This is a genomic window from Chthoniobacter sp. (assembly GCF_040003245.1).
Taxonomy (GTDB): Bacteria; Verrucomicrobiota; Verrucomicrobiia; order Chthoniobacterales; family Chthoniobacteraceae; genus Chthoniobacter.
Window position 1 is genome coordinate 1 of record NZ_JBDUCX010000006.1, and the last position, 56,264, is coordinate 56,264.

General features: G+C 63.1%; 43 protein-coding genes and 2 tRNA genes. 31 read left to right on the forward strand and 14 right to left on the reverse strand.

Annotated features, from left to right (window positions below; translation table 11 throughout):
- The coding region (locus ABJF10_RS01540; RefSeq protein ID WP_348542749.1) for a PVC-type heme-binding CxxCH protein at positions 1-2,598 on the reverse strand (2,598 nt) is incomplete at its 3' end.
- A 321-nt stretch (positions 2,599-2,919) separates the two neighbouring features.
- Between ABJF10_RS01540 and ABJF10_RS01545 the strand changes: the two genes are divergently transcribed.
- Together ABJF10_RS01545 and ABJF10_RS01550 are read left to right on the forward strand one after the other, a co-directional pair.
- Positions 2,920-3,543, forward strand: a complete 624-nt coding sequence (locus tag ABJF10_RS01545; RefSeq protein ID WP_348542750.1) for a DUF1080 domain-containing protein — start codon at positions 2,920-2,922, stop codon at positions 3,541-3,543.
- Positions 3,540-4,181 (forward strand): M15 family metallopeptidase, encoded by a 642-nt coding sequence (locus ABJF10_RS01550; RefSeq protein ID WP_348542751.1) that lies wholly within the window; start codon positions 3,540-3,542, stop codon positions 4,179-4,181. The genes ABJF10_RS01545 and ABJF10_RS01550 overlap by 4 nt, the downstream gene beginning before the upstream one ends.
- A gap of 31 nt (positions 4,182-4,212) precedes the next feature.
- On the opposite strand, the gene ABJF10_RS01555 is transcribed toward ABJF10_RS01550, so the two are convergent.
- The gene (locus tag ABJF10_RS01555) at positions 4,213-5,049 is read right to left on the reverse strand and encodes an AraC family transcriptional regulator (RefSeq protein ID WP_348542752.1); all 837 of its coding nucleotides are present in this window, start codon (positions 5,047-5,049) and stop codon (positions 4,213-4,215) included.
- Positions 5,050-5,150: 101 nt separating this feature from the next.
- On the opposite strand from ABJF10_RS01555, the gene ABJF10_RS01560 reads away from it, so the two are divergent.
- The 10 genes from ABJF10_RS01560 (at position 5,151) to ABJF10_RS01605 (ending at position 21,226) form a co-directional block, all read left to right on the forward strand.
- Positions 5,151-6,668, forward strand: coding sequence for a hypothetical protein (locus ABJF10_RS01560; RefSeq protein ID WP_348542753.1), 1,518 nt, complete (start codon positions 5,151-5,153; stop codon positions 6,666-6,668).
- A 104-nt stretch (positions 6,669-6,772) separates the two neighbouring features.
- Positions 6,773-11,206 (forward strand): PVC-type heme-binding CxxCH protein, encoded by a 4,434-nt coding sequence (locus tag ABJF10_RS01565; protein WP_348542754.1) that lies wholly within the window; start codon positions 6,773-6,775, stop codon positions 11,204-11,206.
- Positions 11,207-11,266: 60 nt separating this feature from the next.
- A complete protein-coding gene (locus ABJF10_RS01570; RefSeq protein WP_348542755.1) occupies positions 11,267-12,049 on the forward strand; it encodes an amidohydrolase family protein in 783 nt (260 codons plus the stop codon).
- Positions 12,050-12,053: 4 nt separating this feature from the next.
- Complete coding sequence (locus ABJF10_RS01575) at positions 12,054-12,932, forward strand: amidohydrolase family protein (RefSeq protein WP_348542756.1); 879 nt, start codon at positions 12,054-12,056, stop codon at positions 12,930-12,932.
- Positions 12,877-15,885 carry a PVC-type heme-binding CxxCH protein gene (locus tag ABJF10_RS01580; RefSeq protein ID WP_348542757.1) on the forward strand — a complete coding sequence of 1,003 codons (3,009 nt, stop codon included), beginning with the start codon at positions 12,877-12,879 and terminating at the stop codon, positions 15,883-15,885. The genes ABJF10_RS01575 and ABJF10_RS01580 overlap by 56 nt, the downstream gene beginning before the upstream one ends.
- Before the next feature lie 58 nt (positions 15,886-15,943).
- The gene (locus ABJF10_RS01585) at positions 15,944-16,651 is read left to right on the forward strand and encodes a histidine phosphatase family protein (protein WP_348542758.1); all 708 of its coding nucleotides are present in this window, start codon (positions 15,944-15,946) and stop codon (positions 16,649-16,651) included.
- Positions 16,652-16,915: 264 nt separating this feature from the next.
- A complete protein-coding gene (locus ABJF10_RS01590) occupies positions 16,916-18,181 on the forward strand; it encodes an MFS transporter (RefSeq protein WP_348542759.1) in 1,266 nt (421 codons plus the stop codon).
- Between the two features lie 461 nt (positions 18,182-18,642).
- A complete protein-coding gene (locus tag ABJF10_RS01595; protein ID WP_348542760.1) occupies positions 18,643-19,431 on the forward strand; it encodes an ABC transporter permease in 789 nt (262 codons plus the stop codon).
- Positions 19,432-19,448: 17 nt separating this feature from the next.
- Positions 19,449-20,213: an ATP-binding cassette domain-containing protein gene (locus ABJF10_RS01600; RefSeq protein WP_348542761.1), complete on the forward strand. Its 765-nt coding sequence runs from the start codon at positions 19,449-19,451 to the stop codon at positions 20,211-20,213.
- A complete protein-coding gene (locus tag ABJF10_RS01605; protein ID WP_348542762.1) occupies positions 20,210-21,226 on the forward strand; it encodes an MlaD family protein in 1,017 nt (338 codons plus the stop codon). The genes ABJF10_RS01600 and ABJF10_RS01605 overlap by 4 nt, the downstream gene beginning before the upstream one ends.
- A 66-nt stretch (positions 21,227-21,292) precedes the next feature.
- Here the strand turns inward: ABJF10_RS01605 and ABJF10_RS01610 are convergent, their stop codons facing one another.
- Genes ABJF10_RS01610 through xylB form a run of 4 tightly spaced genes read right to left on the reverse strand, consistent with a single transcriptional unit; the run spans position 21,293 to position 24,883 of the window.
- Positions 21,293-22,174, reverse strand: a complete 882-nt coding sequence (locus ABJF10_RS01610) for a tetrahydrofolate dehydrogenase/cyclohydrolase catalytic domain-containing protein (protein ID WP_348542763.1) — start codon at positions 22,172-22,174, stop codon at positions 21,293-21,295.
- A complete protein-coding gene (locus ABJF10_RS01615) occupies positions 22,171-22,827 on the reverse strand; it encodes a lysophospholipid acyltransferase family protein (RefSeq protein ID WP_348542764.1) in 657 nt (218 codons plus the stop codon). Before ABJF10_RS01615 ends, ABJF10_RS01610 begins: the two co-directional genes overlap by 4 nt.
- On the reverse strand, positions 22,824-23,381 hold the full coding sequence (locus ABJF10_RS01620) for a UbiX family flavin prenyltransferase (RefSeq protein ID WP_348542765.1): 558 nt from the start codon (positions 23,379-23,381) through the stop codon (positions 22,824-22,826). Before ABJF10_RS01620 ends, ABJF10_RS01615 begins: the two co-directional genes overlap by 4 nt.
- A complete protein-coding gene (gene xylB / locus ABJF10_RS01625) occupies positions 23,381-24,883 on the reverse strand; it encodes a xylulokinase (RefSeq protein ID WP_348542766.1) in 1,503 nt (500 codons plus the stop codon). The genes ABJF10_RS01620 and xylB overlap by 1 nt, the downstream gene beginning before the upstream one ends.
- 104 nt (positions 24,884-24,987) lie before the next feature.
- Here xylB and ABJF10_RS01630 point away from each other — a divergent pair, with 104 nt between their 5' ends.
- Genes ABJF10_RS01630 through ABJF10_RS01640 form a run of 3 tightly spaced genes read left to right on the forward strand, consistent with a single transcriptional unit; the run spans position 24,988 to position 25,983 of the window.
- A complete protein-coding gene (locus ABJF10_RS01630) occupies positions 24,988-25,368 on the forward strand; it encodes a VOC family protein (RefSeq protein ID WP_348542767.1) in 381 nt (126 codons plus the stop codon).
- Between the two features lie 51 nt (positions 25,369-25,419).
- Positions 25,420-25,701: a BrnT family toxin gene (locus tag ABJF10_RS01635; protein ID WP_348542768.1), complete on the forward strand. Its 282-nt coding sequence runs from the start codon at positions 25,420-25,422 to the stop codon at positions 25,699-25,701.
- Between the two features lie 18 nt (positions 25,702-25,719).
- Positions 25,720-25,983: a CopG family antitoxin gene (locus ABJF10_RS01640; RefSeq protein WP_348542769.1), complete on the forward strand. Its 264-nt coding sequence runs from the start codon at positions 25,720-25,722 to the stop codon at positions 25,981-25,983.
- Positions 25,984-26,461: 478 nt separating this feature from the next.
- On the opposite strand, the gene ABJF10_RS01645 is transcribed toward ABJF10_RS01640, so the two are convergent.
- Together ABJF10_RS01645 and murQ are read right to left on the reverse strand one after the other, a co-directional pair.
- Positions 26,462-27,631, reverse strand: coding sequence for a hypothetical protein (locus ABJF10_RS01645; RefSeq protein WP_348542770.1), 1,170 nt, complete (start codon positions 27,629-27,631; stop codon positions 26,462-26,464).
- A 74-nt stretch (positions 27,632-27,705) separates the two neighbouring features.
- Complete coding sequence (gene murQ / locus ABJF10_RS01650) at positions 27,706-29,430, reverse strand: N-acetylmuramic acid 6-phosphate etherase (RefSeq protein ID WP_348542771.1); 1,725 nt, start codon at positions 29,428-29,430, stop codon at positions 27,706-27,708.
- Between the two features lie 44 nt (positions 29,431-29,474).
- Between murQ and ABJF10_RS01655 the strand changes: the two genes are divergently transcribed.
- The 5 genes from ABJF10_RS01655 (at position 29,475) to ABJF10_RS01675 (ending at position 33,749) form a co-directional block, all read left to right on the forward strand.
- The gene (locus tag ABJF10_RS01655; RefSeq protein ID WP_348542772.1) at positions 29,475-29,891 is read left to right on the forward strand and encodes a VanZ family protein; all 417 of its coding nucleotides are present in this window, start codon (positions 29,475-29,477) and stop codon (positions 29,889-29,891) included.
- Positions 29,892-29,975: 84 nt separating this feature from the next.
- Positions 29,976-30,209, forward strand: a complete 234-nt coding sequence (locus ABJF10_RS01660; RefSeq protein ID WP_348542773.1) for an addiction module protein — start codon at positions 29,976-29,978, stop codon at positions 30,207-30,209.
- A complete protein-coding gene (locus ABJF10_RS01665) occupies positions 30,206-30,517 on the forward strand; it encodes a type II toxin-antitoxin system RelE/ParE family toxin (RefSeq protein ID WP_348542774.1) in 312 nt (103 codons plus the stop codon). Before ABJF10_RS01660 ends, ABJF10_RS01665 begins: the two co-directional genes overlap by 4 nt.
- An 84-nt stretch (positions 30,518-30,601) precedes the next feature.
- A complete protein-coding gene (gene ligA / locus ABJF10_RS01670; RefSeq protein WP_348542775.1) occupies positions 30,602-32,890 on the forward strand; it encodes an NAD-dependent DNA ligase LigA in 2,289 nt (762 codons plus the stop codon).
- Between the two features lie 100 nt (positions 32,891-32,990).
- Positions 32,991-33,749, forward strand: a complete 759-nt coding sequence (locus tag ABJF10_RS01675) for an ROK family protein (protein WP_348542776.1) — start codon at positions 32,991-32,993, stop codon at positions 33,747-33,749.
- A 239-nt stretch (positions 33,750-33,988) separates the two neighbouring features.
- Here ABJF10_RS01675 and ABJF10_RS01680 read toward each other — a convergent pair whose 3' ends face one another.
- Positions 33,989-34,906: a hypothetical protein gene (locus tag ABJF10_RS01680; protein WP_348542777.1), complete on the reverse strand. Its 918-nt coding sequence runs from the start codon at positions 34,904-34,906 to the stop codon at positions 33,989-33,991.
- A gap of 119 nt (positions 34,907-35,025) precedes the next feature.
- Between ABJF10_RS01680 and ABJF10_RS01685 the strand changes: the two genes are divergently transcribed.
- The 7 genes from ABJF10_RS01685 to ABJF10_RS01715 all read left to right on the forward strand — a co-directional run bounded on the left by ABJF10_RS01685 (position 35,026) and on the right by ABJF10_RS01715 (position 38,507).
- Positions 35,026-35,099 (forward strand) — tRNA-Pro (locus tag ABJF10_RS01685).
- A 104-nt stretch (positions 35,100-35,203) separates the two neighbouring features.
- Entirely contained in the window at positions 35,204-35,611 is a 408-nt protein-coding gene (locus ABJF10_RS01690; RefSeq protein ID WP_348542778.1) for a response regulator, read from the forward strand.
- A gap of 163 nt (positions 35,612-35,774) precedes the next feature.
- A complete protein-coding gene (locus ABJF10_RS01695; protein WP_348542779.1) occupies positions 35,775-36,446 on the forward strand; it encodes a YkgJ family cysteine cluster protein in 672 nt (223 codons plus the stop codon).
- Positions 36,447-36,560: 114 nt separating this feature from the next.
- Positions 36,561-36,842 (forward strand): PadR family transcriptional regulator, encoded by a 282-nt coding sequence (locus ABJF10_RS01700; protein WP_348542791.1) that lies wholly within the window; start codon positions 36,561-36,563, stop codon positions 36,840-36,842.
- A 26-nt stretch (positions 36,843-36,868) separates the two neighbouring features.
- On the forward strand, positions 36,869-37,324 hold the full coding sequence (locus ABJF10_RS01705) for a hypothetical protein (RefSeq protein ID WP_348542780.1): 456 nt from the start codon (positions 36,869-36,871) through the stop codon (positions 37,322-37,324).
- A gap of 21 nt (positions 37,325-37,345) precedes the next feature.
- Positions 37,346-37,666: a hypothetical protein gene (locus tag ABJF10_RS01710; RefSeq protein ID WP_348542781.1), complete on the forward strand. Its 321-nt coding sequence runs from the start codon at positions 37,346-37,348 to the stop codon at positions 37,664-37,666.
- 49 nt (positions 37,667-37,715) lie between these two features.
- Positions 37,716-38,507 carry a hypothetical protein gene (locus tag ABJF10_RS01715; protein WP_348542782.1) on the forward strand — a complete coding sequence of 264 codons (792 nt, stop codon included), beginning with the start codon at positions 37,716-37,718 and terminating at the stop codon, positions 38,505-38,507.
- A 49-nt stretch (positions 38,508-38,556) separates the two neighbouring features.
- On the opposite strand, the gene ABJF10_RS01720 is transcribed toward ABJF10_RS01715, so the two are convergent.
- The 5 genes from ABJF10_RS01720 to pabB form a co-directional block, all read right to left on the reverse strand.
- The gene (locus ABJF10_RS01720; RefSeq protein ID WP_348542783.1) at positions 38,557-41,652 is read right to left on the reverse strand and encodes an efflux RND transporter permease subunit; all 3,096 of its coding nucleotides are present in this window, start codon (positions 41,650-41,652) and stop codon (positions 38,557-38,559) included.
- Positions 41,649-42,686: an efflux RND transporter periplasmic adaptor subunit gene (locus ABJF10_RS01725; protein ID WP_348542784.1), complete on the reverse strand. Its 1,038-nt coding sequence runs from the start codon at positions 42,684-42,686 to the stop codon at positions 41,649-41,651. Before ABJF10_RS01725 ends, ABJF10_RS01720 begins: the two co-directional genes overlap by 4 nt.
- 13 nt (positions 42,687-42,699) lie before the next feature.
- Entirely contained in the window at positions 42,700-44,244 is a 1,545-nt protein-coding gene (locus ABJF10_RS01730; protein ID WP_348542785.1) for a sulfatase, read from the reverse strand.
- Complete coding sequence (locus ABJF10_RS01735; protein ID WP_348542786.1) at positions 44,241-45,533, reverse strand: TolC family protein; 1,293 nt, start codon at positions 45,531-45,533, stop codon at positions 44,241-44,243. The genes ABJF10_RS01730 and ABJF10_RS01735 overlap by 4 nt, the downstream gene beginning before the upstream one ends.
- A 352-nt stretch (positions 45,534-45,885) precedes the next feature.
- Positions 45,886-47,100: an aminodeoxychorismate synthase component I gene (gene pabB, locus ABJF10_RS01740; protein ID WP_348542787.1), complete on the reverse strand. Its 1,215-nt coding sequence runs from the start codon at positions 47,098-47,100 to the stop codon at positions 45,886-45,888.
- 101 nt (positions 47,101-47,201) lie between these two features.
- Here pabB and ABJF10_RS01745 point away from each other — a divergent pair, with 101 nt between their 5' ends.
- The 4 genes from ABJF10_RS01745 to ABJF10_RS01760 all read left to right on the forward strand — a co-directional run.
- The gene (locus ABJF10_RS01745; protein WP_348542788.1) at positions 47,202-47,714 is read left to right on the forward strand and encodes a hypothetical protein; all 513 of its coding nucleotides are present in this window, start codon (positions 47,202-47,204) and stop codon (positions 47,712-47,714) included.
- A 63-nt stretch (positions 47,715-47,777) separates the two neighbouring features.
- Positions 47,778-47,850, forward strand: a tRNA-Glu gene (locus ABJF10_RS01750).
- A 67-nt stretch (positions 47,851-47,917) separates the two neighbouring features.
- A complete protein-coding gene (locus tag ABJF10_RS01755) occupies positions 47,918-49,141 on the forward strand; it encodes a tyrosine-type recombinase/integrase (RefSeq protein ID WP_348542789.1) in 1,224 nt (407 codons plus the stop codon).
- 876 nt (positions 49,142-50,017) lie between these two features.
- Positions 50,018-56,264 (forward strand): Calx-beta domain-containing protein (locus tag ABJF10_RS01760; RefSeq protein ID WP_348542790.1); only part of this gene is annotated, 6,247 nt, incomplete at its 3' end.

A 56,264-nucleotide genomic window follows, 5' to 3' on the forward strand; every position in this document is an offset into this window, starting at 1 on the left:
CAGCTTCACGTCGTCCCAATAGCCGTCGCCCTTGGCCACGTGCAGCAGGTTGATGCTCGCGGTCGTTTTGGGGCCGCTATTGAAGATGCTCTCGACTTCGACCCAATCGCTCTCGCGGGTAATCTTGTCGGTCTCCGTGCGACCGACGTTGTCATTGAGACTCACCTTGCCGTGGATGGCGTGGGCTTTGACCCAGCCGCTGAGTTTGTATTCGGTGTTGGGCTTCACCGGCACATCGGCATGCAGGCTCGTGTCCGCGTCATCGTGGGTGATGACCCGCACCGCGTGCGCGCCGCTGTGCACCATGCCCTCGCCGCTCACGACTTTCCAATCCGCGTTCTCGTTGCCGGGCTTCTTGCCGTAGTCGCGCCGCGCCCAGCCTTCGGGCAGGCCGTCGGCGGCGAGATTCTCGAAACCGGGATTGGGCAGGAGATTCGGCCCTTCCTTGAACGCTTCCACCTTGTGCCTGCGGGCGAGGATTTTCGACGCCGTGGAGAGCCATTCGTCGGCTTTCACGGCGGGATCGGCGGCGAGACTTTTCACGACGGTCTGGATCTGCGGGGTGGTCGGGAAATCCGCGAGCTTCACGAGAGCAGCGAGGCGCGTGTCGGCGTCGGGGTCGCCGATGACGCCGGTGCCAAAGAACAGCGCGCTGGCCTTCGCATCGGCGCCCAACGTGCGGACGGCGTTGCGGCGCAGGCCGGAATCTTTCGCACTGAGCGCGGCTTTCTGCGTGGCGTCGTCGAGGGCGCCAAGGCCTTGCAAGGTCCAGAGGGCATGCACGGCGGCGATGTTGCCGTCATTGGCCGCGACGATCTTTTTCAGCGTGTCGGCGGCGTCCGTCTTTTTGCCTTCGACCAGCAGGCGCTGCGCGGTGAGCCGCCAGTCTTGGGTGTCGCCGCCGAGCGCCTTCACGAGGTCCGCCGTGGAGGCGCCCGCGAGAGATGGCTTCACGGGCTTCGCCTGATCCCACACGACGCGATAGATGCGGCCGCGCGCATGGTCGCGCAGGTCGTTCTTATGCGCACCGCCGGGACCGGTTTCGCCCTTGAAGCCACCGCGCTCGACGCTCGGCGTGGGGTTGTGCTGGATGATGAAATTCTGCCAGTCGGCAAACCAGACTGCGCCGTCCGGCCCGACTTCGGCGAAGACGGGCGACATCCATTCATCGGTGCTGGCCACGAGATTGAAGCCATCCTTCGCCACATAGCCCGCGCCATCCGGCTGCACGTCCTGGAGCGTGATGACTTTCATCGTGGGCTCGCAAACCATGGCCTTGCCTTGCAAACGCGGCGGGAGATTCGCGGAATAGATGAACGAGCTGCCGCAGGCCGCGGTGTAACCGCCGAAGACATCCACCTGCCGGAAATTCGGCGTGATGGTGTGGACGCGGTCCTCGGTGTTGATCTTCTTCGCGCTCACCGCCCGCAGGCCGGTCGGGAAAGCCGACGCCGGGATGCCGCCGAAAAAGATCGGCGCGCCATTGGCCGTGCCGCCGAATTGATCGCCATACCGGTTCGCGCTCTGCGCCCAGGTGTTGTTCGTGAACTGGTGCAGGAACTCGAGCGCGCTGCCATCCGGGCGGAAGCGATAGGTGCCCATGGTGAACTTCGTTTTCTTCCCCCCTACCACGCCGTCGAAGCCGTCGTAGCCCACGCTGCCGTAGAGCCAGTTGTCGTAGCCGTAGTGGAGATTGCCGGCCTGCCCGTGCGTGTCGCCGATGCCCCAGCCGGTGAGGATTTCCTCGCGGATGTCCGCATGGTCGTCGCCCTTGCTCGACTTGAGGAAAAGAAAGCGCGGCGGCTGCGCGACGATGATGCCGCCATTGGCGAAAGTGAAACTGGTGGGGATGTTGAGGTGATCGGCGAAGACCGTAAATTTGTCGGCGACGCCATCGCCGTCGGTGTCCTCGCAGATCTTGATGTCGTCGTTGCCCGTGCCGTCGGGGTTGTAGCCGTGCGGATAGTCGCGGGTCTCGGCGACCCAGAGCCGCCCGCGCTCGTCCCACGCGAAGGCGATGGGCTTCATGATGTCCGGCTCGCTGGCGAAGACTTTCAGCTTCATGTCCGCCGGCACTTGCGTGCGCTCGATGCTGCCTTGCACGCTCATCGGGTGCTGAAAGGTGAGTGGCTCCGGGCGCTTCTCGTAATTGGCGACCCACGGATTCGGCTCGCGCTGCTCCGGCTCGCGTTGGGCGACAAAAATCTCCCAGTCCTTGCGGCGCGCATCGCCGACGGCGGCGAGCACTTTCGCGCGCACGGCGCCGATGAATTCCGGTGTGCCCCACGCTTTCTCGTCGCCGGCAAAATCGATCTTCGCCACCTGCCGCGGGGCGTTCGCCGCGATGGTCGCGCCGTCCTCGATCACCGCATCGAAATGCGCCAGCCGCCCGGGCGTCACCGTCTGCACGTCATCCGCGTAATCGAACCAAATCGCCTCGCGACCCAACTCGCGCATGAGCACGTGCACATGCTGCCGGCTGCCGGCCGCTTCGCTGCCGAGGAAGAGGATGCGCAGTGGGCCGGTGGCGGCTTCGACGGACGCCATCCAGCCAGACAAAATGAGCGCGGCAAAAAGAGGGGAAAGACGACGTTTCATGATATTTCGAAATGGGGGATGAAGGCGGCTGCCGAAGACGTTTATCGTGCCCAATGAAGCATCTCGGCACGATCCTGGCTTGATTTTTCCCGCCAACATTCCGGTGCAAACGCGACATTATTTTCTCGCGATACACTGAAGACGTGCGTAACCCGGGCGATTCGTTTGCCCACGCCATCTTTCTGCGGAGCGGTGAGCAGAAAGATGAAAAGGTCCTTTCGCTGCTGATCGTTGCTGCCGAAGTCGTCGCACGGCACTCGTTCCCTCGCGCGGCTCAAATCCTTCTCGCAAATCCCCGTTCATCCTCACACGCTCGGCATCATGAAATCGTTTCTCCCTGCTTTGCTTGCGACCTGCACTTTCAGCCTGCTGGCCCACGCCGCGCCGGTCTCGCTCTCCGATGGCAAGACCTTCGACGGCTGGAATGGCGACACCGAGAAGACATGGCGCGTCGTGGATGGCGCCTTTGTCGGCGGCTCGCTCGAGGAGAAGGTGCCGCACAATGAATTCCTGGCGACGAACAAGAGCTACGGGAACTTTGAGCTGCGCTTGAAATTCAAGCTCGTGGGCACGGAGGGCTTCGTGAATGGCGGGGTGCAATTCCGCAGCCAGCGCATCCCGAATCATTTCGAAATGATCGGTTACCAGGCGGACGAGGGCGACGGCTACTTCGGTTCTCTCTATGACGAATCGCGCCGCAAGAAAGCGCTCGCGACGCCGGACAAGGAGCTGATCGAGAAGACCCTGAAGAAGGGCGAGTGGAACGACTATCGCATCCGCTGCGAGGGCCGGCACATTCAGCTTTGGATCAACGGCGTGCAAACGGTCGATTACACCGAGCCGGATGAGAGCATCGAGCAGACTGGGTTGATCGGCATACAGGTCCACGGCAACGGCAAGACCGAGGCGTGGTACAAGGACATCACGATCGAAGAGCTGCCGTGAGGCTGGCGTGGCTGTTCCTGCTGGGCGCCGCAGTGACGGCATGCGCGGAGCCGCCTCCGGTGGTGCGCGATGCGCAGGCACCGGCGGTCCGGGAGTTGGTCGATCTGGCGTCGCTGGACGCGGGCTTCCGCTTCGATCTGCGCTACGCGACGCCGAACAATTTCATGCACGTCACTCTGTATCCCGTGGCGAAGGCGTATCTCCAGCGCGACGCCGCGCAGGCGCTGGTCGAGGTACAACACGAACTCGCCGCGCAGGGGCTTGGCCTAAAAATCTTCGATGCCTATCGGCCGCTGTCGGTCCAGCAGCGGATGTGGGATCTCATCCACGATGAGCGCTACGTTTCCAATCCGGCGATCAATGCCGGCAGACATACGCGCGGCACGGCGATCGATCTGACGATCGTGGATCGCGCTGGTCATGAACTGCCAATGCCTACGCCATTCGACGACTTCACGGAGAGCGCCCACCGTGAGGCGGCTGGTATTCCGGCCGAGGCCGCGCACAATTCGAAAACGCTGGAAGCGGCGATGCTCAAACACGGCTTTCTTCCTTACCCGTTCGAATGGTGGCACTTTGATTTTCGCGACTGGAAAAAGCACCCGCCGCTCGATGTGCCGCTGGATGCGTTGCACTGAGGCCTGGTCAACAGCGCGGAGGGATCGCGCTCTACTTCACCCCGCGATATTCCGAAGGCGTGCAGCCCACCCAGCGCTTAAAAGCACGCGAAAAGACGAGCGCGCTGACGTAGCCCACGGTGGGCGCGATGGCCTCCAGCTTGTCGTCGCTGCTTTCGAGCAATTCTTTCGCGCGCTGCATGCGCAGGTAGGTCAACTGCTGCACCGGCGTGCGGCCGAGTTCGCGCAGGCAGAGCCGGCGCAGATGCTCGGCGCTCATATGCACGCGCGCCGCGAGGGTCGGCAGCGTCCACGGCGCGGCGGGATCGCGTCCCACTTCTTCCCATAGACGCCAGAGCCGCTCCTGTCCGCGCCAGGGCTGGGCCAGGCGCTGGAGCAAGCCGTGCAGCAGACCGACCCAGTGATGCACCATGCGCGGATCGCGTGCGCCTTCCCATTCATCGCGCAAGCCACCGATCACGCGGGACATTTCGCCTACCTCGGCGCGCACGCGCACGGGCGAAATGGCCCCGACGAGCGGCTTGATCCACGGCGGTTCCTCGCAGCGCACCCAGGCGAAAGCCCAGCGGCGGCCAGGCACCGCGTGAAACGCATTCAACACGCGCGGTGGCGCCATGCACAACTCCCCCGCGCGCAGGCGCTGCCAGCGGCCATCGAGCAGGATGCGCCCCTCGCCTTGTGCGGCCTCAAGGAAAAAACTGCCCGCCGGACGGAGGCGAACGCGGGCGTAGGGCGTCGCGCAATCGTCCAGCCCGACGCGGGCGATGCGGCAGGCCGCGAGTTCCGCGCAGGCACTGGCCTCCAGCACCCAGCGCCGCGTCCGTGGGCCATCGATCGTGGTTTCGGCGAGGGGAGCATTGGGGGACATCGTGGACGAGACTACCGCACCCGGTGGCGAAGTCGCGAGCCCACACACACCGCGATTTGCCGTGGCGGCGGGCGGCGCATTCCGCTAGCAAGCGTGCGCTCATGGCCGAAGAATCACCCCACCCGCTCCGACGCGACTTCCTGTCGCCGTCGCTGCTCGTGCTGGCATTGCTGCTCATCGCGCTTTGGCCGGGCGATGTTTCGTGGCTGCTCGATGAGCCGCGCTTGATCGCCACGGCGTGGCACGCCAATCACGACCATCAGCTCGCCGTGGGTGGGCTGTACGGCAACTTCGGCATCCGCTACGGGCCGCTGCCCACGCAGATTTATCAGGTGTTGCTGCTCGTCACGCACGATCCGTTCACGCTCGTCGTCCTGCGTGCGCTGCTCTGCGCAGGCGTGACGGGAGGCGCTCTGCTCTGGCTGTCACGCACTCTGTCCCTGCCCGGCTGGTTTGTTGCCGGCGTGCTCGTCTCACCGCACGTCGTCGCCTATCACCGGGTATTATGGGACGCGAGTTTCGCGATGCCGGTCGGGGCGTTGGCGCTCGCGAGCTTCGCGGATTTCCTGCGCACCCGGCGGGCGTGGTCGCTGCGCGCTTGTGTGATCACCAGCGTGCTGGTTCCCACGATTCACCCGCAGTCATTGCCGCTCGCCGCCGGCCTGCTGGGCTGGCTGGCCTGGCAACACCGCCCGGCTCTGTGGAGCGATCGCCGCGGGTTGTGCTTCGCTGGCGCCATCGTGCTTTTGCTCAACGGTTACTATTTCGTGCAATTCGCCGGGCAACTCTGCATGCGATTCGGCGGCTCGATGCAGAAAGGCTACCCCCATGGAGGGTCGCATCTTGCCTCCGCACTGGCGCCGCTATTCGGTGGGCGGTTGTTGAGCGGTGCGGATTATCTGCAAAGTCTCGCGCGACTCAGCGCTCCGGATTGGCTGCATGTGACCGCGCAGGGATGCTCCATGCTGATCTTCCCGTTAGAGTGGATTGGAATCGGGGTCGCCGTCCATAGCGCCTGGCGCACAGTGCGTACGCCAAAGGCCGCGACGCCGCGCCGGAGCGTAACGCTTGTCCTGGTCGCCGCGCTCGTTTTGCAGGCGCTGCTGTTTGGAGCGATGCGGATTCCCGCAGCACCGCAATACTTCTTCGGCACATTTCCGCTGCACGTGCTGGCCGCATTGCTCGCCGTGGATGCCTTGCGCAAATGGCGAGTGGGCACGGTGCTCGGCGCGCTCTACGTCGCCGGTTCCGCCATTCTTACGCTGGAAGCGGCGATCAGCATTCACCACCATGGCTTTGAGCGTCCGCTCTGGCCCACACTCGCGACCAGCGTAAGCGTGGTGCAAAAACTGAATCATTTCCCCGACACCACGGCGCTGACCAACTTCGCGGTATACAAAAGGTCTCCTCAAACGCTGCGCACGCTGCGGCTTTTGCTCCCGGCCGCGCCGACCGGCGAAAGCGGACGCCTGCTGATCACAAATGATCGCAGCGCGGGCCAGCCCGGCGTGATCGCGGTGACCGAACTCGCTCCGGACGCTTCGCCCCCGGCAGGCAGCCAGCAGATCGACACCACTCCACTGCCGAAGGATTGGGTGCCCGACCCGAGCACCTGGTAACGCGCCGTTTCGCACTGCCAGTGGTGGATTTTCGTCGGCTGACAAACGCCAAGCATCCGGCCACCATTCGGTTGTCCGTTTCGCCACCCCAGAACTTTCCCATCATGAAACGCCTCTTCCTCCTTCCTGCCCTGACCTTCCTCGGTGCGCTCGCCGACGCCGCACCGGTCTCTCTTTTCGATGGCAAGACGCTCGATGGCTGGGAGAGCCGCGAGCCTGCGCTGTGGAAGGTGGAGGATGGCTGCCTCACCGGAGGCGACGAGACGACGAAAATCCCGCACAACGATTTTCTGTGCTCGAAGAAATCGTTCTCGAACTTCGTGCTGCACCTAAAGATCAAGCTCACGGGCGATCCGAAGACGGGCATGATCAACAGCGGGGTGCAGATCCGGACCCAGCGCAACCCGAGCGGCCACGAGGTGTGCGGCTACCAGTGCGACTACGGCGAGCCATCGTGGTATGCGGGCATTTATGATGAGGGCCGGCGGAATAAGTTCATCGCGCCCGCTGACATGACGGTCGTGCACCCGGCGATTCACCTGTGGGATTGGAACGACTATGAGATCCGCGCGGAGGGCAATCGCATCCGCACGTGGATCAATGGCGCGCCGGGCGTGGACTACAAGGAGGAGGACCCGAACATTCCGCAGGACGGCATTCTCGGGTTTCAGATTCATGCGGGCGGCAATACGAAGGTGCAGATCAAGGACATCTTCATCGAGGAATTGCCGGCCACACCGGATGCGCCGACCTGGGAAAAGCTCGGCGGGGTGGAAGGCGTGCGCGCGAAATTGAAGGCGGAGGCGCCGGCACCCGCGGCGGCCAAGCCGGCGGCGGGCGGACGCGACATCAGCTACAACGCCGTCGCTTCCAATGCGAAGACAGCGGAGGAAGAACGTGCGGCTTTGAAAGTTCCGGAGGGTTTCGAAGTGCAACTCGTGGCCAGCGAAGATGTGCCCAATGGCATCGGTAAATTCGTGCCACTGGCCTTCGATCAAAAAGGCCGGTTGTGGACGACCACCGCGCTCGAGTATCCCGTGGACGGCAACGAAAACGCCGCCGCCACGGATGCCATGTATGCAGGGCGCGGCAAGGACAAGGTGCTCGTCTTCGATCGTGACCCGAACTCGCCGACCGGACTGGCGAGCAAACCGCGCGTCTTTGCCGATGGCCTCGCCATCGCGCTCGGCGTGCTGCCCTATGGCGACGGTTGCTACGTCCATCACGGCCACAACATCGAGTTCCTGCACGACACGGATGGCGACGGCAAAGCCGACAAGACGGAAGTCATCCTCACCGGTTTCGGCGTGCAGGATTCTCATCTCATGCCGCACCAGTTCACCCGCGCGCCTGGCGGCTGGATCTGGCTGGCCCAGGGCGCGTTCAACTACGGCAAGGTCCATCGGCCCAGCGATCCGCCGGATGCCGGTGTCCAGTTCGATCAATGTCGCATGGGGAAGTTTCGTCCGGATGGCGCGCAATTCACCGTCACCTCGCAAGGCCCGTGCAATATCTGGGGCCTCGTCCTCAACGGTGAGGGTGAAGCCTTCATCCAGGAAGCCAACGACTATGGCTATCCGGTGATGCCCTTCCACGAGTACGCGAACTACCCGGGTTGCTCCGACAAACAGATGAAAAGTTACGCGCCCGAATTCCCCGGCACCGCGCCGGATTTCCGCATGGGCGGCACAGGGCTGAGCGGCCTCGCGCTCACGGACAAAGCCGGCCCGTTCCCCGAGCCGTGGCGCGACGTCATGCTGGTGGCGAATCCTATCACCAATCGCATCAACGCAATCAAGATGCACCGCGACGGCGCGCACTGGAAGCTGGAGCATCTCGCCGATCTCGTCATCTCGGAAGACCCGTGGTTCCGCCCGGTCGCGATCAGCATCGGCCCCGATGGCTGTCTCTACATCGTCGATTGGTACAACAAGATCATCTCGCACAACGAGGTCCCGCGCAACCATCCCGACCGCGACAAGACCCGGGGCCGCATCTGGCGCATCAAGCCCACCGGCACGAAACCCTTCGACGTACCCGATCTCACTAAGGCCAGTGGTGACGAGTTACTGGCCAAGCTCGGCGGCGAGTCGCTCACGCAGAGCCATCTCGCATGGCAGGCACTGAGTGATCGCGCGGACGGGAGCCTGGAGCCGAAGCTGCGGGCGATTGTGGCGGATGAGAAGGCGAGTTCTGAACGAAGGATTCAAGCGATGTGGGTGGTGGAAGCAAACCGGCACGCCGACGACAGCCTTCTCCGCCCGTTGCTCGACAGCCCCAATCGCAACATCCGTCGCGAGGCAGTCCGCGCTTGGGCGGACGATGGGACGCACGCTCGCGTCTCCTCCGACCGACGTTTGAAGGTCCTCGCCCCACTCGCCGACGACTCCGATCCGGAGGTGCGAGCGCAAGTGGCGCGTTCGGCAGAAAGCCGCCTCGCCTGGCATTTGGATTTCGACGCGGTCATGCGGCAATCCGGGGCCGACACGAAAGGGTTTGAGATCGAAGACGTGGATTCTGCACTTCACATTCTCCTCGCGATGGGCCGCGGCCCGCTCGCCGAGCCGAGCGCTCCTTCCACGAAGAACAACAAGCCAATCAAAGTACGCGAAGCATATGATCGCGAATTCGAGCGTTATCTCGTGCGCATGTTCCTCGAACAGCATCCGGACAACGTAACGAAGTTCCTGGATTCTGACGCGGCGAACGCATCGCCCGCGGAGAACCGCCTGCTCGCATCGCTCGCGCTCGACCCGAAGGCAAGTGCGGCGCGTGTCGCGAAGCTGCTGCCGCTACTGGAGCGCGCACCGGGGCCGGAAGAGATCTTGCGACTCGCGCAGTTTCCCGATGAGGCCGGGGTCGGCGAGGCACTCAAGGCACTCCTCGCCAAGCCGACGACGCGCGTTTCCACGCTTGACGCGCTCCTCGCGGTGCGAACGCGGCTCGACGCCGCAAAACTCACGCCGATGCTATCCGAGGCGGCTGGCGATTTGCTGGCCGGTGATGCCGCCGCGCAGGAACTCGGCACGCGTCTCGCCACCTCTTTCGGCCTCGCGGCGACGGAGCCGAAGCTGATCTCCATCGTGGAAAATGAATCTGCGACTCCCGGCGGTCGGAGCGCGGCACTGCGAGCGCTGGCTTCCTTTGGGAGCAAGCACAGCGAGCTGTTCGCGAAGCTTGCGGAGACCTCCTCGGATACACTCTTGCGCGACGATGCGCTCGCGGCGCTCGCCGCTTCGAAGGCCGAGGACGCACCGGCGCGGTTGCTCGCGCTGTATCCGAAAGCGGCTCCGGCGCAGCGCCGCACGGCGCTCGACCGGCTCAGCGAAAGCAAGCCCGGCGCTTCCGCGATCGTGGCCGCGTTAACCTCGGGCGCGATTCCGACCGGCGATCTCGACGGCTCGACGCTCGACCGACTGCAAGCCGTGCTCGGCTCGAAAGACGAGGCCCTTAACAAACTGGTGGACAACCTTGGTTCGCTCTTTCGTCCGGTGCTGGTGCTCGATGGCAGCGAGGAAGCGTGGACGGAAACGAAGACGAGTTTCGATGGTCCGATGACCATGGAAACGTGGGTGCGGCTCACGCCGCAGGGACGCAAAATCGGCAATGCCGACGGTGTTCTTGGGGCGCCAGGTCAAATCGATATCAATTTCTTCGATGGCAAGCTGCGCGTCTATGCCTTCCCACCGCTCGGCGACGTGGTCGTCGCCAAAAAGCCGATCACTCCTGACTTGTGGACGCACATCGCCGCGGTGCGCAACGCGGAAGGCCGTTGGAGTCTCTACATCGACGGCGAACCCGACAGCGTCGGTCTCAAGGCCGCGCCTGGGCCGCTGAAGAATCTGCGCATTGCGTGGAGTGCCGCCAAAGGCGGGACGCAAGGCTCGTTCGCGGAGTATCGGCTCTGGAATCGCGCGCGCACTGCGGAGGAAATCCGGCGCGACTTCGACCGCGGTTTCGGCGCGCCCAAGCCGGATAGCCTTGTCTTCTACAACACGGGCGGCGGCGACTGGGGCGCATTGCAAAAAGGCGCGCATGTCGCCAAGACGAGCGATCTCCCGCCCATCCTCACCGCGGACGAAGCCGCGGCGCTCGACGCGAAATTCGCCAAATACCGCGCGCTGGCCAACCAACCCGGCAACGCCGCCAGCGGCAAGCAGATCACCGCGCTGTGCATGGCCTGCCATCTCATCAACGGCCAGGGCGGCAACATCGGGCCAAACATCAGCGGCGCAGGCGCGATGGGGCAGGAAGCGCTTTTGCGCCGGCTAATTACCCCGAATGCCTCGATGGAAAGCGCGTATCACATCTTCCGCGTGAACCTCCGTGACGGCGGCATTCGCGAAGGTTTCCTCGTGCGTGAGGACAAGGACGCCGTGGTGCTGCGCCTGCCCGGCACGGAAGATCAGCGCATTCCGCGCAGCGACGTCCGCGACACCAAATTTCTGCGCCGCGGCATGATGCCCGAAGGCCTGCTCGACAGCCTGTCTCCGCAGCAAGTCAGCGATCTCTTTGCGTATCTGATGACGTTGAAATAGGGGCATGCCCGCCATCCTTGCCGCGCCGTGCGTGGGTCGTTATGCTGCCGCCCCTCCCCCATGCGCATCTGGGATCTCCATACGCATTTTGCCTCCACTGGACTCACCGCCGAGCAACGCGCGGAAAAGCTCCTGCGCGTGGCCGACCGCATGGGCATCGAGCGCCTGTGCCTGTATATGGGCTTTCCGTGGTCGCAGGATCCGGCGCCGGATAAGTTTCGCGCCGAGAACGATCAAGTGCTCAGCGTGCTGCCGAAATGGCCGGATCGACTGCTCGGGTTCGTCTATCTCAACCCGAAACACGTGGAGGAGAGCCTCGCCGAACTGGATCGGTGCGTGAAGGACGGCCCAATGGTGGGCGTCAAACTGTGGGTCGCGCAGCATTGCAACACGCCGGAAGTCGATCGCCTCGTCGAGCGCGCGCATGAGTTGCAGGCCCTCGTCTTCCAGCACACATGGCTCAAGGTCATGGCCAACTATCCGGGTGAATCGACTCCGCTCGATTTCGCCGAACTCGCACAACGCCATTCCGGCATGCCCTTGGTGTGCGGTCATACCGGGGGTGACTGGGAGCAGGGCATCCGCGCCATCGCTCCGCTCAAGAATACCTTCGCCGACCTCGCTGGGTCAGATCCAGTGGCCGGCTACACGGAAATGGCGGTGCGCGAACTCGGCGCCGGGCGCGTGCTCTATGGCAGCGACGCGAGCGGGCGCAGTTTCGCCTCGCAACTCGCCAAGGTCCATGGCGCGGACATCCCGGCGGAAGCGAAGAAACTGATCTTCGGTGAGAATCTCATCCGCCTGCTCACCCCGATCCTGAAAGCAAAGGGCATCAAGTTCTAGTCCCATGCGCGATTCCTCGATCACACTTCCGCGGCGGGATTTTCTGCGGGGCGCGCTGGCGGCAGGCCTGCTTACTGGAACGCGGATCCATGCCGCGCAGACTGCTGAGCGACGGACCTCGCTGATCGACACCAACGCCTGGCTCGATCAATGGCCCGTCCGGCGCCTGACGCTGGAAACGCCCGCCGCGCTCGCGGCGAAACTCACGCAAAATGGCGTCACCCGCGCCTGGGTGTCGTCGTTTGATGGCATGCTGCACAAGGACATCGGCGGCGTGAATGCGCGGCTCGCCGAGACGGGCCAGCGGTTCCCGATCTTCGAGCCAATCGGCATCGTGAATCTCTCCCTCCCGCGTTGGGAAGCCGACGTCGCAGCCTGCGCCACGCAACATCGCATGCGCGGTCTGCGCCTCCTCCCTGGTTACCACGGCTATAAACTCGACGACCCGCGCTTCGCGGAACTGCTCAAGCTGGCGGGGTCGCACCGGTTGGCGGTGCAGATCGTGGTGAGCCTCGAAGACGAGCGGACGCAGAACCCATTGCTACGCGTTCCACCGGTGGATATCGCCCCGCTGCCGCGTGCCCTCGAAGCAACGCCGGGGGCACGGGTGATGATCCTCAACTGGCCGCATGTCGCCGCCGGGAAACCGGTCCTGCTCACGTTGCAAAAGACCGGCGTCTATCTGGACATCGCCATGATCGAAGGCATCGCCGGCCTGGAGGCCACACTCGCGGAACTCCCGGTGGACCGGCTCTGTTTCGGTTCGTACGCGCCCGTTTTCTACTTCGAATCCGCGAAACTCAAACTCCGGGAATCCGAACTGACCGATGCCCAACTCGACGCCATCACCCAAGCCAACGCCCAGCGCTTTCTGGGTGCGTAATTGCTTCATCGCACTCGCCGCGCTTCTCGCGCTCGCGGCGATTGGTGCGGAACCGCTGAAGTTCCCATCGGTCCCGCCGACCCCGCCCGCGGAGGCGGAGAAAACATTCCAGACCCTGCACGGTTTCCGCATGGAATTGCTTGCCGCCGAACCGATGGTCGCGAGCCCGGTGGCCATGGCCTACGATGAAGATGGGCGCTGTTACGTCGCGGAGATGGTCGACTATCCCTACACCGACAAGGCGCACCACAAGCCCAGCCAGGAAAATCCGACCGATGCGGCGATCGGCCGGATCCGCCTGCTCATCGACGACGATGGCGACGGGAAGTTCGACCGCAGCACGATCTTCGCAGAGGGCCTCTCGTGGCCCACGGGCATCGCTTGCTGGAAGGGGGGTATCATCGTCACCGCCACGCCCGACATCTGGTACTTCAAGGACACCAAGGGCGACGGCAAAGCCGACGTTCACCAAAAGCTCTTCACCGGATTTCGGAAATTCAATGTGCAGGCGGTGATGAACAATCCTCTCTGGGCGCTGGACAACCGGCTCTACATCGCCGGGGGCAGCAATGGCGGCGATATCCAGAATCTCACTCATCCCGAATCGAAGCCCTTGAGCCTGCGCCGTGCGGACCTGCGGCTCGACCCGCGCGACATGACACTGGAGGCGGTGAGCGGAGGCGCCCGCTACGGCAATACGCGCGACGACTACGGGAACCGCTTCCTTTGCAATATCCGTAACCCCGCACAACACGTCGCGATCGAGAGCCGTTACCTCGCGCGCAATCCCTATTTGCCGGCGGTGAGCGCGCTCGCCGATGTCGCGGAAGCCGGCGACCAGCTTCCCGTCTTTCGCGCCAGCCCGCCCGAAGCGTGGCGCGAGTTGCGGGCGAAACGCTGGTCCGCGGATTCCACGGTGACCGCGCACATGCCGCGCAGCGAACTCATCGGATCCGGCGTGGTGACTTCCTCGAGTGGCATCACGGCGTATCGCGGCGATGGGTATCCGGCGGAGTTTCGCAACAACCTCGTCGTGGCCGATGTCGCGGGGAACTTGTTCTACCGGCTCGCCACGACTCCCGACAGCATCACGTTCAAAGGCACGCGCGTGGACGGCAATCGCGAATGGTGCGCCGGCCGCGACATCTGGTTTCGACCGGTGAACTTCGTCAATGCGCCCGATGGCTGCCTGCACGTCTGCGACATGTATCGCGAGGTGATTGAGCATCCGTGGAGCCTGCCCGAGGACATTCACGCCGCACTGGATCTCGAACGCGGGCGTGATCGCGGACGCCTCTATCGCCTGGCGCCGCCGGGATTCAGGCCGCGACCCGCTCCGCGCCTGAGCCAGGCCAGCACCGCGGAACTCGTCGCGCTGCTCGCCCATCCCAACGCCTGGCACAGCGACACCGCCCAGCGCCTGCTCTTTGAGCGGCAGGATCAAAGCGCCGTGCCCGCACTGCGCGTGATGATAACGCAACACGCCAACGCTCTCGCGCGGCTGCACGCCCTGTGGACGCTCGATGGCCTGGGCGCCTTGAATGAAGACGATCTGCTCGCAGCGACGCGCGACGCGGACGAACACCTGCGCCGGGCAGCCGTGCTACTCGCCGAGCCGCGATTGAAAGCATCGGAGGCGTTGCGGGCTACTGTTGCGCGATTGACGGAAGACGCATCCAAGGGCGTCCGTTATCAGGCCGCGCTCTCGCTCGGCGAAGTGTCGGATGCTGCAGGCGCGGCACTCGCCGCCTTGGCCGCGCACGATCTTGCCGACCCGTGGATACGCACCGCCATCCTGAGCAGCGCCGGCACACACATCGTGGAGGTCGCGAGGGCGGTCTTGCGCAGTCCGGATTCCGCGGATGCCGCCACCTTTGTCCGCGATGTCGGCGCGATTGTCGGGGCCGGAGCCAACAAAGAAGAATGTCGCACCTTCCTCGACGCCTTGGAACGGGAAGCCGCCACTCACGTGGCGTCTGCGCGGGCCGGTGCGCTTGGCCTGGCAAAAGGCCTCGCGCGACACGGCCAGACGCCCACGGCATTCGCATCGTTTGATGGGCTAAGGTGGCTGCTCACCGTCGTCGACAGAGCGCAAAACTCCGCCTTGGACACCGCCGCACCGATCGATCAGCGCACACAATCCGTCGATCTCCTCGCGCTCGCGGATTTCCCTGCGCTCCAGGCGCTCGCGGAAAAGCTGCTCCAGCCGAATCAGCCGGAACCGGTCCGCATCGCCTTCATTCAATTACTGCGAGACAGGCGCGACGCCGGTGTCGCCGCGACGCTCCTCAACGCCTGGCCCACCTTGACGCCCGCCGCGCGCGAAGCGGCCGTGGGGGTGCTCACCTCGCGCAAGGAATGGGTGGAACCGTTGCTCGTGGCCGTCGAAAAGCAACAGATCAAACCCGCCGAACTCAGCCCCACCGTACGCGCAACCCTCCAGCGATTTCCCGACCCGATTCTCCGCGAGCGCGCCGGGAAGCTCTTTGTTTCCGCGGGTTCGCGGCAGGAGGTGATCACGCGTTACCAGCCCGTGCTCGCGCTGCGCGGCGACGCCACCAAGGGACATGAGATCTATCGGGCCATCTGCTCCACCTGTCACCGCAAAGGTGACGAGGGCCGCGACATCGGCCCGAACCTCGCCACCATCGGCGCGTGGTCGCCCGAGCAATTGCTGACCAATATCCTCGACCCAAATCGCGAGGTTGCACCGAATTTCATGCTCTACGCCGTGGAATTGAAGGACGGGCGCGCGCTCGCGGGCATCATCGCCGCGGAGACGGAGACCGGCGTAACCTTGAAGAGTCTCGATGGCACGGAGCAGAGCTTCGCGCGGAGCGAGATCGCCACGCTCAAGGCCACCGGCAGCTCGCCGATGCCGGAAGGCCTGGAAGCCGCCGTGAGCGTGCAGCAAATGGCCGACTTGATCGCCTATTTGCGCGATGCTCCCTGACGGCAGCGGAGCGCGGATAGACTTGTCGTTTGGCGCACCGTGCAGAACATAATGCGTTGTGAACACTCGCATCTTTCTCATTCGCCACGGCGCCACCACGCTTTCCGCCGAGGATCGTTTTGCCGGCGCGACCGATGTGCCCCTTTCCGACGAAGGTCGCGAACAAGCCCGGCGGCTCGCCGTGCGACTGAGCACCGAGAAAGTCGCCGCGGTCTGGGCCTCTACTTTGGGACGCACCATGGAGACCGCGCGCCTCCTCGCCGAACCGCATGAACTCCCCGTGCAACCCTGCGAGGGGTTGCGCGAGATTTCGCATGGCCACTGGGAGCAAATGACGCGGCGCGAAGTGGACGAACGCTATCCGCAGGAGGCCGCCGCTTGGGAAGAAGATCCTTACACCTTTGCGCCTGTGGGTGGGGAGAGCGGGCTCGCGGTCACGGCGCGCGCTCTGCCGGCCCTGCTCGAGATCGTTCGGGCGCACGCCGGCTCGCAGATCATCATCGTTTCGCACAAGGCGACGATCCGGCTGCTGCTCAGCTCCTTGCTCGGCTTTGACCCGCGTCGTTATCGGGACAACCTCGATCAAAATCCCGCCGCGCTAAACATCGTCGATTTCAAGGATTCCGTCCGCGCGCGTCTCACCCTCTTCAACGACACATCGCATTACACGGCAGCCGGCCTGGCCATTCCCGCCGTGCCCACCGCGCGCCTCTCGAAATGGTGGCACAACCCGACCCCGACTCACTCCCCGCTTGACCCACATTAACTAACACGTCACGCTGCCCACCCTCACTCATGACCTCGAAACATTCCACCACGCACCCGCTCCCGGCTTTTGCCGGCTGGCAGGCGTACTCTGCGCGCGTGGGAATGTTTTCCCGCGTTAACCTTTACGTCGCCCAGCGCAATGTTCGACCCACCCAGGGTTGTTTTTCGATGACTGACTAGTCCCACTACTCCAGACCGCCGAATGCAACCCTGACCACCGAGAGGTGTCAGGGTTTTTTATTTGGTGTGACGAACCCGGCTCATGAACACGCCCACCCAACCCCAATCCATGATCAGCGACCTGCGCGCTTTGCCGCGGTCGTTCTGGGTGCTTTTTGCCGGGACGTTCATCAACCGCTTCGGCACCTTCGTCTGGCCGTTTCTCACCATCTATCTCACCCGCCAGGGGCACACGCTCACGGAAGCGGCGTGGGCGGTGAGTGGTTTCGGTGGTGGCGCGATCTTCGGCAGCGCGGTCGGCGGCTGGCTGTCCGATCACATCGGGCGACGCAATACCATCGTGCTCGGCACCTTCAGCACCGCCGCCGCCATGCTGCTCCTTTACACGATGACTGCGCTGCCCGCGATCGTCGCGTGCACCATGCTCGCCGGCCTGACCGCCGGGGTATATCACCCCGCGGCCAGCGCGTTGCTGGCGGACATCGTGCCCAACGAACTTCGCGTCCGCGCCTACTCCGCTTTCCGGCTCGCCGCCAACGCGGGCTTCGGCTGCGGCGCCGCCGTCGGAGGCCTGCTGGCCAATCATTCGCAGTTCTGGCTCTTCGCCGGCGATGCTTTCACCACCGCCCTCTACGGCGTCATCGCCATCCTGTGGCTGCCGCATGGCTTGCGCGGGCAGACGAAGAACGCGCCGTGGCGCGACGCCTTCCAGGCCCTGAAACGCGACTATCTCTTTCAGTCACTGTGGATCGCGACGCTCTTGTCGTCCGTGGTGTTCGTGCAATTCGGCTCGACCTATTCGCTGCATATCATGCGCCTGGGGCTCACCTTCGATGCCTTCGGATTCCACCTTCGACCGGAAACCGTCTACGGCCTGCTCATCGCCTGGAATGGCGTGCTCGTCGTGACCACGGAATTGCCGCTGACTTCCCTCACCCTGCGCTTCGACGCACGGCGCGTGATGGCGCTCGGCTATACCTTCATCGGCCTCGGCTTTGGGCTCAATGCGTGGTGCCACACCATCCCCACCCTGCTGCTCGCCATGACCATTTTTACGGTGGGCGAAATGATCAGCGCGCCGACTACCAGCGCCGTCGTGGCCCGCATCGCGCCGGAGCAGCTGCGCGGACGTTACATGGGCATCCTCGCGCTCGCGTGGAACGGCGCCGGCATCTTCGGTCCGCAATTCGGCTTCCGTCTTTTCGAACTCGATCCGCGTTATCCGTGGTTCGGTTGCGCTGCCCTCGGCCTGGCCGCCGCGGTGACGACGCTGGTCTTCAGCAAGTCGTCAAAGTTGCTGGAAACCCGGTTGACGCCTATCCCGAAGCCGGACCCGGTGCGGGTGTAAGCCACGGCCAGAAGGTCACAGATGCCTTTGCCGGCTCATCGTTTCTAAATGCCACTGAATGGCATTATCCATACCTGCGCGCAGTCCGCCGGAACGCTCAGACGGGAAAAAATTGAGCCTTTACCAGCCTTGACTGGGCTTGATCGGCCTTGACCGGTCTCCGCCTTCCTCTGTCCGGCAGGCAGCCCGATCAAGGCTATCGACCGCCTACCCGGAAGCGTTCACAGGTGCATTACTGCATCTGATTTGCATCAAGTCAGATCCCGCTTGGATTTATCAAAGAACCTCTCTCTCCCCAGCCGAGCCCGCCGACCATTCCGGCCTTTTCACGCGCCATACTCGCATCATAATAGGAAAATGTCAAGCTTTTTCTTTGGTTGATCGGCGTGAGATGCTACCCTCGGCATGCCTCCCGGCGATTCGCTGGACACCAGCCGCTCCCCGACAGAAACTCCCCGCGCATGATCCTCTTTCCGATGGTTCGCTCGGCGCTCCAGCACCTGAGTAGCATCGTGTGGTTGCTGATTCACACGGTGGAGGAGATGGGCGACCACATGATGCGCGGGCGGTTTCCCTTCCGGATGTCCATTTTCTTCGAGCAGACGGACCGCAGCGGAGTGGGTTCCATTCCGCTGGTGGCCCTGGTGTCGTTCTTCATCGGGCTCACCATGGCGCTGCTCACCGGCTATCAGCTTCGGCCCTACGGGCAGGAAAGCCTGGTGCCTTCGCTGGTCGCCATCGGGTTCACCCGCGAACTCGGTCCGCTCATGACGGGGATCATGGTGGCCGCCCGGGTCGGTGCCGCGTACACGGCCGAGCTCGGCACGATGACGGTCACCGAGGAAGTCGAGGCGATCGAAGCCATGGGGCTCGGCCCGCTGCGGCTGCTGGTGAGCCCGCGCGTGCTCGCCGTCTTTATCCTCCTGCCCTGCCTGTCGGTGATTTCCAGCGCCATGGCCATGCTCGGCGGCGCGATCATCTCGAGCTGGGCGTTCGATATCCCCCTGCAGGGCTTCGCCGATAGTGCGCTCGACAGTCTCATCATTCGCGACATCGTGGCCGGCGTGCTCAAGAGCTTCTTCTTCGGGCTCATCATCGGCCTGGTGGCCTGCTACAAGGGGCTGACCGTGCGCGGCGGCGCGGCGGGTGTGGGCACCGCCACCACCTCCAGCGTGGTCACCGCGATCACCACGGTCATCGGCTTCGATACCCTCTTCAATATCGTGCTCGTCGCCCTCTTCGACAAATGACGACGGATGCCGCTCCCATGATCGAACTCAAGGAGGTGCACCTCTCTTTTGACGACAAGGAGATCCTCTCCGGCGTCAACCTGTCCATCGCTCCGCGCGAACGTCTCGTCGTCCTCGGTCAATCCGGCAGCGGCAAGAGCACGCTGCTGCGGCTCATCCTCGGCATCCTCAAGCCGGACAGCGGCTCCATTCAGTTCAAGGGCCTCGAAGTCACGCGCATGGGCCGCCGCCGGCTCAACAAGATGCGCCAGCGCATCGGCATGGTCTATCAATACAGCGCGCTCATCAGTTCGCTGAACGTGCGCGACAATCTCGCCCTGCCCCTGGAAGAGCTCACCACCAATACGCGCGCCGAGATCGACGCCATGGTCATGCAAAAGCTCGAACTGGTCGGCATGGCCGAGGCCCGCGACAAGATGCCCAGCGAGCTCAGCGGCGGCATGCGCAAGCGCATCGGCCTTGCGCGGGGGATCATCATGGACCCCGAGCTCATTCTTTACGACGAGCCCAGCGCAGGGCTGGACCCCGTGACCAGCACGCTCATCGACCAGCTCATCATCAGCCTCAGCGAAAAGATTGGCGCCACCTCCATCGTCGTGACGCACGAGATGGAAAGCGCCTTTCGCATCGCCACCCGCATGGCCATGCTCTACAAGAGCAGGATTATTGCTGACGATACGCCCGAGAACTTCAAGCGGAGCTCCGACCCGGTCGTCGCCCAATTTATTTCCGGCGACACCAAAGGCCCCCTGCTCGAAGGTCTGCCCCAAGAGATCACATGAACATCGTCCGCAACGAAATCCGCACCGGTCTGCTCGTCGTGCTCTCGCTCGCCGCGCTCGTCGCCGTGCTCATCTATCTCGGTGCGCCGGGCGTGTTCACTCCGCAGAAAAAGTTCCGCATCTACTTTGAAAACGCCGCCGGCATCAAGCCGGGCGCGCAGGTGCTGCTGGCGGGCCGCAAGATCGGGCAGGTGCGAGAACTCTACTCGCCGGTGCTGGAGAAAGACCGGCCCAATCCCAAGCTGGAGACGCTCATCGAAGTGCAGGTCAATTCCTCGGCCAAGATTTTCAACACGGTGAAAGTCCAGATCACGCAGCCGACGATGCTCGGGGAATCGGTCATCGATTTCTCCAGCGGCGATGAGTCCAGCGGGCTGGCTTCCGACGGCAAACACTTCATCGGCGAGCGCGCGGCCAGTCTCTCCGACCTCGCGCCGCTCGTCATGGAAAGACTCGATCCCGTCCTCGGCAAACTGACCGGCACGCTGGAGAGCTTGCAAAAGACTTCCGAGAATCTCTCCAAGCTCACCGCCGAAGGCGCCGACCTGCCGGAGGCCTTCCAGGAGCTCAAGCAATTCGGGATCAACCTCAATGAAATCAGTGGCTACGATAGCGCGCTGCGCCACTCGCTGCAAAACATCGAGACCCTCACCAGCGACCAAGGGAAGCTGGGGCAATCGCTCAATCACCTCGCCGAGATCACCGGCCCCGACGGCTCGCTGTCCAAGACCTTCAAGAACACCGAGAAGTTCACCGCGGAACTCACCGCGAATAATGACGCCACGGTCATCTTGCGCAACTTCCGGGCAGCCTCCGACAACCTGAACCATTCGCTGACGACGATCGGCCAGCAATTCACCACCATCGGCGGCAACCTCGAGCAGGCCAGCGACACGGTGAAGCACCAGCCCTGGCGCCTCATCTGGCCGACGACGAAGAAGTACGACGAGCCGAAGGCCGCGCGGGCGACACGGGCGACACCGGTGCCGAAGAAGAAGACGCCCGCGCGGTAGGTATCGGCACAAAAGCGGACTCCGCTCAGAATGACACGCGAGGACAGAGCCGCCTTGAGGGAGTCTCTACGAGGCGGCGAATCGCTGCGCCGAGGCGATGGTGTTCGCCATGAGCATGGCGATGGTCATGGGGCCGACGCCGCCGGGAACGGGCGTGATCGCGCGGCACTTCGGAGCGACTTCGGCGAAGGCCACGTCGCCAACGATCTTGTAGCCCTTGGGTGAGGTCGGGTCCTCGACGCGATTGATGCCGACGTCGATGACGACGGCGCCGTCTTTGACATAGTCGGCGCGGACGAATTCGGGGCGGCCGATGGCGGCGATGAGGATGTCGGCGCCGCGGCAGACCTCGGCGAGATGCTTCGTGCGCGAATGGGCGACGGTGACGGTGGCGTCGCCGCCCTTACCCTTGTTCATGAGGAGCAGGGCGAGGGGCTTGCCAACGATCATCGAGCGGCCGAGCACGACGACATTCGCGCCGGCGGTCTCGATGGCGCTTTCGATGAGCAGGCGCTGGCAGCCGAGCGGGGTGCAGGGCACGAAGCCATCGGCATCGCCCAGCGCGAGCTTGGCCACGTTGATGGGATGGAAGCCGTCCACGTCCTTGCGAGGGTCGATGGTCTCAATGATGGCGCGCTCATTGATGTGCGGCGGCGGTGGCGATTGCACGAGGATGCCGTGGATACTGGGATCGTCGTTGAGCTTTTGGACCAACGCGATGAGGTCGGCCTGGGCGGTATCGGCGGGGAGTTCGTGCTTCACCGAGTGCATGCCAAGTTCGAGGCACATCTTGTCCTTCGAGCGCACATAGGCGCGCGAGGCGGGATCGTCGCCCACGAGCACCACGGCGAGGCCGGGCGTGACGCCGCGCGCTTGCAAGGCGGCCACGGCGGCCTTGCTGGCGGCGTGCGTTTTTTGGGCGATGGCTTTTCCGTCAATGAGCGTCATAGGTCGACATGATTGGCTTCGCGCATCATTTTCTCAAGGCGCGCGCGTTGGGCTTCGAAGGCTTCGGGAGTATCCGTTTCGGGAATGGTTTCCAAGGGCAGTATGTGGATATCCACGGTAGCAAAGGGCTTGGGGATGCGAAAGGCGTCCCAGCTCTTGAGTTCCCAGTAGCTCGAGTAAAAGATGCCGAAGCCGAGCACCGGGATCTGCGCCTTTTGTGCGAGGGTGATGACGCCGGGGTTGAGTTGATACTTGGGACCACGCGGGCCATCGGGCGTGATGGCGATGTCGTAGCCGGCCTCGGAGGTGCGCACCATCTCGAGCATGGCCACGGCACCGCGCCGCGAACTGGAGCCGCGGATTGCCCCGATGTCGAAACGCGCGAGGAAGGCGGCGAGGATTTCCCCGTCCTTGCTCGCGCTGGTCAGGGCTTTCGAGTGGCGCGGGCAATCCCGCCGCGACATGTAGCGCGAGTAAAACCAGGGGATGATGAAGAGGGTATTGTGCCAGAAGATGCCGGTCATCTTCACCGTGTGCGGCATCTTCAGGAATCCGCCGGGGTCCTGGATGCGGAAGCGCAGGGTGAAGCAGAGCGCCTTCACGATCCAGCCGCCGACGAGGGCGATGAGCCTGGCCTTGGTCGCGGGCTTCACTCCGCGCTCTCCGCCCAGCGGAACGCGCCCGGGGCGGGCAGTCCGAGTTGATCCAAAATGCGCACGACGACGGTATCGGCCACCTCTTCAATCGTCTGCGGCTTCGAATAGAAGCCCGGCGAGGCGGGCAACACGATGGCGCCCGCTTCCATGACGGTGACGACATTGCGCGCGTGGATGAGATTCCACGGCGTCTCGCGCGGCACGAGGATGAGCTTGCGGCGTTCTTTGAGGAAGACATCCGCGGCGCGCAGAATGGTCGACTCGCTGGTGCCGGCGGCGATGCGCCCGAGCGTGCCCATGGAGCAAGGGACGACGACCATGGCATCGAACCGGGTGGAGCCGCTGACGAACGGGACGTTCATCGACTTGTCGCCGTGCTGGTGGATGCCGTTCGCGACGAGGAGTTCGCCGCCGAGCTCTTCGTTGATCACCTGTTTCGCGTAGTTGCTAAAGACGAGATGGATCTCGTGGGCAGCGGGGTCGATTTGGTCGAGCAAGCGCTGGAGATAGATGGCACCACTCGCGCCCGTCGCGGCGAGGACGAGTTTCATTACAAGTAATCCGCCGCGTGGAGCCGGCGGGTGAGATCGCCCTGGCGGGTGAGGAGTTCGGCGTAGAGTTCCTTGTGATCGGAGTTCGGCTTGGCGCGCGTGGATTCGTCGAGCTTCACGAATTTCTCCGCGAGTTCGCGGAAGGTCGTGGGGTCGCCGAGCGCCACCTTGCTCGCGTAGGCGGCTTGCAAGGCCGCTCCGAGGGCCGCGCCTTCCGCGGAAACGAGGCAGATGGTGGGTACGCCGAAAATATCCGCGGCGATCTGGCGCCACACGGCGCTCTTGCTGCCGCCTCCCGTGAGTCGGATTTCCGTGGGCTGGATGCCGAGTTCGCGGAAGCGGCTCAGGCCGTAGCCGAGGCCGAGCGTCACGCCTTCCATCGTCGCGCGGGCGAGATAGGCGGGCGTCATGGTTTCCGTCTTCATGCCGTGGAGGACGCCGCTGCCATTGGGCAGGTTCGGGGTGCGTTCGCCGTTGAGGTAAGGCAGGAAGAGGAGGCCGCCGCTGCCGGCGGGCGCGGAATTCACATTCTTCTCCAGCTCCTCGTGCGACCAGCCGAACATCCGGCAGACCTGCTCGGTGGCCACGGTGACGTTCATGGTGCAGGCCAGGGGCAGCCAGCGGTCCGTGCTGTCGCAGAAGGCGGCGATTTCGCCCTGGGGATCGATGACCGGCTTGTCGGCAAAGGCGTAGACCGTGCCCGAGGTGCCGAGGCTCACCGTGACCACGCCGGGCTGGACGTTGCCGGTGCCGATCGCGCCCATCATGTTGTCGCCGCCGCCGGCGCTCACGGTCACTTCGCCTTTGGAGAGTCCCCAAGCCTCGCGCAGGTTCTCGCGCAGCAGGCCAAACGCCCGGCGCGAACTGGCCAGCGGCGGCAGGGCTTGCAGGAGATCCGCGTCGATGAACTCGATGAGCGGCTCGCACCATTTCTTCTCCCGCACATCGAGCAGGCCGGTGCCGGAGGCGTCGCCGTACTCCATGCCGCGTTCGCCCGTCAGGTGCAGGTTGAGGTAATCGTGGGGGAGCAGGACGGTGGCGAGCGCCTTGTAGTTGCGAGGCTCATTCTGCTTCAGCCAAAGGATTTTCGGCGCGGTATAGCCGGGGAGGATGGCATTGCCGGCCAGCTTGATCAGTTCATCGGCGCCGCCAAATTCCTCCTCGAACTGCGCGCACTGCTCGGCGGTCGAGGTATCGCACCACAGTTTGGCCGGGCGGATGACCTTGTTCTTCTTGTCGAGGGGTACGAACCCGTGCTGCTGGCCGCTCACGCCGATCGCTTTCACCGCGTCCCGCTTCTTGCCGAGCTTCTCCAGTACGGCCCGCACCGTGATGTCCACGGCATCCACCCACTGCTGGGGTTCCTGTTCGAGATGCCCGGGCGGAAGGCCCTCGACGAAACCGTAGCTGTGGGCCGCGGCGGCGAGGATTTTGCCGGAATCGAGGTCGAGCGCGATCGTTTTGGTGCTTTGCGTGCCGCTGTCGATACCGAGTGAGATCATGGATTCAGATTGCAGATTTCGGATTTCGGATTGAAAAGCAATCGTCATCCACGGACTGGTGAGGTTAAATCCCAAATCCCCAAATCCGAAACCTGAAATTTTCCATGGTTAAAAAGCTCCTCCATACCCGCTATCGCGTGAGCGACCTCGAAAAGACCGTCGCCTTCTACCGCGACGTGCTCGGGCTGGAACTGACGCGCCGCCATACCTCGCCCCGAGGCTCGCAACTGGTGTTCTTCAAGGCACCGGGCAGCGCGGAGGAGATCGAGATTTGCAAATACGACGGCAGCGGGGAGGTGAAGGTGGGCCACGACATCACCCACCTGGCCTTTGAAGTGGAGGACCTGGAGGCGTTCGCGAAGCATTCGGCCTCGAAGGGCTATCCGCTCTCCGACGGCCCGACGCCGACGGGTTCAGGCAGTGTCATCGCTTTTGTCGACGCCCCTGAGGGCTACGAGATCGAGCTCATCCAGCACGCGCCATGAGGGCGCCTTCCGGGAGGAATCCCATCCACAATCCCCAATCCGAAAGACCCAATGGAGTTTGACTGGCTCGACGCCCCCTTCGATCTGCGCAAGATTTCGCCCAAGGAGATTGAGGAATCGTTCGAGGATCCCTTCAGCCTGCGTCTGCTGCCCGAGGCTGGGGATGACAGTGAGAAGGCGCGCTATTTCAATCTCGGCAAATCGGTCAGCGACCGCGGAATCTTCACCGTTTTCTGGACCGACGGGAAACGCTACCGGGCGATCCTGTCGCGGGACATGACCCCAGAGGAACTCGCCTTCTACGACCGGAAGAATGCCGAGAGCACCTACTAACCCCCTTTTCTTTTCCTCATGAAAGTCGTCACCACTTGGGCCGAAGTCCCGCATTTCGAAAGCGAAGAAGAGGAAGCCGCATTCTGGCTCGACGCCCGGCTCGAAGTGCGGCTGATGAACGGCTCGCTGCTGAAGGCCGACACGCGGGAATCGACGACGATCACCCTGCGTTTCGATCCGCGGCTGCTGGCCCGCATCAAGCGCATCGCCCGCTCGCGCTACTTGAATTACCAGAGCATGATCAAGCAGTGGTTGAGCGAGCGACTGGAGAAGGAACTGTAGTGGGGGAAGTGATCAGTAGTCAGTGATCAGTGACGTCGGTCAGGTGGCGAGTTGCTCTTCCTGAGCACTGAAGACCGATTGCTTTCCTCCACTTCCCCGTCTTCCCCAACCCCAAGGGAAATGCAGCTCGACTGGCCCGGCCTGAACGGTTCCCCCCGGTCCGCTCAGGCAATGCCCTCCAGTCGAGCTGCTCCCCTATTTGGATTTTTTCCCCGTTCGCAATTGCGAACACGTGCTCCTTTAGCACCGGTCATGCCAAGCGGGTTTTTCGCGCCATAAAAATGCTCAAACCAGAGTAAATTGGTAAGCCCCTGCACATTGGCGGAAAATGAATGCGTGGGAACACGTGGTGGAAATTAGCCAGCGTGTTAAATGTGGACGCCCAAATATCGGCATGTGCCGAGTTGTTCCCAAATGCCTGTGAATAAGTTGCATTGCACACGATTTTGACGCGCTCGCGGCAGCCCCTGTGGTCGCGTCATTCGCGCCGATACGTCTGGCGTGGGCGGATGACGAATGGAGGCGGGGCGGACGCTTTTGGTGGTGCGTCCGGTTTCGTGGAGGGGGGTGGCGCGGAAGCTTCAGTCGGCGGTGGTGCCACCGGCGCATCCACCACGGGAGGCGGTGCAGGGGCTTTTACCGGTAGCGGCGGAGTGACTGTTTTTGCGGAGGGGGGTGATGCCGAAATTTTTGCGGGCGGAGGCGCTACGGAGATTTTTGCCGGAGGGGGTGGCGTGGCCGGTTTCGCCGAGGGTGGCGGCGCGGAGGCTTTCGCGACGGGCGGTCTCAACAAGAACGGTGCGGTGGGGGCTTTCGCCGAAGAGGGAGCCGATGCCTTCGACAAGGGCGCCGGCGCGAATGTCTTCGCGGGAGAAGGTGGTGGTCCCGGCGCTTTTCGCGCGAGTGCGGGCGGAGGCATAGCGGGCGCGGCGCTTTTTTTCTGCCGGCGCGCCACCAGCACGATGATCAGGACAATGACGAAAAGCGACCCTCCCACGATGGCCAGCGTCATGAGCAGAGGCTCCATTTCGTCGCTCGAGGTCTGTCTTTTCTCGAGGGATTTTCCGAGGTCCTCGTCCCCCGCAGATGGCGCGGAGGACTCGGCGAGCACCGACGCAGCGGCCGGCTCAGACGGTACCACGGAGACCAAATCCCGCGTGGATGGCAGAGAAGGAAAACGGAAACTCTCCATCAGTTCACGGATCGCCGGATCCTCTTCTGCCCGGCCGCCATCCCAACGCATCGCCCGCAGCAAATACAAATGGTCGCCCAAGGGGATGGTGCGGGACAGCGTGGTCACCTTGTTGCCCCTCCACATCCCCTCCCCTGTCCGCTCGTAGCTCTTGATGCCCTGCACGATCACGAACTTTCCGGAAAGCCGTTTGCCGCCCCCGGTGCTCTCGATCTTTTGCTCGTAGTCGGTGACAAATTGGTCGTCCAGTTCGCCCGCCGGTGCGGCACGGTCGTCCCGGAAAACCAGGAACATCCGCGTCTGGTCCGCCGAGCAGAAGCCCGCCGCCAGCCCACCCTGGGCCGCCTTGTCGGCAATCTCCTGCCAGCCATCCGGGATCGAGACTGCGAAGTTGAAATCCGGGAACTGCTTCTCCGCGCCGGCGATAGCACTGGTCGCGAGAATCAGCAGCGCCACGCCCGCCAGCGCGAAAACAGCGCGACAGCGTGGACGGAAAATTATTTGCCAGAAAATTGTCATGACCAATGCCTTCAGTGGAGCGCGGCGCGGACGTTCCAGTTGGCTTTTTCCAGGCGCTCCCGGGCTTCTTCGTAACTGATCTTCAATTCGCCACTCACCAGCCGCACGCCGCGGTCGCGGAGCTTGGCGTTGGAAATGCGCAGGTCGACCATGGAGTTGCCGCGCACGCGGCCGAGGCGGACCATGGCGCACGTCGAAAGGATGTTGAGCACGACCTTGGTCGCGGTGCCCGCCTTGAGGCGCGTGGAACCGGTGACAACCTCCGGCCCCGTGGGCAGATCGATCTCCACGTCCCAACGCGTGGCAACGCGCGTCGGATTGCAGGTGAGGAGAATCGTGCGCGCCCCAAGTTCTCGCGCACGAACGAGGGCGCCCAGGACGAAGGGCGCGCGGCCACTGGCGGAGATGCCGCAAACGACATCGCGCGCGGTCACGCCCCGCTCCAGCACCGACAACGCGCCGGCTTCGGGCTGGTCTTCCGCGCCTTCGACGGCGCGGTGCAGCGCCGTCACTCCCCCGGCGATGATCCCCTGCACGAGCTCGGGGGGAGCACCGAAGGTCGGCGGGATCTCGCTCGCATCGAGCACGCCGAGGCGTCCGCTGGTACCGGCGCCGACATAAAACAGACGGCCCCCCGCGGTGAGCGCGGCGCGCTCGAGATCGACGGCGGCGATCAACTCCGCCCGCCGGGCGGCCAGCGCCTCGGTGATCTTCGGCTCCTCGGTGATGAAAAGCTCGACCAGTTCCGCCGTGGTCTGCTTTTCGAGATCGGCCGAGCGCGGGTTGCTCTGCTCGGTGGCAGCCGCGGCCAGCGCGCCGGCATCGGCCACGACGACAGTCTCGCGCACCGGCGGAGCGCTGGGCGTGTGCTCGGCGAGCCAGGCGGCGCCCAAGGCGCCCGACTCGCCGCACAATTCGACCGTGGCCTTGGGGAGCAGCGCGCTCAGGCGATAGCGGAAGAGCGCGGCGTACTCTTCGTGATTCGTAAATATACCGCCGATGAGGCGCACCGGCGCGTCGGGAAACTCCAGGCGCTCGGCCACCGCCCGCGTGAACTCCGCGAGCACCTGCGCGCCCGACTCGATGATCTCCAGCATCTGCGGCTCGCCGACCCGGGCCGCGCGGAAGATAGCGGGCGCGAGCCGCGCGACGCTCATCTTGTCGGCCTGCGTGGCCCAGCCCACGAGATCCTGGAGCCGGTTGAGCCCGAGGATGCGGAGAATCTCCCCGGCGACGGGCGTGATCTTTTGGTTCAGGTCGAAATGGGTGAGCACCTCGCGCAAGCCGCGCCGGGCGACATCGTAGCCGCTCCCGCGGTCGCCGAGCAACTGGCCCCAGCCGCCCGCTTTCTCGATCCGCTGCCCGTGGCGGCCGTGCACGGCGGCGCCGGTGCCGGCGATAACCGCGATGCCATCGCCGTCGCGGAAAGCGGTGGCGAGACCGGAGTCGCGGTCGCTGCCGATGGAGAGTTGCGCCTGCGGCCAGGCCTTCTCCACGAGACGATGCAGCCGCGCGCGGTCTTCGTCCGTCCCGCAGCCGGCGAGGAACGCGCCGACATGTGTGGCCTCGCGCGGCAGCACGGAAAGGAGATCGGTCAGCGCCTCATCAGTAATGAGCTTCAGATTGGACGCCGGCAGCACGCCCTCGCGCAGCACGGAGCCGTCGCCGGCGAGCAGCACCCAGTTGGTTTTGGTGCCGCCTCCTTCGAGGCCGAGAATGCGCTTTGGACTTTCCATGCCTCCACTATCGTGAAACATCGCCCGACACTCAATCCTGCCTGATGCTTTCCTCTCGTTGGTTCCGTATTTTTTGCTGGTGCACCGTGGTCGCCTGGGCGGGCATCATTTTCTATCTCTCGACTTTGAGCGCGGCTGAGGTCGAGCAGATGAACATCACCCACTGGTGGGACAAGGCCCTGCACTTCATCGCTTTTTCGGCCGGCGGGGTGGTGATGGCGTTTGCCTTGCGCCGCAACACCCAGTGGAGCTGGAAGAAAATCGTGCTCATCAACACCCTGGCCGTTTCCGCTTACGGCTGGAGCGATGAATGGCACCAGCAATGGACCCCCGGTCGCAGCGCCAAGGACGTCGGCGACTGGACCGCCGACACGCTGGGCGGCGCCGCCGGAGCCATTCTCCTCGTATCGATTTATGCCAAACGCTCACTCCCGCATCGACCAGCTCCAGCAGCAGATTGAGGAGCACAATCGGCGCTATTCCAATGCCCCCAGCGATCGTGAAGCCGAGTTGAAATCGCGCACCGCGCCGTCTAAGCTTCGCTTATGAGCCTGGCTGATATCCTCGACGAACTTCCTCGCCTGACCCCCGAGCAGCGCCAGCAAGTCATGGAGAAAGTCTTCGAACTGCAAGGCGGCTGGCTCGACGGAGACGACAGCTTGAGCGTCGAAGAAAAGCGGCTGATTGAATCCAGGCTGGCCGCCCACGACGAGAACCCCGCCTCCGCCGTGCCATGGGAAGAAGCCAAGGCGCGGTTGCAGTCCCGATTCGTGCGATGAGTTTCAGAGTCATCCTTCGCCCGGAGGCGGAGGTCGATATCGCGGATGCGGCCGACTGGTATGAAAGCCAGCAAAGCGGACTTGGGGGAGAATTCGTCGCCGCTGTTTCACAGGCCATTGACGGCTTGTCTGCCAACCCGCTGCTGGTTTCCCGCCGCCATCGCCAGAGGAATATCCGCTGGGTTCGTCCCACCCGATTTCCTTACCGGATCGTCTACGAAGTTGCTGATGGTATCGTCCTGGTTATCTGCGTATTGCATTTTGCCTGCGACGAACACCACTGGCGGAAGCGCTTAGCCGACCAATGAGATCGAGGTGATGCGGACCCGCTCTGGAAAACAGAACGGGCTCGCATCCATTTCGATTCGGAAATCTACTCCGCGAAATGCTTTATGCCCAACGTTCACTCCCGCATCGACCAGCTCCGGCAGCAGATTGAGGAGCACAATCGGCGCTACTACGACGAGGCGACGCCGACCATCGCGGACGCGGAGTACGACGCCCTCTTTCGCGAGCTGCGCGATCTCGAGACGGCGCACCCGGAATTCCTGACGCCCGATTCGCCGACGCAGCGGGTCGGCGAAAAGGCGACCGCGGGTTTCGAGCAGGTGCGCCATGGGGTGCCGATGCTTTCGCTGGACAATCTGTTCGCCAAGGAAGGCTTCGAGAGCTTGCGCAAATGGATCGCGAGCGTGGAGAAGCTGGTGCCGGGCGAGACGCTGGAATGGCTTGTGGAGCCGAAGGTAGATGGCCTCGCGGTGAGCCTGCGCTACGAGGATGGCCTCTTCACCCGCGGCGCGACGCGGGGCGACGGTGAGACCGGGGACGATATTACAGACAATCTCAAAACGCTGCGCAGCGTCCCGCTGCGCCTGCACGGCAAGAGCGCGCCGGAAGTGCTGGAGGTGCGCGGCGAAGTGTATCTGCCGGTCGCGGGATTTCAGCGGATCCGCGAGGAGATGATCGCGGCGGGCGAGGAACCTTTTGCCAATGCGCGCAATACCGCCGCCGGTACGCTCAAGCAGCTCGACCCGGCGCTGGTCGCGCAGCGTCCGCTGGAGATCGTGCTCTACGGCCTCGGCGAGATCAGCACCGACCTGCCGCCCACCCAGGCTGCGCTGCTGGAGTGGATGAAAGCATTCGGCTTGCGCACACCGAAGTTCACCCGCGTGTGTCACACCGCAGAAGAAGTGATGGCGGCGATCGAGGAACTCGATTCCATCCGCGACACCTTCGGCTACGAGACGGATGGCGCGGTCATCAAGCTCAACTCCCTCGAGCAGCGGGAGCGCGTGGGTTACCACTCGCGCGCGCCGAAATGGGCCAAGGCCTGGAAGTATGTGGCCGAGCAAGCGGAGACGAAGTTGAACGGCATCACCGTGCAGGTCGGTCGCACCGGTGTGCTCACGCCGGTCGCCGAGCTGGAGCCGGTACTGTTGCGCGGGAGCACGATCAGCCGCGCCACGCTGCACAACGAGGACGAGATCAAGCGCAAGGACATCCGCATCGGCGACACCGTGGTCATCGAGAAGGCGGGCGAGGTCATTCCCGCGGTGGTGAAGGTAGTGCTGGAGAAGCGTCCACCGCACACGCCGCCGTTTGATTTTCTCGCGCACATCGGCGGGAAATGCCCGGTGTGCGGCAGCACCGTGAAGCGCGACCCGGATTTCGCCGCGTGGGTCTGCGAGAACGTGAATTGCCCGGCGCAATTGACCCGCCGCCTCGAATACTTCGCCAAGCGCGGGGCGCTCGATATCGACGGCCTCGGCGGCATCGTGGCGGACAAGCTGGTCGAGCGCGGCCTGGTGCGCGATCCGCTCGATTTGTTTGATCTCAAGCTGGAACAACTCGGGCCGCTGAATCTCGGCACCGATGAGGAACCGCGCGTCTTCGGCGAGAAGAACGCGACCAAGGTGCTCGGCGCCATCGAGCGGGCGAAGACCCTGCCGCTGGCCCGCTGGCTGCACGCGCTGGCCATCCCGGAAGTCGGCGAGGAGACGGCCCACGACCTGGCGAAGCATCACCCCACCATCGAGGCCGTGCGCGACTCCGCGTCGCTCCGCGATGTGGTGGCGCTCGCTCGGTTGCACACCGAGGCGGATGGGGCCAATCCGCGTGCCCGCCACAACAAAGAGGCGACCGCGATGGAGAAACAACAGCTTGCCACCCACCACGCGGAACTGCAGGCGGAGGCCAATGCCGCCGGCCGGCGGTTGCTCGACGCAGCCTTCGCCGCACCGGCGAAGAAGAAGGGGGCAACCGATGCCGATGTGGTGACGGTAGTGGGACCGGTGGTCGCGCAAGCAGCGCTGGATTGGTTTGCGAGTGAGATGGGACGCGAAACCCTGAAGCGCCTGCACCATCTCCAAATCGCTCCCGCCGGCAGCAGCCCGGGCGCAGGGGATCAGGTGTTCGCCGGCCAGACCTTCGTGCTCACCGGCACGCTGGAAAAGATGTCGCGCAACGAAGCCTCGGAAAAAATCCGCGCGCTCGGGGGCAATGTCTCCAGCTCGGTGAGCCGCAAGACGAGCTACGTCGTCGCGGGCCCCGGCGCGGGGTCAAAGCTGGAGGACGCGCAAGCATTGGGCGTGACAGTGCTGACGGAAGACCAATTTCTCGAGCTGCTGGCTGGTTCAGGAGCAGGGACGAAAAGCGCGGCGGACGATTGGTTCGCGGTTTAGCGGTTCTTTGGGTTTATGCAGCCGTGCTGCCGACATCCGCCGAATAGCTGGCAGCGATAGCTGAATCCCCCGATCCATCACCGGCCGCAGACTCCCTTTTATGAAAGTGCTCATGATCGATATCGGCGGTTCCAATGTGAAAGTCATGGTGAGCGGCAACGAGGAGATGCGAAAGTTTCCCTCGGGCCGCACCTTGACCGCACGGCAAATGGTGACGGGCGTGAAGCGCCTGAGCAAAGACTGGCAATACGATGCCATCGCGCTCGGTTTCCCCGGTTTGGTGGAAAATGGGAAGCTGGTGCGAGAGCCGCTCAATCTTTCCGGCGGCTGGCTGCGCTTCGACTTTGCCAAGGCCTTTAACTGCCCGGTGCGCATCATCAACGACGCCGCGTTGCAGGCGCTGGCCAATTACAAGGGCGGCCGGATGCTCTTCGTGGGCTTTGGCACCAGCGTGGGAGCGGCCTTGATCGCGGACGACGTGATCGTGCCCGTCGAGCTGGGATTGATCCCCTTCAGCCGCAAGCAGACCTTCATGTCGCGCCTGACCAAGGAGGCACGGCGGGTCAACGGACACGCGCGCTGGCAGAAGAATGTGCACGCTGCGGTCTCGCTGCTGCAGGATATTTTCTGGCCGGCCGACACCGTAATCGGGGGCGGCAATGCCAAGGTGCTTGAGCCGCTGCCGCCCAAGTGCCGGCGCACCAGCAACCGGGAAGCGATCATGGGAGCCGTCCGCCTCTGGGGTGGCGCCGACTTTCGCGCGGAGCCGTACGGCACGACCTGGCGCGTCCATCGCAAAGCGGAACCGCGGGCCAAGGCGACGAAAGCGGTCGTCGCGAAGCGGAAGAAGAAAGGTTAGGCGTGCATCGTGGAGGCTGGGGTTCAGTGGCGCGGAGCGAAAACTCCCGTCATCCTGAGCTTGCGAAGGACCTCTGGTTTCTGCCTTTCCTCACCCATGCGGCAGACGATTGCTTAAGGATTGCCTTCTTGGCGAAGCGGGAGATGCCAGAGCGAAATCAGAGATCCTTCGCAAGCTCAGGATGACGGGGTTGGGGAGGCGCCTCCGGCGCGCACCGCTCGCCATGGAACCACTATAGACTACGGCGCTTTGACTCCGCTCAGCGGGTGATGAATCACCGCGTCCCAAGCCACTTCCTGCAACAGGCGGTTCAAGGCCTCCATTTCGGCCGGCTCGCGTTTGACCTTCCGCAACGCTTCCGGAATGGGGAGGCCGACCGGGCTTTTCCGATAAATCACGGCGTAGTGAACGTAGGAAATGAGCACCTGCAGGGGCAGCTTCGGATGGCCGAGCGGGTCCGTGAACAGGTCGGACTGCGCCTTCAATCCCGGCGCCTGCCCGGCGATGATCTTCTCCCGCAGCGCGATGACCGCCTGCCCCGCTGGAACCACGTAGACGACCTGTTTTCCCAAGTCCTTTTTCAAGCCGCTGATGAGCGCATCCATCTCCTGGAAATAGCGCTCGTGCATGGCCCGCAAGGTGGCCCCGGTTGGCGCATTGTGATCCACCTGCGTCGGTTTCGGAATGCCGGGCGGATCGAAGTAGTGCGGCTGGTACTCATCGTAGGGCAGCCAGAATTCCTGCACCGTGACGCGGATGTTTGGATTGTTCTCGAACCCGAGGCGCGCGAACTTTTCGATCCCGTCATCGGGAAGATAAACCGGGGTGAGGATGAGCACATCCACGGCGCCGGCCTTGAGCGCTTCCTTGGCCTTGTTGTCCTCATCCTTCACGTTCCAGTGGTAGAGCGCCTTGGAGCCGCCGATGTATTTGGTGCCGACGATGACCTGATCTGGAAAGCCGCCCGCCGTGGCGATCTCCGTCAGGATGGGCGGGACCTGAATGAAATAGCTGTGGTGCGCGGCGAAAATGCGCTGCCCCTTCGTGATCGCAGTCGAGGCCGGTGCAGCCTGGGTTGGCCGCTTGGGGACCGCCTCATCGCCTTGAGCAAAGCGGGCAATTAGCAGGAGAAAACAGAGGAGAAGGCGTGTCGTCATGGGGAGCGAGAGTTTTTGAGGGGAAGGAGGATAAAACCACGAGGAGCGCCGCTCCCCCAAGAGGAAACACGTTATTCCTTGCCGCCCTCCGGTTTCACCGCATAGTGCCCCCCTCGCATCGGGGTGTAGCTTAGCTTGGTAGAGCGCCTGGTTTGGGACCAGGAGGTCGCAGGTTCGAATCCTGTCACCCCGATTTTTTTCCCGGGAGTCTCCCCGGGGGCAGGGCCGCTGGAAAACAGACGGCGAACGACCGTTTCGTGGCGGTCAACCGATTCTCACGTCACTGCCGACCGAAAAATGACTCCGCCTGCCGAGAACGCCGCGCCACCCAGCAAAACCATCTTGCTCGTGGAGGACGATCCTACGGTGTGTTACTTTGTCGAACGGGTTCTGCGCAATGCGGGCTACTATGTGGGCATGGCGGCGGATGGCGCCTCGGGCTTGCGTCTTTTCCGCGTGCGCCCGTGGGACATCGTCATCACCGACCGCACGATGCCGGGAATGAACGGCGAAGAGCTGGCCGCGCTGATCAAGAAGGAAGCGCCCGAACAGCCGATCGTGCTGATTACCGGGATTCCCAGTCGCGTGGAGCGCCCGGAGCTTTTCGACGCCATTTTCGGCAAGCCGTTCTCGATCACGGACCTTCTCGCCGGCCTTTCGGCTCTGCTCCAGCCGCGCCGCGAGGGCGCGCCGTTGAAGACTTAGAACAACGGCCAAAAGGCCTTTCGCGTCGGGAGCCGGAGGGGAGCGCGCCGTCGCTTTCTTGAGGACTGGTTCCCGGCACCGACGGCGCGGTGCCCTCCAGCACACCTCGACCCTTCACGCGCGCACTGGACGACGCGCACGGAGGAAGCCACGCTGGTTGCGCATGGCCGAATTCTCCACCCAACAGCTCATCGACGACATCGCGCAATCGCTGTCGCCCGAGCAATACGATCACGCGGTCGGCCGCTCGTTCGCGGCCTTTGATGCGCTGAACGAAAAGATCATCGCGGAAAAGGGCGTGAAGCTGGATTGCGGCGCGGGTTGCTCGGTGTGCTGCTCGTTGCGGGTCGAGGTTTTCGCCCACGAGATCTTTCTGCTCGCCCGCCACATTCGCCGTCATTTTTCCGCCGAGGCGATTTCAGCCCTGCTCGAGCGGCTGGCCGGGCACGCGGAAAAAGTGCTGCCGCTCACCGTCTTCGAGCACGCCACGCAAAACATCATCTGCCCGCTCCTGCAAGATGGCCATTGCAGTGTCTACGCGGCGCGTCCGCAATGTTGCCGCCGGCATCACTCGCAGGATCTCGCCGCGTGCGTGTTCACCTTCGATCATCCGGACGACCTGGAATTTCCCGGCGCGCATGACCGCGATCTTTTCCGTGCGCTGACCGGTGCGATGCAGGAGAACATCGACGCCTACGCCGAGCTCGGCTTTGACCACACGATCTATGAACTCGGCACCGCGCTGGAAGAGGCGTTGCACGATCCCGCCAGTTGGAAACGGTGGCGGGCCCACGAGCAGGCCTTTCTGCACGCCTCGGTGACGCCGACGGATTGAGGATTTTTCTTGTTCCGGGGGTGAGGGATCGCTATCCACGATTTTCGTAATCGAAATTCGATAGTGGATCCCGTCGACAAACCCCTCCAGCGCGTCCTTGCCGGTTTTATCCGGATGCACGTCCTCCACCATGCCGAGGAGGGCGACCTGTGCGGCAACTGGATGATCGAGGAGCTGCGGCACCACGGTTACAAGATCAGCGCCGGCACGCTTTATCCCATGCTGCGCACGATGGAAAAAGATGGCTGGATCAAAGGTCGCGACGAAAAAGGCGGCGCCCGGCGGCGGCTCTACCGGATCACGCCGAAAGGTCGCGTGGCCTTGCAGGAAGTGCGCGCCCGCTTGCAGGAACTTTTCCACGAAGTCGGAGCGAAAACCGGGAAAAAGAAAGCATAGCGACCGCACACCCATCCCCCATCCCTATGAATGAGATCATCCTGATGGCCCATGTCCTTTTCGGCGTGGCCTGCCTCGTCACCGCCGCCTGGCTGTTCGTGGACGTGCTGCACGCCAACGAGACCAACCTGGCGCGCATCCGCCGCATGAGCTGGGGCGCCGCCGCGTTCATGTGGCTCGCGTTTCTCATTGGCGGGTACTGGTACGTCACTGCCTATAAGGTGGACAAGGCCATCATCCTCAAGGGGCCGTGGCCCTTCGCGCATAACATGGTCATGGAGACCAAGGAGCATCTCGTGATCATGCTGCTCCTCGTGGCCACCTACCTGCCCATCGCCGCCATGGACAACCTGACCAAAAGCAAGGATGCGCGCAAACTCATGCTCTGGGTGACCGCGATGATCGCCCTGCTCGCCCTGGCCATGGATGGCGAAGGCGCCATCATCTCCATGGGCGTGAAAGTCGCCCTGCTGCCCCACTAACTTTTCCACCCGGAACCCCACATGGAAAACACCACCCTCTCCAAACGCACCATTGCCTTCGGGCTCGCTCTCGCCGTCGCCTGCGTCGTCAATGCGATCATCGTAGTCGTGAAGGAAAAGAGCGAGGCCGTCATGGGCGGAATGAAAAAAGTCCTCGGCCATCATTGGACCACGCACAGCGCCATCGTGATCGTTCTCTTTCTGGCCCTGGGCGGACTCTTTGGCCTAGCTAGAGGCGGCCGGGGAGTGGCCATGACCACCAACAGTCTCATCGGCACCGTCCTCTCCGCAGTCGGCGCCGCCGCGCTCATTATCATCGGCTTCTATTTGTTCATCGACTGACCCGGCGCACTTCTTTTCCACTCCGCAGCCCACCCACCAAACCATCCCCATGATGCACTCGAAATCGCCCTTCCGTCTTTTGGCCGGCCTCGCCGTCCTGATCCTGTCGCTGGCCGGAGCCGCCCACGCCGGTCCGCCTTTTCTCACCGACGACCCCGAGCCGGTGGAACTCCATCACTGGGAATTTTACCTCGCCACCCAGCAGATTCATAATGCCGACGGCTGGTCCGGCACGGCACCGCATATCGAGATCAACTACGGCGTGCTGCCCGACGTGCAGCTCCACGTGATCGCCCCCTTTGGCTACAACAAGGCGCCCGGCGAGCCCGCGCGTTACGGCTACGCCGACACCGAGCTGGGCATCAAATATCGATTTTTCCACGAGACCGACACGCTGCCCCAGATCGGCTTCTTCCCGATCGTGGAGCTGCCCACCGGCAACCACAACGAAGATCTCGGCAACGGCAAGGCGCAGGTGTTTCTCCCCATCTGGATGCAGAAGAAATTCGGCGACTGGACCACCTACGGCGGGGGCGGCTATTGGATCAATCCCGGCGAGGGCAACCGCGACTACTGGTTCGCCGGCTGGGAGGTGCAGCGCAAGATCACCACGTCCTTCACCGCCGGCATGGAAATCCAATTCCGCACGCCCGACAGCGTGGACAGCCACTGTTCCACCGCGCTCAACGCCGGTGGCATCTGGGATCTCTCGGACACCTATCACATCCTCTTTTCCGCCGGCCACACCGTTCAGGGTCAATCGGAATTCCAAGGCTACCTTGCCTTCCAAATTACCTGGGGTCCCCAGGAGGCCAAAGAGGACGGCAAGTCGAAGAAATAGTCCGCGCGCCCGTGCGCGCCGCCGCCGCCATCCTTCACCTTTCGCAGAATCACGCCGGGCGGTCTGGCCCGCACAGGAGGCGGTAAAGGACCGGCGTGGCGATGAGGGAGAAAAACATCGAGAAACAAAGCGCACCGATGACGCCGATGGCGAGGGGCTTGAGCATATCGGCTCCGCTGCCGATGCCATAGGCGAGGGGCAGCATGCCGATGCCGGCGGCGAGCGAGGTCATGAGGACAGGGCGCAGGCGGCGGTGGCCAGAGCGGACGAGGGCTTCGTCGAGCGTGGCTCCGGCAGAGCGCAAATGGGTCACGCAGTCGAGCATGAGGATGCCATTTTTGGCCACAATCCCGACGCCGATAATGGCGCCAAGGAAGCTGACAATATTCAGCGTGGTACCGGTGAGCCAGAGAGCGAGCACGGTGCCAAGCAGCGAAAGCACGGAACCGAAAACGATGGCGATGGGCTCATGGTAGGAACGGAACTCGATGAGCAGCACGGTGAAGACGAGGAGGATGGCCGTGGCCAGGACGAGCAGGAGGTTGCGGAAGGATTCCTGTTGCTGCTGGAACAAGCCACCGAACTCGATGGCCCCCGGCGGGAGCGATTTGTCCTGCGCGAGTTTTTCGCGGATTTCCGCCATTGCGCTGCCGAGGTCGCGGCCTTCGAGCCGGGCAGTGACCGCGACGTCCTGGCGGAGGTCTTCGCGGCGCAACTCGATCTGGCCGGGCTCCTCGGTGAAGTCGGCGACCTGGGAGAGTTGCACGAGTGAACCGCCCGCGGTGCGGAGCGGGAGGGCGCGGAGTGCGTCGATACGGCCGAGTTGGGCGCTATCTACGAGCAACCGGATGTTCACGATGCGGTCGCCTTCCAGGACGCTCGACGCGGTGCGCCCGAGCAGTGCGGTTTTCACGGTAGCGGCGATGTCATCGGCATTGAGGCCGAAACGTTGGGCATCCGCGTAGCGCACGCGCAGACTGAGCGAGGGGCCGGTCATCGTGAGTCCGTCAAAAGTGTCCACGACGCCTTTCACCTCCTTGAGGATCTTTTCGATCTGCGGCGCCTTCTCTTTGAGGAACTCCGTATCGGTGGAATAGAGCTTCACCTCGATGGGCTTGGGCGACCACGTGAGATCGCCAATGAGGTCACCGAGGATGCCGTGCAAATCCCAATCGATTCCGGGAATGGCCGCCAGAAACTTGCCGCGCAACTCCGCGATCACGTCATCGGCGCTGCGCTGGCGGTCGCGCTTGAGCTTCACCAGGAAGTCGCCGGTGTTGGGCTCCGCAATGGCCAGCGCGAGGCGCGCCCCGGTGCGGCGGGAATAACTCTCCACATCCGGCGTGGCGCGGATGATTTCCTCGGCTTGCGCCAGCTGGCGGCTGGTTTCGCTGAGGCTCGTGCCCCACGGCGCGACGTAGTCGATGACGAAGCCGCCTTCATCCATCGCGGGCAGGAAGTCGCTTTCGAGCCGGGTGTAGAAAAACGCGCCAGCGGCGAGCAGGACGAGACAGGCGCCGAGCGTCAGCCACGGGAAGCGCAGGGCCCGGCGCACGGCGGACTCATAAGCCCGGATGAGTCGTCCCAGGATGGGGCCGCCTTCCTCGCTCGCCGGCGTATGGCCGTGATCGAGGTGCGCGTAGTCACGGATCAGCCACGCGGCGAGCGAAGGCGTGAGGGTGATGGCGAGGACGAGCGAGGTGAGCAAGGAGACAACCATCGTCATCGCCAGCGCGCGGAAGAAGACGCCGGCCAATCCTCCGAGAAAGGCGAGCGGCAGGAAGACGACCACGGGGGTGAGCGTCGAGGCGACGAGCGGAGCAAAGATTTCGCCGATCGCCAGCGAGATGGCTTCCAGGCGCGCACGGCCCTGCGCGATCTTCGCGTAGATGGCCTCGACGACCACGATGGCGTCGTCGATGACCAGGCCGATGGCCGCCGCAATCCCGCCGAGGGTCATCAAGTTGAAGCCCAACCCGGTGAGCTTCATGGCGACGAGCGTCACCAGCACGGTGACCGGGATAACCACCACCGCGACGAGCGTCGTGCTCCAGTTTTTCAGGAACAAATAGATAATGACGACGGACAGAAGCAGCCCGAATGCGATGGCCTCCCACACGCTGCCCACTGAAGCGCGCACGAGCTGCGACTGGTCGTAGAAAAATGCGAGCTTCATGTCCGGCGGCAATTCGTGGCGCAAGCGGGCCAGCTCGGCTTCGAGATCGCGGGCGATGTTGAGCGTGCTGCCATCGGGCTGGCTGCGAATGTTGATCAGCACGGCGTCGACGCCTTCCGCGGTCACCACATTGAAGACCGGCTCCGGTCCGCGCTCGACGCGCGCGAAGTCTTTGATCGCCGCGGGTCGCCCGTTGACGACACCGACGGTGAGATTCTCGATGTCTTCGATTTTGCGCAACCGCCCGTCGACCACCGTCAGATAGAGGGTGTAGTCTTCTTCCCGCAATCCGGCGGGCGAGATGAGGTTGTTGCGCACGAGGGCGTCGCCAACCTGCGCGAGCGAAAGCCCCTCGGCCTGCAAACGCAACGGGTCCGCGATGACGTGATACTCGGGCGTGCGCCCGCCCACGATGTCCACACGCGCCACGCCGGGAATGCGCAGAAAGCGCGGTTTGAGATCGTAGCGCGCCTCTTCCCAAAGCGCCGTGGTGTCGCGGGTCGGGCTGGTGAGGCTGACGCCCACGATCGGGAACGCGGAAAACGTGAGCCGCCAGACGGTGCTGGTGGCGGTCGCCGGCAGCGTGCTGCGGATCTGCGAGAGCCGCCCGAGCACGTAGAGCTCGCTCTGGACCATGTCCACATCCCAGGTGAAGAAGACATTGATTTCCGCAGAGCCGCGTCCGGTCGCAGAGCGAATGGTCACGGCGCCGGGGATGTCCTTCATCGCCTCCTCGATGGGCCGCGTGATGGTGGCCATCATTTCGTCCGCCGGCATCACCCCGTTGTCCACGAGGATGACACAGCGCGGAAAATTTGTCTGCGGGAAGACTGAGGATGGCATCTTCACGGCAGCGTAGATGCCGGCGAGACAGAGGATGAGGGCGATAAAGACGATGGCCTTCGAGTGCCGAATGGCGAAATCACCGAGCGACGTGCCGTCTTTTCTCGCCAGTTGATCGAGGTTCACTTGAGCACGCGCACCTTGGTTTCTTTCGGCAGCCCATATGCGCCGACGGTGACGACCGTTTGGCCGTCGCTCAATCCCTCGCCCTCGACTTCCACGAGATCGCCCTCGCGCAATCCCACCTTCACCGCTTTGCGGGTCGCCTTGTCGCCTTCCACGAGCGCGATCACCGTGCCGGCGTCGGGATCCTTCACCACGCTCGCCGCCGGCACGGCGAGGCGGTCTTGGCGCTCCTCGCTGAAAATGCGCGCGGTCAAGAACTGGCCGGGGCGCAAGCCCGCGCCTTTCGGCACCGTGAGGCGGACCAGCACAGTATCCGTGGCCGGATCGACTTGCGGGCTGACGAAGGTGACGCTCGATTCAACCGGCGGCGCGTCCCGACCCGTGAGCAGTTGCGCCTTTTGCCCGGCGTGCAATTCCGAGACGTTCGCCCGGGGCACCCGCACGCTGGCGGCAAGACGGTCGAGATCCACGATTTCCGCCAGCGGTTTCGTCGCGTCCGCTGGTTCGCCGGGCCGCGCACTGATGCTGACAACGGTGCCCGCGAGTGGCGCTTCGCCGCTGAGGAGCGATTGCTGCACTTTCGCCGTGGCGAGTTCCAACTTCGCGGCGGCGAGCGCCTGTTGCGCTTCGAGCACGAGCTTTTCCGACGTGCCCTCCGCGGCGATCAGCTTCTTCTGCCGGTCCGCGTTTTTTTGCGCGAAGTCGATGGCCAGTCCGGCCTTTTCCACGGCCGCGTCCACCGCCCGGCTGTCGAGCCGAAAGAGGACCGCGCCTTTCTCCACGCGCTGCCCCTCGACCGCATCCACTTCCGCAATGATGCCGGCTTGCGCGGGCGCGAGCCTCGCGGAAGCCAGCGGTTCCGGCTCGATGTTGCCATAAGCCGTCACCACCCGATGCAGCGTGGCCCGGGTGATCTTCGCCACTTGCACAGCAACTTCGGTTTCGACTTTCTTTTCCTCCTCGGCGCGCGTCATCGGCGCGACCAGCACCAGCGCCGCCAGGGAGATGCGAAGGGCTGCAGGGATTCGTGTCATGGCGGCGGCTGGTTCAGGGGTTGGTGAGGTTCGGGGCCCAGTTGTCCGGACGCAATTCCGGGGTCTTGCCGTCGGCGGGAAAGGTAGACTTCACCGCTTCGCGCAGCTTTCCGGAGAGCTCGGCGACCGCCGCCGCCTTGCCGGGATCTTCCGCGAGATTGGTGATTTCGCTGGGGTCCGCATCGTGATCGTAAAGTTCGCGGCCTTCCCGGCCCTCGTCCCATTCGGTGTACCGCCAGTGGTCGATGCGCAGGCTGCAGCCGAAGAAGCACCGGACATTGTCGCCCACGGAGGGACTGGCTCCGAACCGCTTGAATCCGCCCCCGCGCACCACCTGCGTGAGGGCCCATCCGCGGCCGGTCACCGTGACATCCTTGAGCATGGGGGCGAGGCTCTGGCCTTGCAGGACGGCGGGCGGCTTCACCCCGCAGAGTTCCGCGAGCGTAGGGTAAAGGTCGATGAGTCCGACCGGGGAGGCGGCCACACTGCCCGGTGCGCCGACCCCGGGGCCGGCCATGATGAGGGGCACCCGGGCGCTTTCCTCAAAGAGGCTCTGCTTCTGCCACAAGCCGTGTTCGCCGAGTTGATAGCCGTGATCGCTGGTGAAGACGACGATGGTGTTGTCCCGCAGACCGAGCCGGTCTAGTGCCGCGAGTACGCGGCCGGCCTGGGCATCCATGAAACTGACGCTGGCGTAATAAGCCTGCCGCGCCTGGCGGCGGAGATCGTCGGTCAATTTGTCCTGCTCCTTCTTATAGCTCATGAGCGCCGCCTTCGGGATATCCTTCTGGTCTTCTGCGACGCCCTGCACCACGGGCATCTGCTCCTGCGGATACATCTGGAAATAAGCCTTCGGCGCGACGTACGGGGTGTGCGGGCGGAAGAAACCGACCGCCAGGAAAAACGGACGTTCCGGGTGTTTCGCGCAACGCTCCAAAATCCATTCGGCATCCGCGGCCTCGAGGCCGTCGGTATGCTTCTCGTCGGGATTTTCCGAGGCGTGCCAGCTGAGGGTCCCGCCAAATTGTCCCGGCGTGAGACTGTAGATCAGAGGCTCTTCATCCAGACGGTCGACGCCGGCTGGGTTCGTCTCTACTTCCCAGGAAGCGGGATCGTCGTGGCCAGTGGTGCCGATCGAGTTGGGCACGTTGTAATGATAAAGCTTGCCGACGCGGGCAGCGAAGTAGCCCTGCTGGCGGAACGCCTGAGGCAGGCTGACGCGCGACGGGATGGTCTGCCGGAAGATCTGGGCATTCGCGAGGATGCCCGTGCTGTTCGGGTACAGTCCGGTGAGGAACGAATTGCGGCTCGGCCCGCAGAGCGAGAAGGCGCAGTACGCGTGATCGAAGCGCACGCCTCGCGCGGCGAGCCGGTCGATGTTTGGTGTCTTCATCAGCGGCCGGTCGTAGCAACCGAGGCTGTTGTTCAAGTCGTCTGAGATGATGAAGAGGACGTTGGGGCGTTTCGCATCCGCGGCCCCGGACACGCACGAGAGGAAAAGAGCTAAGACGGGGACAAGGAACGATTTCCGGATGAGGCGGCAGGGGGAGGGATTCATTTGACAGTGCGGAGCGGGGTTTGCAGGGCGGCTTCGAGCGCGCCGACGGCTTGCTGCGCCTGCGCGCGGGCTTCGAGGCGCGAAAGATTGGCGGCGCTGGCTTCGATGCGGCGGCGCGTGAGTTCCAGCGGCACGAGTTCGCCCGCGTCCACCATACGCTTCGTCGTATCGGAGGCCTGCGCTGCTTCCTCCGCCAGCGTGTCGGCAGTCGCCGCTTTGGCCCGGGCCGCGCGGTAGGCGGCGAGCGCGATTTCAATCTCACCGAAGACCGATGCCTGTTTCGCCTCGAATGTCGTACCGACCGTTTTCCGGCGGGCGCTGGCTTGCGCGATCGGACCGCGGTTTTGATTGATGATCGGCAATTCGATGGAGAGTCCGAGCGACCATTTGTTGTCTGTCTGGTCGAGGAGGTAGCCGGGCTGGAGATGGACGTCGGGATATTGCTTCGCGATTTGCAACCGCAACTCCGCGTCCGCGGCAGCGTAGTCCGCGAGCGCCGCGAGTAAGTCAGCGCGATTCACAAGCGCCCGGCGGCGCACGCCGGAGCCGGGCGCGGGCGGCAACGAAGTGAAGGCGGAGAAATCGAGTGCAGCCGCCTCGAGCGCCGCGGATGAAACGCCGACGGCCGCCGCGAGCTGCGCACGGGAGGTGCCCGAGAGTTTCTCCGCATCGTGGAGCGCGAGCCTGGAGCGATTGAAACCGAGCCGCTCCTGGATCAACTCGAACGCCGAAGCGGCGCCCGCTTTCACCTGGGCGTCGAGTTTCGTTACCGCTTCCTGATGCAGCGCGACTTCCGTCGTGAGCAGCGCGCTGTTTTCCTGCGCGGTGTACAGATCGAGCAGCGCGGCACGCACTTTCGTTCGCGCGTCCCACGCCGCCACGGACATGCGAAAGTTCGCCGCCTCCGCCATGGCCCGGGCTTCTGCCAGGCGCTTGCCTCGTTTTCCAGCGGTTTCGATTGGCACATCGATCGTACCACCCAGAATCCACGCAGGCGCGGCGGTCGTATCGTAGGCTGGCGAAAAAGTGAGCACCGGATTGGGCGATTGCCCCGCCGTCTTGATCCCCGCTTCCGCTTCCTCCGCCACCGCACGCGCGACGGCCACATCACCGTGGAAATAAACCGCAGCCAACGCGAGTCGCTCGACATTCCACGAACCACCGGCGGCACCTTGCTGCGCGAGAAACTTGCGCAGGCCATCGTCGCTGAGCGAGCGCCCGGTGAACGCCGTCGCGCGCCCCCCGGCATCCAGGGGGCGCGAAGTGTATTTCGCGCAGCCGAGGGGCATGGCGACGACAGCGAGGACGAGGAGGACTCGTGACAGAAGATCCTTCGGGTGGCAGCTCCACCCACCGGTTGGCACCCCGGGAAGATTGGCGGCAACCCAGCGGCCGCACCCCTGACTGTGCCGATCGGCATAGTCGGGGGGCGCTGGAACTATCGTGGTCCGGGGAGTGCCCATGGCTCTACTGTAATCAGTAGGAGTCATCAGCCACAATGCTAGGCATGGGGGCACTTTGGCAGGCTTAAAACTGCCGGGCAGAATCCATTGCTGGTCCTACGTTTAGCAGATTGATCCGGATGGTGTCAACCAACGTCGAGCCCCTGCCAGCAATAGCCCTCTCTGCACGTGTGGGCCGCTAGCTTTCCCCAAAGCGCTCCGCGGCCAGCAAGATGCCGGCGGCCTTGTCGAGCGTCTCCTGCCATTCCTTTTCCGGGACAGAATCCGCCACGATGCCGGCGCCGACGTGGAAGTGCGCGCCGCCGTTTTCGACGACGACGGTGCGGATGGCGATGTTGAACTGGCTCTCGCCGTTGAAGCCGAACCAGCCCAGTGCGCCGGTATAGATGCCGCGCGGCTCGGGCTCGAGCTCGGCGATGATCTCTCTCGCGCGCTTCTTGGGCGCACCGGTGATGGAACCGCCGGGAAAGCAGGCGCGCAGGGCGGCGACGTGATCGACCTCCTCGCGCAAGCGTCCCTCGACGGTGGAGACGAGATGGAACACGTGCTCGTAGCTCTCGAGCTTGAGCAGTTCCTTCACGTGCACGCTGCCGTAATCGCAGATCGCCCCGAGATCGTTGCGCTCCAGGTCGGTGATCATTACCAGCTCGGCGGTTTCCTTCGCCGAATTGCGCAGATCGTAGGCGGAGAGCGCATCGGCATTGGCCTCGGCGCGGCGCGGGCGCGTGCCCTTGATCGGGCGGGTGCGAATGGCGCGGCCGGAGATTTTCAGGAACGATTCCGGCGAGGTCGAAAGAATCGCGCGGCCATCCAGCTCGAGGAAGGCGGCGTAAGGCGCGGGCGAATAGTGGCGCAGCGCCTCGTAGAAGGCGAAGGCGTCTCCGTCCCATTCCGTGGCGAAACGATGCGCGAGGTTCACCTGGTAGATGTCGCCCGCGGCGATATATTCCTGCGCCCGCGCGACGCGGCGGCAGAATTCCTCGCGCGTCATTTGCGGGACGAAACGCGGACCGTTGGCTGCGGGCGCCGCCGCGACGGGACGCAGGCGGGAAGAGAAATCGCCGATCTCGAACCAGCATTGCTCCGCATGGCGGTAGATGAGCGCGTCCTCATAGATGCCGAAACCGAAAGCGCCGTCGTACTCCACGAAGCCCGCGGCGAAACCAGCGGGCAAGCCATCGTCGCAGTGCGGCCCACCCGCCCGCCGGGCGACCGCCTCACGCAGGGTGTGCCAGTCGTCGCCCGTGCGGCCCCGCCAAACTCCGCTGGGGGCGGCAGCGACGATCGAGAGTTGTCCCGCATCACCGCCTTCGGACGCCGTGTCGAAATAGACGCGCCCGGGCAAATGCGCACAGGCACCGGCCACTTCGGCAGGCGTAAGGTCCAGGGCCACAGGTCGCGGCGCGCGGGCAAGAATCGGCATGCCATCCGCTTGGGGGAGAATGCCGCCCTTTTCAAACGAAAAATTCCAGCTACCTTGCCCAGTTCATCGCCATGAACAAATTGATGACCCCTTTACTCGCCACGTTGCTGGCCCTTGCCACGCAGCTCTCCGCCGCTGAACCGGAGAGCGCGTTCGGTCTCGCGCCTTCGGCCACGCCCCAGCTTCAGCCGGCGGCGGCTCCGTCCAATCTGCCACTCATCCCCGAAGCGCCGCAGCCCGCGGAAAAAGCGGGCAAGGGCGACGAACCAAAGGGTGGCGACAAGACCGCGATGGCGGAGGACAAATTAAAGAAGAAAATCGCACTCCGGCAGGCCAAGATGAAGGCCGAGCGGGATCCCGCTCTCCAGGCCCTCAAGACCCAGGCGCTGGAAGCGCCCACCGACTTCGAGCAGCGCAAGCTATACATCGACTACTACACGGCCCTCGTCGATCGCATCGTGAAGTTCAATCCGGGCATGACGAAGGAGGAGATCGACATGTTGCGAGGGCAGTACACGGGCCGCTTTTTCCAAGTCCGCGTCGAACCAACCGTCGATCCGGCCACCTTCCGGACCAAGCACTGACCCTGCGGAAATAGCAGTTGTGCGGGCGGCGAAGTATGTCTACTTTTCCGACCCCTCAACCACGGCGCATTCGTCTAGAGGCCTAGGACACAGCCCTCTCAAGGCTGGTACACGGGTTCGAATCCCGTATGCGCTACTTGTATCTATCAGGATTTTCGGGCGATGGGGTTGAAAGCAGGACAAAAGCAGGACAAAGTGTCCGCATGAAGCGCAAATCGAAAGCTCGGACTGCAGAATGGCCGGTTGAGATCAAGGTCGGGAGCGTCACTGCCAAAATCTACCGTTCCGTTGCCCGAGGCCGTGAATTGTTCACCGTGGCCTACCGGGACACAAACAACCGGCGCGTGAAGAAGAGCTTTGCGGACTTTGGTTCCGCCAAGCTGGAAGCCCAAGGGGCTGCCACTAAAATTCAGAATGGGCAGATCGACGTGCTGGAATTGACGAGCGAGGATCGTATCGTTTACCAGCATTCCATTGAATTGCTCAGGCCCTCAGGGCAGCCGCTGGATTCTGCAGCCGCACAATTTGCCGAGGCCTTTCGCATCCTGGGAGGAGCTGGTTCCGTAGTGGAAGCGGCAAGGTATTTTTCGAAGCACCATCCAGTTGCGTTACCACGAAAGACGATCGCAAAAGTTTATGAGGAGTTTCTCGCTTCGAAGATCTCGGACAATGCAAGCACGAGGTACGTGCAAGATATTCGGAGCCGACTGGGTCGATGCTCCAGGCATTTTGCAGAGGACATTTCTGATTTAACGACGGCAGAATTGGAAAATTGGCTTGCCGCTCTCAATGTTGGCCCAGTTGCTCGCAACAGCGCGCGTTCGTTGTTGATTACGCTTTTCAATTTCGCGCGCCAAAAGGGGTATTTACCCAAATCGCAGCCGACGGAAGCTGAGGCAATTCCTGTTGCCAAGGAGTTGCCGACGACTATCGGGATTTTCACGCCAATTCAAATGACCAGCCTTCTCTCGGCGGCTTCCGACGAGAACAGACCCTACCTTGCAATCGGTGCATTCGCCGGTCTTCGGCACGCCGAGCTGATGCGCCTGTCATGGGACGAAGTGCACATCTCACATGGCTACATTGAGGTTACCGCAGCCAAAGCGAAGACGGCACAGCGGCGGATTATACCCATCCAGCCGAATTTAAAATCCTGGTTGAAGAGAATTGCCAAATCCAAAGGACCATTGTTTTCAGGCGACGGCTCGCGATTCCTCCGAAAGGTGACGCGGACCGCAGAAACCTGCGGATTCGATTGGCCGCAGAATGGTCTCAGGCACAGCTTCGCCAGTTACCGTTTGGCAAAATGCAGGAGCGCCGCCGAAGTCGCCTTGGAAATGGGTAATTCACCCCGGATGGTGTTCCAACACTACCGCGAGTTGGTGACCCCAGCAGATTCCGATTCGTGGTGGGAAATTGCGCCCTAGTTCACGGCGACTGATAGTGACATGACATTGCCCTTCAGGTTATCTGTTTTTGTCCGTCCACGAAAGCAAATCGCGCGAAGGGATCGCCGGCGCCACGATGCTCGGCGAAGTCAGCATCTTGCCGAAGCGTCGATCTAACCCAGCCGCGACGAGGACCCTTTGCAAGGACAGAGTAGAGAGCGTGTTCCCGCCGAAACTCAGACACCATACAATAGCCTAATTGCGTTAGCGTTATCTACCCAAATAAAATAACAGTAGTTGTACCATTTTTTGATTTCCGCTCCGGCGCCGATGAGGTAAGGCACTGGCTTTAGGTTATAGTAGTCAACCCCCTGAAATATGCCCCCCCTTTTTCGTCGGCTTTCCGCAATTGTTCTTGTCGGGAGCATTGCTGCGTCCGTCTGGTTCGTTTGGGCTCGCAAATTCCCAGAAGCGCCGCCGCCCAATTCGGAGAAAGTTGCAGAGTATAGCGTAGCGTCCACGAACGCCCCTGCTTCACCGACTGTCGAGCAAAACGAACCAGCGAGCGCTCCTTCGAAAGCGAATCCCTCCATTCCCGCAATTCCCAATTTAACGCCAGGCACAGTCAGCTTCGAATTCTTCGAATGGTTGCGGGAGTTTCTCACTGCGGCGCCTGCCCAACGGACGGCCTTGATTGCCCAAGGAGCGCGTTTGGCCGATGCCCGGCGGACTGAATACAAGCAGCTGATCGTCGACGATCCGCGCCGCGCTTTGGATGAAGCTGTGCCGATGGTCATACGCCAGAAGTTACCGACGGCAATCGTGGCGCGGCTGGAGGAGCGCGTGAATCGCCGCGGGGATTTGCGAGTTTACCAAGGCTCACCCGAGCCAGGAGCGCCGCCACCTGCCGGAGCCTTGAACCACCGGATCGCGACATTCCAGGACGGCACGTCGTATGTGGCGAATGTCTATGGCAGGAGAGCCTCGGACGTTCTCGGCACGAGGAACGATTCCCTCAACGGCGTAGCCGTCGATAATCAGTTTGCCGTCAATGAGGATCCGTTTCGAAAGCTGGAAGCTGGCGAGAGGCCGGACGGCGCCAAGCAAATCGTGACGTCCTGTCCGGTTTCTGGAAAACAAGTCACTTCCCCGGCCAATGCGACCGATCCCGTGCCGGCAGACACGACGGTGATCGAGACGCCTGAACAGATTGTTTACCTCTGCGGTGGCAACCACTTGGGAAGTTATCAAACACTTCTCTATGCTGAAGGGGGAACGGGCGGGCCGATTCCGATCAATGGGATTCTGCCCGGAGTTCCGACCCCATCGGTCGGCGTTTTGAAGGTGCTTTACATTCCGATGACGTTCCAGGACCAAAACAAGACGCAGACAACGGAATCCAAGGCTTATGAAATCATGCGGGACGTCGCGGACTTCTATGCCAAAGGCTCTTACGGAAAACTAACCACCATCTCCACGGTGACACCGGCGGTCAAAGTGCCCCACACAGAGGCCTGGTATACTCAAAAGGATACCTCCAATGGGGGAACGATCGATGGGCTCAGCCTTGAATTCACCCACGCGAAGGAGGAGGCCAAGAAGATTGGCTTCGACTTCGATGACTATGATTGCATCGTGGTGCGGCTGTCCGGCGGCCCACGCTCTTCCGGCGTTGGCGGTTACGGCGGCGGCAGCCAGGTCTGGCTGTATTTCGACAGCGTGACCATCGCCGGACATGAGATTGGTCACACCTTCGGATTGAGCCACGCCAACTTTTGGGACACCAGCGGCACCAGCGCCATCGGCGCAGGGACCAATGCCGAATACGGAGATCAATACGACATCATGGGCAGCGGAAATACGCCCACGGACCACTACAATGCTCAGGCCAAGAACCAGATCAAGTGGCTGCCCAACGACTACGTGAGCACCATCACACAAAGCGGCACCTACCGCCTCTACGCCATGGACCAGCCGATTCTGGATCCGGCCAATCGTTACGCCATCAAAATCGTCAAGGATTCACAGCGGACGTACTGGGGTGAAGTGCGGCAACTTTACAACGGCAATGCGACCCGCCCGTGGGCAGACAAGGGCATGCTTCTCGGCTGGACCTTCACCGGAGGGGCCAACGGCAGCAACATCCAGTTAATCGATACCACACCTGGGTCGCCCTTTGCCAAAGACGACGCACCGATCTCGCTGGGCCGCACTTTCTCCGACTACGAATCGGGTATCCACATCACTACTACGAATGTCAGCAGCACGACGCCGAAATATGTGGATGTCGTGGTCAATTTAGGCCAATTCCCGGGTAATCGGGCGCCCACCCTCGACCTCGCCTCATCCGCGGATTTCGTTCCGGTGGGCGCGACCGTTACTTTTACCGCAACAGCAACCGATCTCGACGGCGATCCCCTCGCCTATTCGTGGCAAAACTTCGGCGACACCTCCGTCAAGATCGTTTCCCCCAATTCCAACGTCATCACACGTACGTTCAGCACGGCCGGCATCTACATCGTCAGTTGCACGGCCAGTGATATGAAGGGTGGCAGCACGACGCGCAATAAGCTCATCACGGTCGGAAACGGCAACGGCCACTATACCATCTCGGGCCGCATAACAGCCGGAGGAGTCGGTCTGGCCAACGTCATCATTACCGCCAACAGCGCCAACGGAGTCGTGACCGACAGCGATGGCTATTACATCATTCCGAATCTCACGGCGACGACCTACTCCATGACGCCCCTGTTATACGGTTACACGTTTAGCGAAACCTTTAACAACAGCGTCACGGTCGGCCCAAACTTCGGCGGTGCAGACTTCGTCGCCCAAGCCACTCCGGTGGTCACCATCGCGGCCACGGTCCCCAATGCGCAGGAACCCGGCACCGGCACTCCCCTCGTCGCCGGCCACTTTACACTCACCCGCAACGGCGACACGACGCAGCCACTTACAGTCAATGTGAACTCCGCATCCGGCACGGCGACGAAGAATACCGACTACACGTTCACTCCCGACTACATTACCGCCACCCAGGGTTTCTCAACGTTCACCTTTCCGGCGGATTCCGCGACACTCGATATCACGGTAACTCCGTTGAGCGATAGCGCGGCGGAAGGCCCGGAAACAGTCATTTTGCAGCTCGGCCCAGGAAACGGCTATCTCGTCGGCACGTCGAGCACAGCGCAAGTTACCATTACCGACGATCCCCTCGATACCTCGCTGCCGAAAGTCAGCCTTACCGCAGGTAACTCGAAAACCATCGAGGGTTCCGGCGTGCCGGGGACAGTGACATTCCAACGAACCGGTTCGACGGCTAATGCTTTGATGGTGAATTACACGGCCAGCGGTACGGCAACTCCCGGCACCGATTACGTGACCCTTCCCGGCAGCGTGACCATTCCCGCCGGGGCTGCGTCCGCTTTCGTCAATGTGACCCCGATCGATGATAGCGTCTCCGAGCCGCTCGAGACGGTCGTTGTCACCACCGCGGCCAATCCCAACTACATCGTGGAATCCGTGGCCAGCACTGCCACGGTGTCGATCGTGGATGATGATGTGCAGGTCGTCAGCGTGACCGCCACGGACGCCACCGCTAGGGAGGTGGACTTGACCGTGCCCGGAGCGCAACCCGACACGGGAACCTTCCTGATAACCCGCACGGGCGATACGACGAACCCGCTGACCGTCTACTATGCGCTGAGCGGTCCGACCACGGCGTCGATGGCGCTCAATGGCGTGGACTTCGAGACTCTGCCCGGCGTGCTCGTCATTCCGGCCGGCGCCAGCAATGCCGCCGTGACGATTATCCCGCGCTACGATGGGCTCGGGGAGGGTCGCGAGTATGTCACCCTAACGCTCGGCGCCGGACCGACCAACTATCAGGTCGGCGCCAACAACAACGCCACGATCAGCATTGACGACGCCGCGACTGACCTGCCGTATGTCGAGGTCATCAGCCTCGCCAACGCGTCCGAACCGTCGACCACTGGCACCTTTCGCATCTCTGTGAAAGGCAGCGGCACCAGTCCCTTGACGGTGAATTACACCGTCGGCGGCACTGCGGTCGCGGGCTCAGATTACACCTCAATCGGCGCCTCGACCACTATCACGCTGAACAATGGCACGACCACCAAGGACATCACCGTTTCGCCGATCAACAATGCGGTGGCCAACGACCTGCGGACCATCACGCTAAGTGTCAACGCCAGCGCAAATTACCAGACATTCGCGCCGAGCAGCACGGCGACCATGTTCCTCCTCGACGATGAGCAGCCGACGGTTTTTGTGGATGCGAATTCGACGACCACCCCTCCCTCGATCACCGAGGGCGGAACGGCCGGCAGTTTTTACATCTCCCGCACCGGAAGCACCACGAGTGCTCTTACGGTGAATTTCGTGCTTTCCGGCACCGCGGTCAGCGGTGTCGATTACACGGCCTCCTCGACGACCTCCGCGACCATCCCTGCTGGCGCACAGGGCGTGGATGTGACGCTCACACCGGTCAACGACGCCATCTTTCAAGGTACGCGCACCATCAGCCTCACCTTCGCGAACGGTGCCTACGGACGCGGTCCCGCTGCGACCATGTACCTCAACGACAACGAAACCAGCACCCAAAAGGTCGCGTTCGCCAGTGCCAGCGGTTCCGGTCTGGAAAGCGTCACCTCTGTAAACATTCCCGTGACGCTGACCAGTGCGGCCACGGCACCTGTGACCGTGGAATACGTCGTCGACACCGGCGCACGCACGTCAGCCTCGACCACCGTAGGGACGTCGCCAACGCTGACTCTGCCTTATTGGGTCCGCGTCGTCCGCAGCGGCACCTCGTTCACCAATTACGCCTCGACCAACGGCGTTACCTGGATTCAACGCGGACCGCCCCAAACGATCAGCATGTCGAGTGCGAGTTACCTCGTCGGCTTGGTAGCGTCTTCTGGTGGCTCCGGTGTCTCCGCCACTGCGACGCTCGACAACCTGAGCATTACCGGACTCGACGCGGGTGGCAATGTGGGAACTTCCGTGGCTTCCGATATTGGATCGCCCAGTCCGAGTGGCAGTAATTCCTTGGCGAGCGGCACATATACGATAACCGCCGGTGGACCTGATTTAGCCACCGGCACCACCGATGCCTTCCGCTACGTTTATTTCCCCATCACCAATTCCGCCAACTGCACGATCACGGCGCGTCTTGTTTCGGTTTCGGGAAGTTTCGCAGCGGCGAAAGGTGGAGTGATGATCCGGGAGTCCGTCGCAAGCAATGCCATCCATGACTCTACCATTACGCTAAAGGACAGTTCTTTGCGGCAGACTTACCGGCTCACGACCGGAGCGGCTGGTCTAGTCAACGCGACTACCACCAAGCCGTACTGGGTACGCCTCCAGCGGGCCGGGGATATTTTCAGCTCTTTCATTTCGCCCGACGGCTCGACGTGGACGCAACTCGGCACCAACCAAACCATGGCGCTGTCCAATAAGGTGCTCGCCGGACTCGCCGTTTCCGCTCGCACCGATGGCCTCTTGAGCACCGCCACGTTTGATAACGTAGCGCTCACTGGATCGCCTCTTTTGCAAAGCCGCACGATCGGATTTGTGAATGCCCAAGGCAGCGATAGTCTCAACGCCGGAGTTTATACCGTGACCGGATCCGGTGCGCAAATCGGCGGCACGGAAGACGAAGCCCACTTTGTCGCCGCGCCGATTACGGGCGACTTTACGCTCACCGCTCGCGTCCTTACCCAAAGCGGCGGGGCGGTCAATGCGCAAGCGGGAGTCATGGTGCGCGAGTTGCCGGGTTATCGTTCCCGCAGCCTTTACAACGGCTTGGTGGCCAACGCGGGCGCGGAATTCATCGTCCGCGGCAGCACTGTCACGGACGCGTTCGGTGACGGCGTGGATTTTTCACTCCCCTCCGGCACGCTCACTTTCAATGTCGGCGATACGACGCAGTACATTCCGCTGTCCGTCATCAACGACACCATCGCCGAGCCCGACGAGCAAATCAGTTTGCTGCTACGCAATGCCAGCGGCGCTCAACTGGGCACGCAAACGACATACACGTACACCATCATCGACGACGATAGTCCTCCCGTGCTGCCGAGCGTCGGCTTTGCAAGCACAAGCCTGTCAGCATTGGAAAACTCCGGCACGGCCAATGTGCTGGTTTCGCTCAGCATGCCGTCCACCTCAACCGTGACCGTCGATTACTCGGTCACGGCTGGCACCGCGACTGCCGGGGCGGATTTCACGGCGAGCGCCGGGACGCTGACGTTTACCCCCGGTGAAACAGTAAAAGCCATAGCGGTAACGCTCCTGGACGACACCCTGGTGGAATCCAGCGAGACGGTATTGCTCAATCTCACTCATCCGGTAGGCGTCACCCTCAGCGCCCAAAACGCGGCCACCCTCACCATTTTGGATGACGATACTCCCACGGTCAACGTGGTCGCGACCTCGCCCAATGCCACCGAATCCGGCACCCCGGGGGTCTTCACCTTTACGCGAACCGGGTCCTTGAGCGGGGCCTTGACGGTCAATTTCAGCCGTTCCGGAACGGCCACCAGCGGCACGGACTACACAGCCATCGCCATTCTTGGCACGGTCACCATCCCCAGCGGACAGGCCAGTGCCACGCTCAATGTCACGCCCATTCAGGATACACTCAATGAAGGCACTGAGACGGTGATCATCACGCTGACCGCGGGCTCGTACACGATCGGCTCTTCCAACACCGCGACCGTGAACGTCGCCGATGACGATCGAAGCACGGTGAATATTGTGGCGAACGATCCCAACGCCTCGGAAACGCCCGGCAATCCCGGCCAGTTCACCATCACCCGCACCGCGCCGACAAGCGCCGCGCTGACAGTCAATCTCACTATCACCGGCACCGCCACGAATGGCACGGATTACACGACGATTTCCAGCACCGCGACCATTCCCGCCGGACAGAGCAGCGTCACCATCAATGTCTTGCCCATCGACGATGCCGTTACCGAGGGAGTGGAGAGTGTGGTCCTGCAAATCGCCAGCGGATCTTACGATATTGGGCCCAATAGTTTCGCGACGGTCACCATTGCGGACAACGATAGCCCGCCGACGCTCTTCATCTCGAGTCCCACGGCCCAAGGTCCGCTCATTGCCACTGGAAATGGCCTCA

Bases quoted from the DNA above. Each gene is read 5' to 3' on its own strand.
- ABJF10_RS01545 (WP_348542750.1), top strand. From the start codon at position 2,920: ATGAAATCGTTTCTCCCTGCTTTGCTTGCGACCTGCACTTTCAGCCTG.
- ABJF10_RS01555 (WP_348542752.1), bottom strand. From the start codon at position 5,049: ATGTCCCCCAATGCTCCCCTCGCCGAAACCACGATCGATGGCCCACGG.
- ABJF10_RS01560 (WP_348542753.1), top strand. From the start codon at position 5,151: ATGGCCGAAGAATCACCCCACCCGCTCCGACGCGACTTCCTGTCGCCG.
- ABJF10_RS01565 (WP_348542754.1), top strand. From the start codon at position 6,773: ATGAAACGCCTCTTCCTCCTTCCTGCCCTGACCTTCCTCGGTGCGCTC.
- ABJF10_RS01570 (WP_348542755.1), top strand. From the start codon at position 11,267: ATGCGCATCTGGGATCTCCATACGCATTTTGCCTCCACTGGACTCACC.
- ABJF10_RS01575 (WP_348542756.1), top strand. From the start codon at position 12,054: ATGCGCGATTCCTCGATCACACTTCCGCGGCGGGATTTTCTGCGGGGC.
- ABJF10_RS01580 (WP_348542757.1), top strand. From the start codon at position 12,877: ATGCCCAACTCGACGCCATCACCCAAGCCAACGCCCAGCGCTTTCTGG.
- ABJF10_RS01590 (WP_348542759.1), top strand. From the start codon at position 16,916: ATGAACACGCCCACCCAACCCCAATCCATGATCAGCGACCTGCGCGCT.
- ABJF10_RS01595 (WP_348542760.1), top strand. From the start codon at position 18,643: ATGATCCTCTTTCCGATGGTTCGCTCGGCGCTCCAGCACCTGAGTAGC.
- ABJF10_RS01600 (WP_348542761.1), top strand. From the start codon at position 19,449: ATGATCGAACTCAAGGAGGTGCACCTCTCTTTTGACGACAAGGAGATC.
- ABJF10_RS01605 (WP_348542762.1), top strand. From the start codon at position 20,210: ATGAACATCGTCCGCAACGAAATCCGCACCGGTCTGCTCGTCGTGCTC.
- ABJF10_RS01610 (WP_348542763.1), bottom strand. From the start codon at position 22,174: ATGACGCTCATTGACGGAAAAGCCATCGCCCAAAAAACGCACGCCGCC.
- ABJF10_RS01620 (WP_348542765.1), bottom strand. From the start codon at position 23,381: ATGAAACTCGTCCTCGCCGCGACGGGCGCGAGTGGTGCCATCTATCTC.
- xylB (WP_348542766.1), bottom strand. From the start codon at position 24,883: ATGATCTCACTCGGTATCGACAGCGGCACGCAAAGCACCAAAACGATC.
- ABJF10_RS01630 (WP_348542767.1), top strand. From the start codon at position 24,988: ATGGTTAAAAAGCTCCTCCATACCCGCTATCGCGTGAGCGACCTCGAA.
- ABJF10_RS01635 (WP_348542768.1), top strand. From the start codon at position 25,420: ATGGAGTTTGACTGGCTCGACGCCCCCTTCGATCTGCGCAAGATTTCG.
- ABJF10_RS01640 (WP_348542769.1), top strand. From the start codon at position 25,720: ATGAAAGTCGTCACCACTTGGGCCGAAGTCCCGCATTTCGAAAGCGAA.
- murQ (WP_348542771.1), bottom strand. From the start codon at position 29,430: ATGGAAAGTCCAAAGCGCATTCTCGGCCTCGAAGGAGGCGGCACCAAA.
- ABJF10_RS01655 (WP_348542772.1), top strand. From the start codon at position 29,475: ATGCTTTCCTCTCGTTGGTTCCGTATTTTTTGCTGGTGCACCGTGGTC.
- ABJF10_RS01660 (WP_348542773.1), top strand. From the start codon at position 29,976: ATGAGCCTGGCTGATATCCTCGACGAACTTCCTCGCCTGACCCCCGAG.
- ABJF10_RS01665 (WP_348542774.1), top strand. From the start codon at position 30,206: ATGAGTTTCAGAGTCATCCTTCGCCCGGAGGCGGAGGTCGATATCGCG.
- ligA (WP_348542775.1), top strand. From the start codon at position 30,602: ATGCCCAACGTTCACTCCCGCATCGACCAGCTCCGGCAGCAGATTGAG.
- ABJF10_RS01675 (WP_348542776.1), top strand. From the start codon at position 32,991: ATGAAAGTGCTCATGATCGATATCGGCGGTTCCAATGTGAAAGTCATG.
- ABJF10_RS01680 (WP_348542777.1), bottom strand. From the start codon at position 34,906: ATGACGACACGCCTTCTCCTCTGTTTTCTCCTGCTAATTGCCCGCTTT.
- ABJF10_RS01690 (WP_348542778.1), top strand. From the start codon at position 35,204: ATGACTCCGCCTGCCGAGAACGCCGCGCCACCCAGCAAAACCATCTTG.
- ABJF10_RS01695 (WP_348542779.1), top strand. From the start codon at position 35,775: ATGGCCGAATTCTCCACCCAACAGCTCATCGACGACATCGCGCAATCG.
- ABJF10_RS01700 (WP_348542791.1), top strand. From the start codon at position 36,561: ATGCACGTCCTCCACCATGCCGAGGAGGGCGACCTGTGCGGCAACTGG.
- ABJF10_RS01705 (WP_348542780.1), top strand. From the start codon at position 36,869: ATGAATGAGATCATCCTGATGGCCCATGTCCTTTTCGGCGTGGCCTGC.
- ABJF10_RS01710 (WP_348542781.1), top strand. From the start codon at position 37,346: ATGGAAAACACCACCCTCTCCAAACGCACCATTGCCTTCGGGCTCGCT.
- ABJF10_RS01715 (WP_348542782.1), top strand. From the start codon at position 37,716: ATGATGCACTCGAAATCGCCCTTCCGTCTTTTGGCCGGCCTCGCCGTC.
- ABJF10_RS01725 (WP_348542784.1), bottom strand. From the start codon at position 42,686: ATGACACGAATCCCTGCAGCCCTTCGCATCTCCCTGGCGGCGCTGGTG.
- ABJF10_RS01730 (WP_348542785.1), bottom strand. From the start codon at position 44,244: ATGAATCCCTCCCCCTGCCGCCTCATCCGGAAATCGTTCCTTGTCCCC.
- ABJF10_RS01735 (WP_348542786.1), bottom strand. From the start codon at position 45,533: ATGCCCCTCGGCTGCGCGAAATACACTTCGCGCCCCCTGGATGCCGGG.
- ABJF10_RS01745 (WP_348542788.1), top strand. From the start codon at position 47,202: ATGAACAAATTGATGACCCCTTTACTCGCCACGTTGCTGGCCCTTGCC.
- ABJF10_RS01755 (WP_348542789.1), top strand. From the start codon at position 47,918: ATGAAGCGCAAATCGAAAGCTCGGACTGCAGAATGGCCGGTTGAGATC.